Source organism: Paracoccus sp. N5, from assembly GCF_000371965.1.
Lineage (GTDB): Bacteria > Pseudomonadota > Alphaproteobacteria > Rhodobacterales > Rhodobacteraceae > Paracoccus.
In genome coordinates this window covers 330,676-385,190 of record NZ_AQUO01000001.1, presented here as the reverse complement: position 1 = coordinate 385,190, position 54,515 = coordinate 330,676, and the positions used below count along the sequence as shown (strand labels likewise).

55 protein-coding genes, 4 tRNA genes, 5 pseudogenes and 1 riboswitch (1 of these 65 running past the window's edge) are annotated in these 54,515 nt (G+C 65.3%); of the genes and pseudogenes, 38 read left to right on the top strand and 26 right to left on the bottom strand.

Annotated features, from left to right (window positions below; all coding sequences use genetic code 11):
• From PARN5_RS0101930 to PARN5_RS0101910, 6 genes and pseudogenes are all read left to right on the top strand, one after another.
• Window positions 1-916, top strand: partial view of a hypothetical protein gene (locus PARN5_RS0101930; protein WP_157403898.1) — the 3' portion only. It extends 470 nt beyond the left edge of the window; the window shows 916 of its 1,386 coding nt (coding positions 471-1,386); its start codon lies beyond the left edge, outside the window; its stop codon occupies window positions 914-916.
• Window positions 907-2,094 carry a hypothetical protein gene (locus PARN5_RS0101925; protein ID WP_157403897.1) on the top strand — a complete coding sequence of 396 codons (1,188 nt, stop codon included), beginning with the start codon at window positions 907-909 and terminating at the stop codon, window positions 2,092-2,094. The genes PARN5_RS0101930 and PARN5_RS0101925 overlap by 10 nt, the downstream gene beginning before the upstream one ends.
• Window positions 2,095-2,546: 452 nt before the next feature.
• Complete coding sequence (locus PARN5_RS0101920) at window positions 2,547-2,840, top strand: type II toxin-antitoxin system RelB/DinJ family antitoxin (RefSeq protein WP_026155105.1); 294 nt, start codon at window positions 2,547-2,549, stop codon at window positions 2,838-2,840.
• Window positions 2,841-2,846: 6 nt separating this feature from the next.
• A pseudogene (locus tag PARN5_RS0101915) lies at window positions 2,847-3,107 on the top strand (type II toxin-antitoxin system RelE/ParE family toxin); the annotation flags it as partial.
• A gap of 379 nt (window positions 3,108-3,486) precedes the next feature.
• Window positions 3,487-4,440, top strand: coding sequence for a winged helix-turn-helix domain-containing protein (locus PARN5_RS23135; RefSeq protein WP_157403896.1), 954 nt, complete (start codon window positions 3,487-3,489; stop codon window positions 4,438-4,440).
• Window positions 4,406-5,878, top strand: coding sequence for a hypothetical protein (locus PARN5_RS0101910; RefSeq protein ID WP_157403895.1), 1,473 nt, complete (start codon window positions 4,406-4,408; stop codon window positions 5,876-5,878). The genes PARN5_RS23135 and PARN5_RS0101910 overlap by 35 nt, the downstream gene beginning before the upstream one ends.
• Here PARN5_RS0101910 and PARN5_RS0101905 read toward each other — a convergent pair.
• On the bottom strand, window positions 5,875-6,102 hold the full coding sequence (locus PARN5_RS0101905; RefSeq protein WP_017998110.1) for a hypothetical protein: 228 nt from the start codon (window positions 6,100-6,102) through the stop codon (window positions 5,875-5,877). The genes PARN5_RS0101910 and PARN5_RS0101905 overlap by 4 nt on opposite strands.
• A gap of 283 nt (window positions 6,103-6,385) precedes the next feature.
• Here PARN5_RS0101905 and PARN5_RS0101895 point away from each other — a divergent pair.
• Window positions 6,386-7,473, top strand: a protein-coding gene (locus tag PARN5_RS0101895; RefSeq protein ID WP_085999847.1) for an IS3 family transposase whose coding sequence is annotated in 2 segments (ribosomal slippage) — window positions 6,386-6,647 and window positions 6,647-7,473 — 1,089 coding nt in all. Because the reading frame shifts where the segments join, the coding sequence is not laid out codon by codon here.
• Between the two features lie 123 nt (window positions 7,474-7,596).
• On the opposite strand, the gene PARN5_RS0101890 is transcribed toward PARN5_RS0101895, so the two are convergent.
• On the bottom strand, window positions 7,597-7,953 hold the full coding sequence (locus PARN5_RS0101890; RefSeq protein ID WP_017998107.1) for a YigZ family protein: 357 nt from the start codon (window positions 7,951-7,953) through the stop codon (window positions 7,597-7,599).
• A 312-nt stretch (window positions 7,954-8,265) separates the two neighbouring features.
• A complete protein-coding gene (locus PARN5_RS0101885; RefSeq protein WP_017998081.1) occupies window positions 8,266-9,465 on the bottom strand; it encodes an IS256 family transposase in 1,200 nt (399 codons plus the stop codon).
• Window positions 9,466-9,661: 196 nt separating this feature from the next.
• Between PARN5_RS0101885 and PARN5_RS23975 the strand changes: the two genes are divergently transcribed.
• From PARN5_RS23975 to PARN5_RS23965, 5 genes are all read left to right on the top strand, one after another.
• Window positions 9,662-10,309, top strand: coding sequence for a hypothetical protein (locus tag PARN5_RS23975; RefSeq protein WP_157403894.1), 648 nt, complete (start codon window positions 9,662-9,664; stop codon window positions 10,307-10,309).
• Between the two features lie 107 nt (window positions 10,310-10,416).
• Complete coding sequence (locus tag PARN5_RS0101880) at window positions 10,417-10,623, top strand: hypothetical protein (protein WP_017998106.1); 207 nt, start codon at window positions 10,417-10,419, stop codon at window positions 10,621-10,623.
• Entirely contained in the window at window positions 10,620-12,857 is a 2,238-nt protein-coding gene (locus PARN5_RS0101875) for a bifunctional DNA primase/polymerase (protein WP_017998105.1), read from the top strand. Before PARN5_RS0101880 ends, PARN5_RS0101875 begins: the two co-directional genes overlap by 4 nt.
• A gap of 551 nt (window positions 12,858-13,408) precedes the next feature.
• Window positions 13,409-14,674: a site-specific integrase gene (locus tag PARN5_RS0101870; RefSeq protein ID WP_017998104.1), complete on the top strand. Its 1,266-nt coding sequence runs from the start codon at window positions 13,409-13,411 to the stop codon at window positions 14,672-14,674.
• 267 nt (window positions 14,675-14,941) lie between these two features.
• Window positions 14,942-15,241, top strand: a complete 300-nt coding sequence (locus PARN5_RS23965; protein WP_157403893.1) for a hypothetical protein — start codon at window positions 14,942-14,944, stop codon at window positions 15,239-15,241.
• 255 nt (window positions 15,242-15,496) lie between these two features.
• Here the strand turns inward: PARN5_RS23965 and PARN5_RS0101860 are convergent, their stop codons facing one another.
• The 4 genes from PARN5_RS0101860 to PARN5_RS0101845 form a co-directional block, all read right to left on the bottom strand.
• On the bottom strand, window positions 15,497-15,856 hold the full coding sequence (locus PARN5_RS0101860) for a hypothetical protein (RefSeq protein ID WP_026155102.1): 360 nt from the start codon (window positions 15,854-15,856) through the stop codon (window positions 15,497-15,499).
• A gap of 120 nt (window positions 15,857-15,976) precedes the next feature.
• Window positions 15,977-16,141, bottom strand: a complete 165-nt coding sequence (locus tag PARN5_RS23960; protein ID WP_017998101.1) for a hypothetical protein — start codon at window positions 16,139-16,141, stop codon at window positions 15,977-15,979.
• The gene (locus PARN5_RS0101850) at window positions 16,138-16,374 is read right to left on the bottom strand and encodes a hypothetical protein (RefSeq protein ID WP_017998100.1); all 237 of its coding nucleotides are present in this window, start codon (window positions 16,372-16,374) and stop codon (window positions 16,138-16,140) included. Before PARN5_RS0101850 ends, PARN5_RS23960 begins: the two co-directional genes overlap by 4 nt.
• Entirely contained in the window at window positions 16,371-16,658 is a 288-nt protein-coding gene (locus tag PARN5_RS0101845) for a hypothetical protein (protein WP_017998099.1), read from the bottom strand. Before PARN5_RS0101845 ends, PARN5_RS0101850 begins: the two co-directional genes overlap by 4 nt.
• Window positions 16,659-16,757: 99 nt before the next feature.
• Here PARN5_RS0101845 and PARN5_RS21415 point away from each other — a divergent pair, with 99 nt between their 5' ends.
• Both PARN5_RS21415 and PARN5_RS24710 read left to right on the top strand, forming a co-directional pair.
• Window positions 16,758-17,099 (top strand): helix-turn-helix transcriptional regulator, encoded by a 342-nt coding sequence (locus PARN5_RS21415; protein WP_017998098.1) that lies wholly within the window; start codon window positions 16,758-16,760, stop codon window positions 17,097-17,099.
• Between the two features lie 49 nt (window positions 17,100-17,148).
• Window positions 17,149-17,291: pseudogene (locus PARN5_RS24710) on the top strand (ADP-ribosylglycohydrolase family protein); the annotation flags it as partial.
• A 15-nt stretch (window positions 17,292-17,306) separates the two neighbouring features.
• Here PARN5_RS24710 and PARN5_RS24705 read toward each other — a convergent pair.
• The 7 genes from PARN5_RS24705 to PARN5_RS0101805 form a co-directional block, all read right to left on the bottom strand.
• Window positions 17,307-17,498 carry a hypothetical protein gene (locus tag PARN5_RS24705; RefSeq protein ID WP_017998097.1) on the bottom strand — a complete coding sequence of 64 codons (192 nt, stop codon included), beginning with the start codon at window positions 17,496-17,498 and terminating at the stop codon, window positions 17,307-17,309.
• 150 nt (window positions 17,499-17,648) lie between these two features.
• The gene (locus tag PARN5_RS23950; RefSeq protein ID WP_017998096.1) at window positions 17,649-17,912 is read right to left on the bottom strand and encodes a hypothetical protein; all 264 of its coding nucleotides are present in this window, start codon (window positions 17,910-17,912) and stop codon (window positions 17,649-17,651) included.
• 285 nt (window positions 17,913-18,197) lie between these two features.
• Window positions 18,198-18,272 (bottom strand) — tRNA-Val (locus PARN5_RS0101825).
• 74 nt (window positions 18,273-18,346) lie between these two features.
• The gene (locus PARN5_RS0101820) at window positions 18,347-18,631 is read right to left on the bottom strand and encodes an HU family DNA-binding protein (protein WP_017998095.1); all 285 of its coding nucleotides are present in this window, start codon (window positions 18,629-18,631) and stop codon (window positions 18,347-18,349) included.
• A 63-nt stretch (window positions 18,632-18,694) separates the two neighbouring features.
• Complete coding sequence (gene lon / locus PARN5_RS0101815; protein ID WP_017998094.1) at window positions 18,695-21,106, bottom strand: endopeptidase La; 2,412 nt, start codon at window positions 21,104-21,106, stop codon at window positions 18,695-18,697.
• 192 nt (window positions 21,107-21,298) lie between these two features.
• On the bottom strand, window positions 21,299-21,499 hold the full coding sequence (locus PARN5_RS0101810; RefSeq protein ID WP_017998093.1) for a CsbD family protein: 201 nt from the start codon (window positions 21,497-21,499) through the stop codon (window positions 21,299-21,301).
• A 142-nt stretch (window positions 21,500-21,641) separates the two neighbouring features.
• Window positions 21,642-22,064, bottom strand: coding sequence for a DUF1489 domain-containing protein (locus PARN5_RS0101805; RefSeq protein ID WP_017998092.1), 423 nt, complete (start codon window positions 22,062-22,064; stop codon window positions 21,642-21,644).
• 99 nt (window positions 22,065-22,163) lie between these two features.
• On the opposite strand from PARN5_RS0101805, the gene PARN5_RS0101800 reads away from it, so the two are divergent.
• The 16 genes and pseudogenes from PARN5_RS0101800 (at window position 22,164) to PARN5_RS0101730 (ending at window position 36,229) form a co-directional block, all read left to right on the top strand.
• A complete protein-coding gene (locus PARN5_RS0101800; protein ID WP_017998091.1) occupies window positions 22,164-23,378 on the top strand; it encodes a multidrug effflux MFS transporter in 1,215 nt (404 codons plus the stop codon).
• A gap of 300 nt (window positions 23,379-23,678) precedes the next feature.
• On the top strand, window positions 23,679-24,053 hold the full coding sequence (locus tag PARN5_RS0101795) for a hypothetical protein (RefSeq protein ID WP_017998090.1): 375 nt from the start codon (window positions 23,679-23,681) through the stop codon (window positions 24,051-24,053).
• On the top strand, window positions 24,050-25,408 hold the full coding sequence (locus tag PARN5_RS21410) for a helicase RepA family protein (protein WP_017998089.1): 1,359 nt from the start codon (window positions 24,050-24,052) through the stop codon (window positions 25,406-25,408). Before PARN5_RS0101795 ends, PARN5_RS21410 begins: the two co-directional genes overlap by 4 nt.
• Before the next feature lie 65 nt (window positions 25,409-25,473).
• The gene (locus PARN5_RS0101785) at window positions 25,474-26,037 is read left to right on the top strand and encodes a hypothetical protein (protein ID WP_017998088.1); all 564 of its coding nucleotides are present in this window, start codon (window positions 25,474-25,476) and stop codon (window positions 26,035-26,037) included.
• Complete coding sequence (locus PARN5_RS0101780; protein ID WP_017998087.1) at window positions 26,034-27,671, top strand: terminase large subunit; 1,638 nt, start codon at window positions 26,034-26,036, stop codon at window positions 27,669-27,671. Before PARN5_RS0101785 ends, PARN5_RS0101780 begins: the two co-directional genes overlap by 4 nt.
• Entirely contained in the window at window positions 27,662-28,000 is a 339-nt protein-coding gene (locus PARN5_RS0101775) for an HNH endonuclease (RefSeq protein ID WP_017998086.1), read from the top strand. The genes PARN5_RS0101780 and PARN5_RS0101775 overlap by 10 nt, the downstream gene beginning before the upstream one ends.
• Window positions 28,001-28,008: 8 nt before the next feature.
• Window positions 28,009-29,244 (top strand): phage major capsid protein, encoded by a 1,236-nt coding sequence (locus tag PARN5_RS0101770; protein ID WP_017998085.1) that lies wholly within the window; start codon window positions 28,009-28,011, stop codon window positions 29,242-29,244.
• Entirely contained in the window at window positions 29,244-29,813 is a 570-nt protein-coding gene (locus PARN5_RS0101765) for an HK97 family phage prohead protease (protein WP_017998084.1), read from the top strand. The genes PARN5_RS0101770 and PARN5_RS0101765 overlap by 1 nt, the downstream gene beginning before the upstream one ends.
• Before the next feature lie 177 nt (window positions 29,814-29,990).
• Window positions 29,991-30,908: a phage portal protein gene (locus PARN5_RS21405; protein ID WP_017998083.1), complete on the top strand. Its 918-nt coding sequence runs from the start codon at window positions 29,991-29,993 to the stop codon at window positions 30,906-30,908.
• A complete protein-coding gene (locus PARN5_RS0101755; protein ID WP_232419277.1) occupies window positions 30,905-31,237 on the top strand; it encodes a phage head closure protein in 333 nt (110 codons plus the stop codon). The genes PARN5_RS21405 and PARN5_RS0101755 overlap by 4 nt, the downstream gene beginning before the upstream one ends.
• A 678-nt stretch (window positions 31,238-31,915) precedes the next feature.
• Window positions 31,916-32,137: pseudogene (locus tag PARN5_RS23130) on the top strand (transposase); the annotation flags it as partial.
• A gap of 94 nt (window positions 32,138-32,231) precedes the next feature.
• Complete coding sequence (locus tag PARN5_RS0101750) at window positions 32,232-33,431, top strand: IS256 family transposase (RefSeq protein WP_017998081.1); 1,200 nt, start codon at window positions 32,232-32,234, stop codon at window positions 33,429-33,431.
• A 69-nt stretch (window positions 33,432-33,500) separates the two neighbouring features.
• A pseudogene (locus PARN5_RS0101745) lies at window positions 33,501-34,078 on the top strand (IS5 family transposase); the annotation flags it as partial.
• 160 nt (window positions 34,079-34,238) lie between these two features.
• The gene (locus PARN5_RS0101740) at window positions 34,239-34,937 is read left to right on the top strand and encodes a hypothetical protein (protein WP_017998080.1); all 699 of its coding nucleotides are present in this window, start codon (window positions 34,239-34,241) and stop codon (window positions 34,935-34,937) included.
• 3 nt (window positions 34,938-34,940) lie between these two features.
• Window positions 34,941-35,129 (top strand): hypothetical protein, encoded by a 189-nt coding sequence (locus PARN5_RS0101735; RefSeq protein ID WP_017998079.1) that lies wholly within the window; start codon window positions 34,941-34,943, stop codon window positions 35,127-35,129.
• A complete protein-coding gene (locus PARN5_RS0101730) occupies window positions 35,126-36,229 on the top strand; it encodes a tyrosine-type recombinase/integrase (protein ID WP_081614902.1) in 1,104 nt (367 codons plus the stop codon). The genes PARN5_RS0101735 and PARN5_RS0101730 overlap by 4 nt, the downstream gene beginning before the upstream one ends.
• Window positions 36,230-36,240: 11 nt before the next feature.
• On the opposite strand, the gene PARN5_RS0101725 is transcribed toward PARN5_RS0101730, so the two are convergent.
• From PARN5_RS0101725 to PARN5_RS0101695, 5 genes are all read right to left on the bottom strand, one after another.
• Window positions 36,241-36,315, bottom strand: a tRNA-Glu gene (locus PARN5_RS0101725).
• 506 nt (window positions 36,316-36,821) lie between these two features.
• A tRNA-Glu gene (locus PARN5_RS0101710) sits at window positions 36,822-36,896 on the bottom strand.
• Between the two features lie 113 nt (window positions 36,897-37,009).
• Window positions 37,010-38,764, bottom strand: a complete 1,755-nt coding sequence (gene recJ, locus PARN5_RS0101705) for a single-stranded-DNA-specific exonuclease RecJ (protein WP_017998075.1) — start codon at window positions 38,762-38,764, stop codon at window positions 37,010-37,012.
• Window positions 38,765-38,811: 47 nt separating this feature from the next.
• Window positions 38,812-39,777, bottom strand: a complete 966-nt coding sequence (glpX, locus tag PARN5_RS0101700; RefSeq protein ID WP_017998074.1) for a class II fructose-bisphosphatase — start codon at window positions 39,775-39,777, stop codon at window positions 38,812-38,814.
• Between the two features lie 93 nt (window positions 39,778-39,870).
• On the bottom strand, window positions 39,871-40,122 hold the full coding sequence (locus tag PARN5_RS0101695; protein ID WP_026155100.1) for a BolA family protein: 252 nt from the start codon (window positions 40,120-40,122) through the stop codon (window positions 39,871-39,873).
• A 69-nt stretch (window positions 40,123-40,191) separates the two neighbouring features.
• Here PARN5_RS0101695 and PARN5_RS0101690 point away from each other — a divergent pair, with 69 nt between their 5' ends.
• Window positions 40,192-40,818, top strand: a complete 627-nt coding sequence (locus PARN5_RS0101690) for a J domain-containing protein (RefSeq protein WP_017998072.1) — start codon at window positions 40,192-40,194, stop codon at window positions 40,816-40,818.
• Between the two features lie 152 nt (window positions 40,819-40,970).
• Here the strand turns inward: PARN5_RS0101690 and metK are convergent, their stop codons facing one another.
• From metK to PARN5_RS0101675, 3 genes and pseudogenes are all read right to left on the bottom strand, one after another.
• Entirely contained in the window at window positions 40,971-42,137 is a 1,167-nt protein-coding gene (metK, locus tag PARN5_RS0101685; RefSeq protein WP_017998071.1) for a methionine adenosyltransferase, read from the bottom strand.
• 5 nt (window positions 42,138-42,142) lie between these two features.
• Window positions 42,143-42,190, bottom strand: a riboswitch (SAM-SAH riboswitch).
• Window positions 42,191-42,222: 32 nt separating this feature from the next.
• Entirely contained in the window at window positions 42,223-43,764 is a 1,542-nt protein-coding gene (gene lnt, locus PARN5_RS21400) for an apolipoprotein N-acyltransferase (protein WP_051070966.1), read from the bottom strand.
• Between the two features lie 536 nt (window positions 43,765-44,300).
• Window positions 44,301-45,860 (bottom strand): annotated as a pseudogene (locus tag PARN5_RS0101675) (DEAD/DEAH box helicase); the annotation flags it as partial.
• 278 nt (window positions 45,861-46,138) lie between these two features.
• Here PARN5_RS0101675 and argS point away from each other — a divergent pair.
• The 6 genes from argS (at window position 46,139) to PARN5_RS0101645 (ending at window position 51,819) form a co-directional block, all read left to right on the top strand.
• On the top strand, window positions 46,139-47,884 hold the full coding sequence (gene argS / locus PARN5_RS0101670) for an arginine--tRNA ligase (RefSeq protein ID WP_017998068.1): 1,746 nt from the start codon (window positions 46,139-46,141) through the stop codon (window positions 47,882-47,884).
• A gap of 68 nt (window positions 47,885-47,952) precedes the next feature.
• Complete coding sequence (locus PARN5_RS0101665) at window positions 47,953-49,086, top strand: SPOR domain-containing protein (RefSeq protein WP_017998067.1); 1,134 nt, start codon at window positions 47,953-47,955, stop codon at window positions 49,084-49,086.
• Window positions 49,086-50,072 (top strand): glycoside hydrolase family 3 N-terminal domain-containing protein, encoded by a 987-nt coding sequence (locus PARN5_RS0101660; protein ID WP_017998066.1) that lies wholly within the window; start codon window positions 49,086-49,088, stop codon window positions 50,070-50,072. The genes PARN5_RS0101665 and PARN5_RS0101660 overlap by 1 nt, the downstream gene beginning before the upstream one ends.
• Before the next feature lie 39 nt (window positions 50,073-50,111).
• Window positions 50,112-50,951: a ScpA family protein gene (locus tag PARN5_RS0101655; RefSeq protein ID WP_017998065.1), complete on the top strand. Its 840-nt coding sequence runs from the start codon at window positions 50,112-50,114 to the stop codon at window positions 50,949-50,951.
• On the top strand, window positions 50,948-51,607 hold the full coding sequence (scpB, locus tag PARN5_RS0101650) for an SMC-Scp complex subunit ScpB (protein WP_017998064.1): 660 nt from the start codon (window positions 50,948-50,950) through the stop codon (window positions 51,605-51,607). Before PARN5_RS0101655 ends, scpB begins: the two co-directional genes overlap by 4 nt.
• 17 nt (window positions 51,608-51,624) lie before the next feature.
• Window positions 51,625-51,819 carry a hypothetical protein gene (locus PARN5_RS0101645; RefSeq protein WP_017998063.1) on the top strand — a complete coding sequence of 65 codons (195 nt, stop codon included), beginning with the start codon at window positions 51,625-51,627 and terminating at the stop codon, window positions 51,817-51,819.
• Between the two features lie 59 nt (window positions 51,820-51,878).
• On the opposite strand, the gene PARN5_RS0101640 is transcribed toward PARN5_RS0101645, so the two are convergent.
• The 4 genes from PARN5_RS0101640 to ihfA all read right to left on the bottom strand — a co-directional run bounded on the left by PARN5_RS0101640 (window position 51,879) and on the right by ihfA (window position 54,019).
• Window positions 51,879-52,943 (bottom strand): 2'-deoxycytidine 5'-triphosphate deaminase, encoded by a 1,065-nt coding sequence (locus PARN5_RS0101640; protein ID WP_017998062.1) that lies wholly within the window; start codon window positions 52,941-52,943, stop codon window positions 51,879-51,881.
• A gap of 60 nt (window positions 52,944-53,003) precedes the next feature.
• Window positions 53,004-53,081 (bottom strand) — tRNA-Pro (locus PARN5_RS0101635).
• A gap of 114 nt (window positions 53,082-53,195) precedes the next feature.
• Window positions 53,196-53,711 (bottom strand): MerR family transcriptional regulator, encoded by a 516-nt coding sequence (locus tag PARN5_RS0101630; protein ID WP_017998061.1) that lies wholly within the window; start codon window positions 53,709-53,711, stop codon window positions 53,196-53,198.
• Window positions 53,711-54,019: an integration host factor subunit alpha gene (ihfA, locus tag PARN5_RS0101625; RefSeq protein WP_017998060.1), complete on the bottom strand. Its 309-nt coding sequence runs from the start codon at window positions 54,017-54,019 to the stop codon at window positions 53,711-53,713. The genes PARN5_RS0101630 and ihfA overlap by 1 nt, the downstream gene beginning before the upstream one ends.
• A gap of 210 nt (window positions 54,020-54,229) precedes the next feature.
• Between ihfA and PARN5_RS0101620 the strand changes: the two genes are divergently transcribed.
• Window positions 54,230-54,505, top strand: a complete 276-nt coding sequence (locus PARN5_RS0101620; protein ID WP_017998059.1) for a DksA/TraR family C4-type zinc finger protein — start codon at window positions 54,230-54,232, stop codon at window positions 54,503-54,505.
• The last annotated feature ends 10 nt before the right edge of the window (window positions 54,506-54,515 follow it).

The following is a 54,515-nucleotide window of genomic DNA, read 5'->3' as shown; positions in this document are numbered from 1 at the left end:
GCACGAGGGCATCGACGGCGTGACCCGCAGCGCCAGCCGGGACGACGCCTTGCTGGTGCAATCCGATGTGATCCGGGCGCAGCGCATGGATCAGCTCGCCATCGCCCCGAATGAGGATTTCCGCAATAAGTTCCCCACCATCGACGCGCTGACGATCGCCAAGGCCGAAGCCGAGGCCAAGGCCGAGGGTGCGGTCGCCGACGGCAAGTTCGGCGACGAAAGCGACGTCTTCTCGGGCAGCGGCTCGGTCCTTGGCGGCGAGATGGTGGGCAAGGCCAGCGCCGAGTTGAGCACAAAGGCCGCCACCGCCGCGGTCGAGGCGATCATCGGCGGCCATTTCGCCAAGGGCGAGGTGAAATCGGCCGATGATGTGCTGGTGTATGGCAAGGTCGGGGGCGAGGTTGCCTCGGCCGAAGCGAAAGCATCAGGAGAAGTGGTTCTCAGCCCCGAGGAAGCGACACTGAAAGGCACCCTTAAGGCCGAGGCGCTGCTGGGGCAGATCGAAGGCGAGGGCGTGATCGAGATTACCCCCAAACGCGTCGGCAACTCGGCCATCTCGGCCTGGAACTTCGTCACCAGGGACGACGTGGCAACCTTGGGCGATGAGCATGATTGGGGCATCAAGTTCACGCTGGGCGGTTCGCTCAGCCTCGGCGTACAGGCCGAGGCCGAGGCCGAAGGGACGGCGTCGGCATCGCGCGTCGGCGCTAAGGCCAAGGCCAAGGTGGGCTTGGGCATCGGCGCAGGTGTGACCGTCGGGGCCGAGTTGAAGGGGCTGGACAAGGTCTGGGGTAGCATGAAAACGGCGGGGATCGCAGTAGGCGATGCGGCATCGCGCGGGGGGCACTGGATCGGTGGAAAGGCGGCATCGGGCTGGAGCAGCATCAAGCAGGGATGGAACAGTCTATGGAAGTGATGCGACATGTCGGCTTCATTCTGAACCGCAGGAAATTCATGGCAACGATGGGAGCAACAATCATGGCAGGTGGCGCCAAGGGGCAGTCGCAATCCGGTCTGGCGCTGGAGAAGGGCACCGACGCGCCGCTGGCGTTGAAAATTGGTGCGCCGCTGGACTGCTCGATGCCGTTGCCCGACGGCTGGATGGTCACGCCCGATGCTACCGTCACCGACAGCTTCGCGCCTGCGGAGATATTCGAGGAGCTGACCCGACGCCAGATCTGCTATGACCCGCTGAACCGCGACCGCTGCGAGATCGAGCTTTTCGCCGCCCGCATCGTCCCCGACCGCGTCGGGCTTGCCGCGCAATATGCGCAGATCCTTGCCCGCGAATGGGGGCCAGACAAGCACGGCACGGCCGCGCATGATCCGCTGTTCGGCGAGGTGCTGACCGGGGGCGACTGGTTTGGCCTGCCGTCGCTGACGCGCATTTCGGTCTGGCGGCGGGGAGAATGGCTGCTGATCCAGCGCGCGCGCTACCGCACCGACCATGCCGGGGAATACCAGTCCTTGATTGCCGGGATGGTCGGCGGGATGGGCTTTGGTGAACCGGCGGCGGACCCCATCGCCGAGTCGCTACGCCCCGATGTGCTGGAACTCGAGGAAGGCACCATTTCCACTCTGCGCCCGGAATGGTGGCGCGATCCCGGCTTTGCTGAGCCACCCCGCGACAAGGGCCAGTTCAAGTTCTGGGTCGATGAGGCCGACGCGCTGCGCAACAGCGGCGCCATGATCGCCGTCCAGCGCGTTGAACCGCTGCCCGACAATATGGCCACCCCGCCGGCCGGGATCATGACGCAGCAAGCGGACAGCGTGCTGGAATTCTTTGTGACCAACCTGCTACCGGGGCAGAACGTAACCCGCAAGCCTACTGCCGCCTTCACGCTGGGGCGCACGGATCGCGCGGCCTTTGACCAGACGCAGGTTTTCCGGCTGGATTTCGAGAAAAGCGGCTTGGTCGGAATCGCCCAGGTCACGCAGGTGCTGACACGCGACGGGCGGCTGGTTTCTTCGGTGATGATGACGCAGGCGCCGCTGACGCTGGATACGGTCGCACCCCATCTGCACGCGACATGGTTCGAAAACCAGATCAATGCGGCCGTGACCGGGTTTCTGAATACGCGGCGGGCCCTCTGATCGCGCGTGCGGCCGATTTCCTTGCCCGTTCGTGACCTGGATCGACCCGGACGGCGCGCTGCGCAATCTTGCCGGCGGCCCGGTCTTCATCAACGGTGCGCCTGCCGGGCGCGCCGGAGACGCGATCTCCTGCGGGGGCGCAGCAGATGAAGGATCCACACCGTAATCATCGGCGGCTGAACCAATCCAGCTTGGGGCGGACTCCCTCTGTCGACCTGCGCCTCTTCGATGTGAAGCCAGAAATTGCTTCGTCACCCCATTGTAGCAGATGACACGAGACTGCGCGAAAGTGCAGGATCCGAGGCGTCGAGGAAGCGGGCCTCCTGGCGGCGCGCAAAAGGCGTCGAGGATCGTGCAATCTGGTCGAATCCGGGGCTAGTGACCGGATGGTGACCGCGCCTTGCTGCTGGATCTCATTTGAGATACAATGCTGAGAGCACAGGGAGGCCGACATGCCCGCACAAACTTCGATGCTGCACGTTCGCGTGGACGACCAACTCAAGGCCCAAGCTGCTGAGGCGCTGGCTGGCGTCGGCCTGACCCTGTCGGATGCGGTTCGCATCTTGCTGACCCGCGTCGCGCGGGAGGGCGGGTTGCCGGCCGGTTTGACAGCCGATCCAGATGCCTATGACGCGTGGTTTCGTGCCAAGGTGCGCGAAGCGCTTGAGGATGACCAGCCGACGATCCCTCATGCCGATGTCATGGCGGAAATGCGCGAACTGATCGAGCGGAAGCGCCGTGCCTGAGGTGGATGGCGACAAGCCGCACGTGACGACCTGCGTTCGATTTTCGAGTACATTGCCGATGATAATCCAACGGCTGCACTTACGCTGCTGGACGAGATCGAGGCGAAGGTTGGTAATCTGCCTGACCGGCCGAGGGCATATCGGCCGGGCCGGGTCGCGGGAACGCGCGAGATGGTCGTCCGGCCGAACTATCTTGTGGTCTATGCTGAGGTCGGGGGAGCGCTGGTGATACTGCGGGTCTTGCATGCGGCGCAGATGTGGCCGTGAGAGGCAAAGGTGGCAAAGTCGGCCCTTTGCTGCCGGTCGGCCCCGGCAAATGCTGCGTGGCCGCATGCCCTGAAGCCGACTTTCGATCGGTGCTGCAGTGAAGTCTCGGCAATCCCGCGCTTGGCGAACGCTGCGGCCTCAGATCCTGGTGGAGGTGCTGCCGAACTTCTGGCAGCAGTAGGAAGGGTCACCCGTCGGGCCCGGGACAACGCCTTTGAGCTCGGGCTACAGAGAATCGTAAAATGAGCTTCGATGGTCCGATTCGGCCGAACCGATGCGCCGCAGCCTGAGCGAAATTCGCGCTTTCAACGCGTTATAGAGCAATTGCGCTCGACTAGAAGGTCGTTACACTGTTTCGACCAGTTGCGAGGTGGTCACAGTGAGCAGTTACCTTGATGTTGCGCAGCAAGTTCTGCTAGAGGCTCGCATGCCACTCACAGCGAAGTCTATCCTGCGCCTGGCTTTCCAGCGCGGTCTGGTACCCTATCATCTGCACGGGAAAACCCAGCACAAAACCCTCCAAGCTCGCTTGAGTACGGATATTCTTCACCATCGTGAGCAGAGCCTGTTCTACCGCACCGAGCCTGGGAAATTTTTCCTAAGGTCCTTCATGACTGACGCGACGATTCCGGGAAAATATCGTCGCGAGATGATCGCTCGTCGTAGGACAAGGGATCTTCTTCGCGGACCGGCTCTCGCGATCGAAAAGTCCTACCTCTGCGATCAATCGATAGGGCGGGAGTCTCACCCATCAGCGCTGCTCTCCCGCATTCGGGCAAACGGATGGTATCAGTATGTGGAGCCAAAGAACGTTCCGGACGGCTTCGCACTTTTGTGGTCGATTGCTGCAGTAAGGCGGGGAAACCTCGTACTGACTTACCGGACAGGTAGGTACCGAGACAACAGAGACTCTTTCAGCCAGAAGCGCTCCATCTGCTTCGCATCACTTGTGAAGGAGGAAGACGGTTCACTTTTTGACCAGCTAGGCTTTGGGGTGATCGATGCAGCATTAACTGCTGCTGCGGTCGATCTGAACGTGCCAATCGACCGGCACCAGGACCACCAAGGAATGGCTGAGAGCTTTTCCCATAGACTCTGGTGCGTCTCTCTGCATGGTGCTGATAGGTCGGAGGTACTTGCCTACATCGATATCACTGCACCTGAATGGTTTGAACCTGCCCAGACGCGCCTGTCGATCAACGATCTCGTGTGGATGGATATCTCTAAGAAGAACGATCTGAACGACTTCGACCCTTGGTCTCGTTCATTGGTTGAGAATTTTGGGTCACGGGGTTGGCATGACGCAGAAGCGCGGTCTCAGATTCATTCCTGAACTTGAAGTTGCGTTTCTCAAAAGTGCTATTGAGTGCGGCGACAATTTTCGCACTAAACTCGCCTTGCAAGCGCTCTGCAAACTATTCTGGCATGGCGGCAAGCTCCTTCCTCAAAGCACCAATGGCCTAGAAAACACGGTTCTAGGAGCACTGTCTCGAGGGAACGCTGACGAAAAAGTTCGGCGTTGGTCGCTGTCAGCGCTTGCACAGTTCGGACGACCAGAGCCTTGCTGGAGCCCAGTGATGCAGGCCGTGCAGAACCACCCGCACGAGCAGCAGGTCCTATCGGCAGGAATAGCAGCTGCGTTCAAGCTCAAACCGGCGCTCGCGGAAATGGAACTCACACGGTTGCAGTTTGTTTCGCCGGAGATCTTGGCCATATCGGCGCTTCAGGTTGTCAAGCCGGACAAGCTTAAGGCACTTCTTCCGAAGATAGATGTAAACAATGCATCTATTGGAACGCTAAAACTGGCTCTGATCCTGGTCGGCTTGAACAAAGCGCCAGACAACCTTTTTGACCCTCGACATGCGAACAGGGCGCTGGTGCGTGACTTGTGCGGCCACGATGACGATTTAACTTCGCAGTATGCGGTTTGGGCCACTGCCGAGAACCCGCACCTCTCCGCGAAGGATCTTGGAATCGCGGCGGACACGGTCGAGAGCCGGAACCCTGATGTCAGGTCGTATATCTACCGGTTGTACGCGTCGGATCGAGAAGTTTCCGCGCTGCGACACGAGATCATCACAGTAGGCAGCGCAGATCAAGAGCGTAGGGCAAGGCTTGGATGCGCGATCGGGCTCAGGGACTCTTGGTACGATGGTCTGGAAGACCTGACGCTCGATTGGCTTGGCTCTGAGCCCGATGACGATATTCGTAGAAGCCTTCTTGACCACATTGTAAGGCAATCAGATCACTGTGATGCCTATCAGACGTGGTCAGCGGAGCTCTACCAACCAAGGGGCTCAAACGAGGTCGAGAGATCGGTGATGAAAGCGGCTGCGGTCCAGCTTCCGATCTCGAGAGTATTTAACCAAATTGATGCTAATAACTACATGGGAACGCTGTTTTCCTCTGGAGGAGGTCAAATGAAGGGTGACATCAAGATTCACATCGGAACGGCAGGAAACGTCGCCGTCGCCGGTGTCGGCAATGCTGAGATCCGAGGCAATGCCAACGTAAGAGTTCCTCTTTCCCCGGGTCTTCTGATGGAGATTTCAACTCTCCTTAGAACAGCCCCGATCGTAGAGGCGGACCGAGAAGCAGGGTTGAAGGCTGTCGAGGAGGTTGAAGCTAATGCCACGCCGGAAAAAGTGACCGGTCTGCTCGGCATCCTGCAACGTTGCCAGACAGCGCTGGAGGCCATCAACGGGGCCGCTGAACACGCGATGAGCCTAGCAGGCAAGATCGCGCTTCTGAGCGCAGGCTTGGGTGCCTAATCGCTCTCTCCCCGAGCGAACATAATGTCCACAAGAGCGAAGTCACGCACCTCGCTCTTGTCGAGATCTTTGGCTTGCATAAACCACTGCTCTTCGGGGTGCCAGGTAGAAGCCCCAAACCAGATCTTGAGCGGCAGCACGCGCCTGACGGAGAGCTCGCCTCTCCAGTTTTTGTACTCGAAGACGAGCTCTTGCTCGTGCGGGGTGGTCCCGGCTGATGACATTTTGCGATCTCCTAGGACAGCCGGTCATCTCACGATTGAGCGAACATTTCAAGCAGTCGACCGGTCTCTAGGCAGTGCTTCGCCTGCATGTAATCGCACTGCTGCCGATTTCCGTGTCAAGCCAAATGCGAGCAACTTCACGCGCTCGATTCAGCGGTGGCGAAGGGTGATCGCTGCACTGCGCACGGATGACTGCTTTCCTACGTTTGGTGCGGTAATCCTCCCTGTGGTTAAGGGGATGCGAAGGTAGAATTTTCTCGGCAAGATGGACGAGGAGATTCCGATGAAGAAGAGCCGTTTCACCGAAGCCCAGATTATGGGCGTGCTGCGTCAGGCCGAGGGCGGGCTGGCCGTTCCCGAGCTGTGCCGCGAGCATGGGATCAGCAGCGCGACGTTTTACAAGTGGCGGGCCAAGTATGGCGGCATGGATGCGTCCATGATGAGCCAGATGAAGGCACTTGAGGACGAGAACCGGCGGCTGAAGCGCATGTTCGCCGATCTCAGCATGCAGGCTGATCTGCTTCGAGAGGCTCTTGGAAAAAAGTGACGCGGCCAGCTCAGCGCCGGGAGTTGGCCGAGAAGGCGGTGGCGATGAAGGGGGTCAGCATTGCGCTGGCTTGTCGTGCGTTCGGCGTCAGCGAGACCTGTTTCCGCTACAGCCCGAAGCGCGACGACGAGAACGAGATGATCGCCGACCTGCTGGTGGGGCTGACCAACGTCCACAAGACGTGGGGCTTCGGCCTGTGTTTCCTGCACCTGCGGAACGTGAAGGGGCATGTCTGGAACCACAAGCGGGTCCACCGGATCTACTGCGAGCTGGAACTGAACCTGCGCATCAAGCCGCGGCGACGTCTCAAGCGCGAGAAGCCCGAGGAACTGGCGGTACCGGATGCCCCGAACCTGGTCTGGTCGATGGATTTCATGGCCGACCGCCTGGCCGACGGGCGGCAATTCCGGCTTCTGAACGTGCTGGACGACTTCAACCGCGAAGGCCTTGGCATCGAGGTCGACTTCTCGCTGCCTGCCGAGCGGGTCGTCCGGTCCCTGAACCAGATCATCGAATGGCGCGGCAAGCCTCTGGCGATCAGGGTGGACAACGGCCCCGAATATGTCAGTTCCACGCTGACGATCTGGGCTGAGAAGCAGGGCATCGCCCTGAGCTACATCCAGCCCGGAAAGCCGCAACAGAACGCCTACGTCGAGCGCTACAACCGAACGGTCCGGCACGAATGGCTGGACCTCTACATCTTTGAAACCATCGAGGAGGTGCAGCAGATCGCTACCGAATGGCTATGGACCTACAACAACGAACGCCCCAACATGGGCATTGGCGGCGTCACACCCGCCATGAAGCTAAAAATGGCCGCGTGAGTTCTACGATCGAGCCCCGTTAAAACGGGGAGGATTACCGTGCCGCCGCCATGCCGCACCAACGTCAGGCCGCTTCCCGCCCAACCGGTCGACATGGCGCCGCAACAGATCTGAAGATCTCCCTCAGGCTTTCCGCAGATCGTCGAGGTATATCCGCACCGCATCCTGCACATGTCGGAAGCGATCACCGCCGAGATGCTTGCCGCCGAACCACCGGGTTACCACGACGATATGGTCGCGCAGCCCTTCGCGTTCCAGCATCCGCAGGATCACCATACCCGCGCCGGCCTCGCCATCATCGTTCTTCAGCGAGGTGTCCGCCGTCCGGAGCGCCCATGTGTTGTGCGTCGCCTTGGCAAACTTTTTCTTGCGGCAGAGTTCCTTGAGAAAGGCTTTCGCCTGCTCCTCAGACGTGCACGGCCCGCCCGAGACCGCGTATTTGGACCCGCGATCACTGATGATGTTGTCCAGAACGCGCATGGCGCAGGCTTAGAGGCAGTCAGGATCGGGAGCAAGTCTGTCCGTCGCGGCTATCAGCGATTCGGCCCGAGCAACAATCAGTTCCCTCCCTCCCTCTCTGACCGCTCACGGTGCCGATGAGGTCTCTCCCCGTGATTCTGCCCGAAAAAGATGCTAGGAGACCTGCACGCTCTGCACTTCGCGCGGCGCGGGAGGCCCATCGACCGGGTAAGTGTAGCGCGTGCAGCACCGGAGGCAGGTCTCGATGCTGTCCCACGGAGTGGTGTAGCTGGCGCTGATCGTCACCGTTAGGTTCGGCGCTGGCCTGCTTGATCAGGATGCCGCTGCGGGCAGGCTGATGACGGGATCATCGCCCATTGACGCGATGGTTTCCAGCGTCATGTAGCGGGTGCGCTGAACGGTCCATTCATCGTTCTGTTCGAGGAGCAGAGCCCCGACGAGGCGGACGATGGCGTCGTCATTCGGGAATATTCCGACGACGTCGGTGCGGCGCTTGATCTCGCCGTTCAGCCTTTCGATCGGGTTGGTCGAGTGCAGCTTGGCCCGGTGTTCCTTGGGGAAGGACATGTAGGCCAGGACGTCATGCTCCGCGTCATCCATGAGGGTGGCCAGCTTCGGCACCTTGGGCCTGATCTGGTCGGCCACGGCGCGCCACTGGGTGCTGGCGGCCTTGGCGGTGTCTTGGGCGAAGGCGGTGGCGATGAAGGCCGAGACGACGCGCCGCCCGCTCTTCCCGGCATGCGCCAGGGCATTGCGCTGGAAGTGGACGCGACAGCGCTGCCAGGTGGCGCTGAGCACCTTCGAGACCGCGGCCTTGATGCCTTCGTGGGCATCGCTGATGACGAGCTTCACCCCGCGCAGTCCGCGGCGGGTCAGCTTGCGAAGGAACTCCGTCCAGATCGGCTCGGCCTCGGATGTGCCGATCTCGAGACCAAGAACCTCGCGCCGCCCATCGGTGTTGACGCCGATGGCGATGATGACGGCGACCGAGACGATCCGCCCGCCTCGACGGACCTTGAGGTAGGTGGCGTCGATCCAGAGATAGGGCCAGTCACCTTCGAGGGGGCGGTTCAGAAACGCCTTCACCTTGCCGTCGATCTCTTCGCAGAGCCGCGAGACTTGGCTCTTGCTGATCCCCGACATGCCCATGGCCTTGACCAGATCGTCCACGGACCGCGTCGAGATACCCTGAACGTAGGCCTCCTGGATGACCGCCGTTAGCGCCTTCTCGGCCATCCGCCGGGGCTCGAGAAAGCCCGGAAAGTAGCTGCCCTTCCGAAGCTTCGGAATACGCAGTTCGACCGTCCCGGCGCGCGTCTCCCAGTCCCTGTCGCGGTAGCCGTTGCGCTGCGCCCGCCGTGCAGGGTCCTTCTCGCCATAGGCCGCGCCCGTCACAGCGCCGACCTCCAGCTCCATCAGCCGTTCGGCCGCAAAGCCGATCATCTCGCGCAGCAGGTCCGCATCAGGGGCCTTCTCCACAAGGTCGCGGAAGTTCATCATGTCGGTGGTCATCGGTGGTCCTCTCGGTTCTGGGTTGGCGTAAGCAACCAGACCTTAACCGAACATCGCCGGTGACCACCTCACCCAGAACCTACACCACGCTCAGGGACAGCATCCAGGTCTCTCGGGGGATAGGCCTGGGGGGTATATCCCTCTTGATGAAGTCAGTAACGAACCCCAAGTTAAAAGCCGGAATATGGAGGGATGTATGCGCAAGAAACCGTCCGAAGAAGGGATCTTGCAAGAGATGTCGCGTCGTTTTTCTGGCGGGGATAATTTCGACCATACAGATTTGGTTTGGACTGGAATAAATGGCAGTCTCGACCCTGACGATTTTATCGAAGAACGCGGCTGGGATTTTCGATCGCCATTGGAGCAAATTCTATTCGCGTTAATCGCGGGGTATCAGAGAGACGCTAAATGTAAAGAGCTGAAAGATCTTGTAAGAAAAGTGTCATCCCTGATTACAGGTGAGAAAGATAGGGGTAATGCGCTTAAGGACGACGGCGCTCTGTTGTTGGAGATCGCCAGAAGATGGCATAAGGAATATTTCGAACTTGGCAGGAGGGAGCCAAAATTGGCACCAATTTGTAGAGGCGTTGTAACTGACTATGCTTCAGAAGTTCGAGGCGCGGAATATTTTGATATAGAAAATATTTCGAAAGTATTGGAGCGGAAATTCAAGGAAGATCGAGATCTTTGGTTGGTGCGCGCCACAGCTGGTGACGGATATTATGCGCCGGAGCGGATGAATGGTATCGACAGGATAAAGTTTGCCTTGACGTCTCTTCAAGACGCGGGGGTCGCTGTGGATCTTGAGAGGGTGCGCCCAACTATGCCGCCGTCGGTGTCTTGAGCGAGTATGATTGGGAGGTAGAGGATCCAAATCGGGTGATTAAGTCCTTCGCGTTCTTCGAAAACGTGTGATCATTGAGAGGCTCCTAAAACCAACAGGAGCTTCTGATGAACCCCGACAATCCGACTTCCCCGGCCGCGTTCATGACGCTGCCGGTCTTCTGCAAGGTGCACGGCTTCAAGGAACATGCCGTGCGCCGCGCCGTCAATACCGGCCTGCTGCCGGTGTACCAGCCCTTCGGCGCGCGCCAGTACCTGCGCGTCGATGAGGCGCTCGCCTTCATCGCGACCTGCCGCAAAGGGGGCGTGCAATGACTGGCCCCTTTGGCAAAAATGCCCCCGCCTACCGTGAGGCCGGCTTCCCCGTGATCCCGTTGCGCGCTGACAGCAAAGCCCCGGCGGTCACCAGCTTCCCGAGCTTTGTGCACAATCCGGCTAGCGATAAGCGCTTCAACCAGTGGCTGAAGGAGCACCAGCAGGGCAATATCGGCCTCGTTCTGGGCGGTGCTGCCGGTCCCGGCCACCGCCTGGTTGGCATCGACATTGATGACGATGCCCTGGTGCCCGGGGTTCTAGCTCAGTTGGGCGTCAGCTCCTGTGCGAAACGCGGGAAGAAGGGCCTGACGATCTTCGCGCGGACCCCCGAAGATGAGCCGGTCAAATCGACGGTCATCAAGGGAGGCGAGCAGCACGGCAATATCGACATTCTCGCGGACGGCAAGCAGACGGTGATCCCGGACAGCGTCCATCCCGACACCAAGATGCCCTATGCGTGGGTCGGCCGACCCCTGCTCGAAACCGACCTGACCAGCTTGCCGATCTTCGACGCGACGCAACTGCGCATTTTGAAAGCCTGGGTGGAAGACAAGGAAACCCACATCATCCGGTCGGGCAAGACCACCAATGAGGCGGCACTCCGGCTGTCGGCAAAACTTGTCGTGGGGGGTGCCACCGGTGAGCAGATCATGGCGATCTTCAAGGCGCTTTTGCCGCCGGATTATGGCGGCGATACCTTGGACCAATTGCCGGGAATGATCGAACGGGCGCGCAAGAAGGGCTTCAAACCGGGCCGGAAGAGCAATTCGCCGCCCAAGAACTCCGCCGTTGCCTTGGAGGCGCTGGAAATCGGCGGCCTGGAACTGTGCCATGACAATTTGGAAAGCTCTTATGTGATCTTCTCCGAGCAACCGGGAATTGCCTATGATGTGTCCTCGGCTTTCGTCGCCAAGCGGGTGCAGTTCGATTATTATAATCGGAATCGTGACGCGCTGAGCGCGGAAGGTCTGAAGGAGGTGATCGGGGTCTTGAAAGCCCGTGCTCTGTTCGAAGGGCCGGAGCGGGAAATCCATCTCCGCTGCGGTGGCGACGAGGACCTCATGGTAATCGACCGGGGCGCGGACGAGCAGAATTTCGTGCATATCACCCCCGAGGATTGGGAAATCGCGGAGGCTTCGCCGTTCCTGTTTCGCCGGGCCCCCGATTTTGGCACCTTGCCGGTGCCGGAGCGCGGGGGCGATCTGCGCGAGATGCAGCGGATTCTCGGCATGCCCGATCAGGCCTTCTTCGTCATGGTGTTGTCCATCATCGTGTCGCTGGCGCGTCAGGGGCCTTACCTGATGACCATGATCAAGGCCGAACATGGTTCCGGAAAAAGCACCATCACCAGCGTGATCAAGGGCGCGGTTGACCCGTCCACCGTTTCCCGGCAGCCGCTGATCAAGGATGAGCGCGACCTCTATATTCGCGGGCAGAATAGCCGGTTGCTGGCATTCGACAACGTCTCGCGGGTGACCGAGGCAATGGCGGATGCGCTTTGCCGCATCCTGACCGGCGGCGGCTTCATGACGCGCAAGCTCTATTCCGACACGGAGCAGGTGCTGATCGAGGCGACACGACCGATGCTGTCAAACGGAATCACCGACATCACCGACCGCCCCGACCTGATCGACCGTTCGATTCTCATGTCCCTGCCGCCCATCGACGAAAGCAACCGCAAGACCGAGGCCCAGATCAAGAAGGAGGTGGCGGAAGCGATGCCGCGCTTCCTGGGCTGCATCTACGACTGCCTCGCTTGCGCCATGCGCTTGCAAGGCCAGATCGAGGCACCGCAGGAATTCCGCATGGCCGATGCAATGCACTGGGCGGTGGCGGCGGAACCGGCCACGGGCTTTCCGGAAGGCAGCTTCGTCGCGGCCATGAAACAGGCGCAAGAGGAGGCATTGGTGGAAAGCGCGCTGACGAACTCGGTGGTGATCTCGTTGCTGAAGCTGCTGCATGAGGCCAAAGACCATGTCTTTGAAGGTCTGGTAAGCCAGCTGCATGAAGCGCTTTATAATCTGGACTGGCGCTCGCACCATCCGCTGCCGAAGACGGCAAGCGGCCTGTCCTCGGCGATCTCCCGGCTGCGCCAGAGCCTTGGCCGGATCGGCATCCAGGTCAGCTCTCCGCCGCGTTCCAATGCAGGTCGGTTGATCCGTCTTTCGTTGGATGAAGCTGGTAAAAAACACGCCGCGGAAGTCTATGGCGAGAGCGGTCGCGGCGAGTACTAGAAATGGGCAAAGTCGCCGGAGGGGATATATACCCTATCCCCTCCGGCCCCACGACCGGGCGCGCGATCTACACGGTCTACACTTCACTCTAACACGGCTTTGGCACTGCTCGACGCGCTTCCCCGGGTCCCTGAAGCGTATACCCGCCCTCGGCTTTTGGGTCGCATGGGGGATATCCTCGCCGACCCGAACTCGCGTTTCCCTGCGCCCCTGCTGTCACCGCCGCCCGCTGCATCGCCCCGCCGTCCCCGCTGATCTCTTCGTCGGCGGCGATGGAATCCAGCCCGAGGGTGTCCCTGTTCTCTGGCGCCTCTCGCTGCCCCACGACCCGCCTCTCTGGGCCTCTGGAACGCCCCTCCGGCCTGTTCCCGGCCCCTCCGACCGCCAGCGCTGCCCTCGTCGGCGGCGCCGGCCCCGCCTTCGCCAACCGTGCAATATGGCACGGTCACCGCAATGTCACCGCTCCGGGATTTCGCGTGTTTTCAGCAAATTGCGCGCCATCCTCGGGCGTGTTTCCGTTTCTTGCAAAGCAAAAGCAAGGAGTTAAACCCATGGCCGACACGGCTATCACCCTTGGCATCTGGAACCGCAAACGCAAGCTGGCCTCGGGCAAGACCCAGCGCCAGAAGCTGCATGTGCTGAACTGGACCTGCCCCGAGACCGGCAAGAAGCGACGGCTGTCCTTCGCCACCAAGATCGAGGCCGAGGCGCAGCGCGCCGCCCTGCAGGCCCAGATGCAGGGCAAGCGCTATTTCAATCCCGGAGCCAACCCGACCGTGGCCGAGGCGGTCAATCATTGGCTCGACCTGAAGGCCACTGACATCAAGCCGCAGACGCTTAAGACCTATCGCATCCTGTGCCGCTGCATCACCGGGCCGCTGCTGCAGGGCACGCCGAAGGAGCGCGCCGCCTTCACCGAGACCGGCGTCAAGCCGCAGCGCGACGCCAAGGTGTTGCAGATGCTCGGGCATCGCCGGATCAGCGAACTCACCACCGCCGAGATCCGCATTTGGCACGCCACCATCCGCGAGGAAGTGGGCGAGTTCACCGCCGGCGAGGTCAGGGGCATGTTCAAATCCATCCTCGCGCTGGCCGAGGAGGACTTCGGCGTCCCGGTGCCCAAGATGCCGAGCAACCTGACCCGCAGGAAGCAGAAGCCCAAGAAGTCGATCCTTGAGCCCGCCGAGGTGGCGCAACTGCTCGACCATGCCCGCACCGATCCGCAGCGCGGTATCTTCTACGCGTTCCCGTTCCTGACCGGGGTGCGGGCCTCCGAGCAACTGGGGCTGCTGTGGGAGGATATCGACCTGGACCGGGGCGTGATCCAGATCCGGCGGGTGCAGGAGCGTGACGGTTCGATCACGCTGGCGACCAAGACCGAGGCTGGAGAGCGCGAGATCCCGATCTGCGCCAGCCTGCGCAAGATGCTGCTCGAATGGAAACTGGTCTGCCCGCGCCTCGATGGCGCGCTTTACCGGGTGTTCTGCGGCCCCGGCCAGCCGCGCGCCTGGCCGCAGCGGCCGAAGAACGCGGGCGCCGCGATCCTCTACAGCAATTTCCTGCGCCGCTATTGGCAGCCGGGGCTGAAGGCGGCGGGGGTGCGCTATGTCACCCACCATTCGGCGCGGCACAGCTTCGTCTCGGTGTTGCAGGCGCAGGGCGTCGAGGTCGGACTGGTGGCGAAGCTCGCCGGCCATGCCAATCCGGCGGTGACGCTGGGACACTACACGCAGGCGGTGCGCGGCGGGGCAGGGGCGCTGGCCCTGCTCGATGCGGCCTACGGTGGCGCGGCGGTGGGCGCGGGGGCGGCAGGGTGAGGACGGCGGCGGTGGATACGGCCCGAGGCAGAGGCGGGGCCGGAGATATGCTCCCGTCGCCCCGGCGATACCGCCTGACTGACCGGCACAGAGGCGATGAGTACGAGGTCGATGCCGATGTACTGGAGCGCATTCTCGGCATCGAGGCCGGTTATGTCGATTGGGCCATCGCCGAGGATGGTGCGTTCGAGAACGGCGGGTGGCGGGTGAGGTGAGGGGAAGCCAAAAGCCTGTAGTCACCGCTCATGTGCTTGCTATGGTCGTGACATGATCGATTCCGATTTAGGTGTTCTGGCACTCGCGAGCGGGATTCTGGCATTCTTGGCCGTATCCATCGCATATTGCTTCCATGGAGCCCTGCGCCTGAAGGTTCTGGGCTGGCTGGCTGGGCTGTTAACCCTGTTCAGCATAGCTTTCTTGGGACGCTGGTATAGTTGGCATATGGGCTTTTTTCGGCTCGTGGACGATTTATGGCCCCCTCACCTCTTTCTTTTTGCGGCCGTATTCGGTTTGGCAGCTTTAGGTGTATGGATTTGGTTCATTGTCTTGCATCTGAGAGAACCTTGACCCGATAGGATAGCCCTCAAATCCGTCCGGCATCGCTGCCGTGGGCGCTTTCGCCGCACACGGCTTCCCCATTCTTTCAGGAGATTTCCAACATGCAAATCTTTCAACGCCGTCTGGGTGCGCCCTTGGCCTTCGCCCTGATGCTACTCGTCGCGGCTTGCGATGCGCCGAGCAGCAGCGACCCGGCCGGCCCGGCCTATAACGTTTGCCGCCCGCCGGAACCCGGCACGAACGTGCAGGTCTGCGGCTAGGCCCTCATTTCTCGGGCGGCGGTTTCTCTGCGTCCCGGCGGAGCCGCGCCTCGTTGCGCTGAAGCTGCTCCCACACCTTCATGTTGTGGCGCCGTCGCCGGTTCATCTCATAGGGCAGGCGCTCGACGAAGTCGGCCACGAGCTCGCGCAGGTCCGCATTGGCCGTCAGATCCGAGAACACGTTCAGGATCTGCGCCAGAATGTCGGCCTCCTTGGGCGGGTGGTTGCGATGGGAGAGCGCCACCAGCGCCCGGAGCAGGTCACCGCGAAGCTGTTGCTGCCAGTCCATGCGATCGGCCGCGAATGCCGCCCTCAACCGCGCAGCGGCCTCGTCTTCGCCGATGTCTTCCGGTTTCCCTGTCATCTGCTCACTCCGTCAATCTCGTCCTCGGTTGCCACGCCGCCCGGATAGGGGGGACTTCTCCTGCCCCGCGCTCATCAGCTTCGAGATAGGAGGCAGGTCAGCGGGTATGGTTTCCGCTTCTCAGTGAAACCGCTGCCATGCCCAGCGGGCCAGTCGCCATAGCAGCCAGACGCAGCCGGCGAGCAACGCCAGCACCAGCAACAGCGGGTTGACCGCGCCCATCACCGCCACCGAGACCCCGATCAGGCAGATTGCGAGGATCAGCCGGAACCGCTCGGCGCTCATGGCGATCCTCCGACGAGATAAGCCGTAATTATGACCGCCAGGACGATCAGCAAGCTGGCCGATCCAATGACGTACATCTGCCCTTGTGGCGGCAAATCAGTGACGACGAAATAGCTCATCACCGCCCCAAGAATTACCGTCACCACTTGAGTGAGCAAGTGCCAGCCGAGGGCTATGGTGAGCAAAACCTGCCAGGACGGCAGCCATGCAGGCAGATCCGCGACGGTGATCACAACCCACCCCGCAACTTGCACTCATAGGCACGGGTCTTGAGATGGGTCTCGCGGGTGCGATCTGGTTGAATGGCAAAGCCCGCGATCCCGACGACCGGGATCCAGGTGACGCTGTTTTGCGTCTGCCGGGCCTGATGGTTGACCCTCTCCTGCCGTTGCAGTTCCGCATGAACCGTCGCGCAGGGCCAGATCGAGGGATGTGGACCAGTTGCCTGCTCTGGCGCTGCTGTGCAGCCAGTGAGCGCCATGAAGCTCAGAAATCCCGCGCGTTTTACCATCTTCATCTCTAATCTTCTCACAAACTTAAATCATGCTTCGTATTCCCTGAAAATTCAAACCACGCACGATTTATTCTGTCAATCCATGAAGCCTACTCCGGCTGCATGACCGAGACGCTCAAACATTTCATCGCCGGGCAGGTGCGGGTCTTCCGCAAACAGCGCCGCTTGCGGCAGGCGGAGCTGGCCGAGGCCATCGGCCGCACCCCCGAGGCCATCTCCAACATCGAGCGCGCCAAGTCGCTGCCGGCCCTCGACACGCTGATCGCCATCGCCGCCGCGCTAGAGGTGCCGATCCGCGCGTTCTTCCCCGATGACGGGGTGGCCGAGGACAAGAGCCCGAACCGCCTGAAGCTCGACGCCGAGGGTGCCGCCATCCTGCGCAGCCTCAGCGACGACCGCGCAAAGATCGCAATCGGGCAACTCAGGGCAATGGCGGAAGCGTAACCGGGCACGCAGATTTGTGCTTGTCCTGTTGCCATGCTTTATTCCCCGAATGTGGTTTATCTCGGGCCTTGTTCAGCATATGGATTGTTCCGGCACCCCACGTTCCGTAGATGACCGAGGCGCAGGGGCGCTGCTCGGCCTTGCCGTTGGCGATGCCTTGGGCGCTCCGGTCGAGTTCCAGCCCCGAGGCAGCAGCGCCGTTCATGGTCACAGCGATACGAGCAGGTTCAGCCGCAGCACGGCCTCGCGTCCCTCGCCGGCCGATGCCAGGGCAACGACGAACTCCCTCAGGTTGCGCCCTTCGAGCTTTTCACTGCCGCCTTCGATTTGCCATTCGACCAGTTGCGGCATCGCCAGCGTCACCGTGCCCCAGATGGCGTTGTCCTTGGATTGTGCCATTGCTTCCAACTCCTTGTTGCTCATGGAGAATTGGTAACAGGCGGGCGGGGCATCGCACAAAATGGGCGGAAAAGCTTTCCGGGCAAGATGTTGTCAGGAAAACACAATCGATCTTGCGGCAGAGAAGTGGTTATGCAGTAAAGCGGACGGTCAGGGAAGTTCTTCCTCTGGGTCATAGTCCTCAGCGCGCAAGGCCAAGCTGGGAGCGGGCAACCTTCCGTCATCGTTCAGAAGCGCCTCGACAGCGGCAAGCAGGTCGACCATGGCTTTGGATACTTCATTCCCCATCGCATCCTTCAAAGCGCACTCAATTCCAGCGTCCAGCGCCCAATGAGCATATGCCCAATGCACAGCCTTCGCGCATTTGGCATAGGCAGTCTCGACAGCTTCATAGTGCTCATCACGGACTTCCATTTTCGCCTCTTCAAAGTTCTCAGATGGAAAATGGCCCGACACTGCCATCGTCTGCAATAGACTCAAGACGACGCCTGCCAAGACAGCGAGGGTCGCCGTTTCGCCTCGGCGGGAATGCTCCGGGCTTCTGGCCTTATCGGTAGAGGCATCCGGTGACACCGTCGTCCGAATTCCGGTGACCGCGTGGTGACCGCGGACATCTTCGGAAATGGTGACAAGATGTCGGAAGGGGCATGAAAAAGGCGCTAAGCGGTTGTTAAACCTGCCTTAGCACCTTTGGAAACATGGTGGGCGATAACGGATTTGAACCGCTGACATCTTCGATGTGAACGAAGCGCTCTACCGCTGAGCTAATCGCCCGATGCGGGCTAGATAGCCGCAGTCGACGACAGCCGCAAGAGGCTTCGCAGGAAAAAAAGCCACGCGGCAGCCCGTCACGAAGGCCGGCGGCGCAGGCGCAGGGTGATGACCTCGCCGCCCGTGCCATCCGCGCGCCGGCTGATCCGGGCGCGGCCCAGCGGCGGAAGCGCCAAGGTCATGCCCGCGGCGATGGCCTCGCCAAGCTCGGCCAGGGTGGCCTCGACGATGGTCTTGATCTCGTTCTGACGCAAGCCGGTGCGATGACCGACCAGAGACAGAAGCTCCCGCTTTTGCAAGACCTTGGCTGTTTCCGGCTCGGCCTTCTCTCCGGCGCGCGGTTTTCGCTCTGACAGTGCCATGAAGCACCCCTTTCGGCGTCGCGGTCCAGAAAAAGGCCGCGCGGGATGCCGCGCGGCCTGCTGTCAGTGGGCGACGGCAGCGCCGCCTTCCTGGTCATGGGCGGCGAGCCGGTTGGCCGCGGCCGCCTCCTCGGCGGCCTCGTCCCATTCCACCGGCTCGGGCTGGCGCACCAGGGCGTGTTTCAGCACCTCGCGCACATGGCTGACCGGGATGATCTTCAGCCCTTCCTTGACGTTGGCCGGGATGTCGGCCAGGTCCTTCTCGTTATCGGCCGGGATCAGCACGGTCTTAATGCCGCCGCGCAGGGCCGCCAGCAGCTTTTCCTTCAAGCCGCCGATGGCCATGGCATTGCCGCGCAGCGAGACCTCGCCGGTCATGGCGATGTCCTTGCGCACCGGGATCTGCGTCAGCACCGAGACGATGGAGGTCACCATCGCCAGGCCGGCCGAAGGGCCGTCCTTGGGCGTCGCGCCGTCCGGGACGTGGACGTGGATGTCGATGGCGTCGAACTTCGGTGGTTTCACCCCGATCTGGGGCGCGATCGAGCGCACATAGCTCGCCGCCGCGTCGATCGACTCCTTCATCACCTCGCCCAGTTTCCCGGTCGTCTTCATCCGGCCCTTGCCCGGCAGTTTCAGCGCCTCGATCTGCAAGAGATCGCCGCCGACCTGGGTCCAGGCCAGGCCCGTCACCACGCCGACCTGGTCGTCCTTTTCGGCCAGGCCATAGCGATGGCGGCGCACGCCCAGGTATTCTTCGGCCTTCTCGGGCGTCACGGCGACGGACTTGACCTGACCTTTCAGGATCTCGGTCACGGCCTTGCGGGCCAGTTTCGCGATCTCCCGCTCCAGCGACCGCACGCCCGCCTCGCGGGTGTAATAGCGGATCACATGGGTCAGCGCCTCATCCGAGACCGAGAATTCACCCTTGCGCAACCCGTTCGCCGCGATCTGCTTGGGCAGCAGGTGCTGGCGCGCGATCTCGCGCTTTTCGTCCTCGGTATAGCCGGCCAGAGAGATGATCTCCATCCGGTCCAGAAGCGGCCCGGGCATGTTGTAGCTGTTGGCCGTGGTCACGAACATCACGTTGGACAGGTCGTATTCCACCTCAAGATAGTGGTCCACGAAGGTCGCGTTCTGTTCGGGATCCAGCACCTCCAGCATGGCCGAGGCCGGGTCGCCGCGGAAATCCTGGCCCATCTTGTCGATTTCGTCGAGCAGGATCAGCGGATTGGTGGTCTTGGCCTTTTTCAGCGCCTGGATGATCTTGCCGGGCATCGAGCCGATATAGGTCCGGCGGTGGCCGCGGATCTCGGATTCGTCACGCACGCCGCCCAGCGAAATGCGGATGAATTCGCGACCCGTCGCCTTGGCCACGGACCGGCCCAGCGAGGTCTTGCCGACGCCCGGAGGGCCGACGAGGCACAGGATCGGGCCCTTCAGCTTGGCCGAACGGTTCTGCACCGCCAGATATTCGACGATGCGCTCCTTGACCTTTTCCAGCCCGTAGTGATCGGCGTCGAGCACCTGCTCGGCCTTGGTCAGGTCCTTGCGGGTGCGCGACTTCACGCCCCAGGGCAGGGCCAGCAGCCAGTCGAGATAATTGCGCGAGACCGTGGCCTCGGCCGACATCGGCGACATCGACTTCAGCTTCTTCAGCTCGGCCTCGGCCTTTTCGCGGGCCTCCTTGCTGAACTTGGTGGCGTTGATGCGCTCTTCCAGCTCGGTCAGCTCGTTGCCGCCATCCTCGCCGTCGCCCAGCTCCTTCTGAATGGCCTTCATCTGCTCATTCAGATAGTATTCGCGTTGGGTCTTCTCCATCTGGGTCTTGACGCGCGACTTGATCTTCTTCTCGACCTGCAGCACGGACATCTCGCCCTGCATCAGGCCATAGACCTTTTCCAGCCGCTCGGCGGTGACCAGCGTTTCCAGCAGGTCCTGCTTGCGGTCCAGCGCAATGCCCAGGTGGCCGCTGACCAGATCGGCCAGCCGCGCGGGATCGCGCGCCTCGGCCACGGCCGAGACGACTTCCTCGGGAATGTTCTTGCGCACCTTCACATAGCGTTCAAACTCTTCCGCTACGGCTCGGGTCAGGGCGGTCAGCGTGTCGGAATCGCCGGGCTCTTCGACGAGGCTCTCGCAATGGGCCTCGAAGTAATTCTCGTTCGGCACGAAATCGGTGATGCGCACGCGCTCGCGGCCCTCGACCAGCACCTTGACGGTGCCGTCGGGCAGCTTGAGCAGTTGCAGCACATTGGCCAGCACGCCGGTGCGATAGATGCCCTCCGGCGCGGGCTCGTCGACCGCGGCATCCTTCTGTGCCGCCAGAAGGATCGGGCGGTCCTGTTCCATCACGGCTTCCAGCGCGCGCACCGACTTTTCGCGCCCGACGAACAGCGGCACGACCATGTGCGGAAACACCACGATGTCCCGCAAGGGCAGGACCGGATGGGTGGTTTGGGCGAATTCGTTCATGGAATCAGTCCTTTCTCGCCAAGTGGCGCAACCCCTGGAACAGGCAGTCTGCGCCCCCTGCTGGCAGACAAGATAAGAAGCTGGACGGCCGGGTTCAATGGCTGAATGGTTCGCATTTCGTTCGCATCCTTCACGACATGAAAAACCCCCGGCGGTCAGCCGGGGGTCCATGCTTCCGGGAGGAGGGAAGGATCAGGTCTTGTCGCGGAAGAAGTCGTTCAACTGGTTGTCGGCTTCTTCCTTGGTCCAGCCGTATTTCTCCTGCAGCTTGCCGGCCAGCTTGTCCTTCTTGCCGGCGACTTCGGTCAGCTCGTCATCGGTCAGGTCGCCCCATTTCTCCTTGACGCTGCCCTTGAGCTGGTTCCATTTGCCTTCGACGATATCCCAGTTCATCTCGCACTCCTTCGATGGTCCGGCCTGCGCCGGATCCTGTGGCGTTACCAAGGGACAACCATGCCGCCAAAGCCAAGGTTCCCGGGTTTTTCCCTTCGCGATCCGGGAACCGGACGCATTCCGGCGTAATGCGCTGATCCGCCTAGCGCAGGCCCATGTCGGCCAGCGCCCGGGCGATCTCCGCCGGCAGGCCGGGCTCGTCCTCGCGGCCCGGCGGCAGGTCCGGGGGGGCATCCTTGGCGGCGAGATAGCGCCAGCCCTGGAACGGCCGGCGCGGCACCGCGGCCACGCGCAGCAGCTGCGGGTCGAGGATCAGGGCACAGCGGCGGATGCCGTCCTCGCCCTTGACCTCGTCGAGGCGCAGGATGCGCTGGCGCGCCTGCATCACCCCCTTGAACACCCAGTAGATCGAGCCGCCGTCCAGCAGCTCGGCCTCGCGCTTGGGCCACATGCGGGTGACATGGCGCGCCGGGCCGCCCTGGAAGCGGTGCTGCTGCCATTGCGCAAGCTCGGCCGGGTCGTCGCAGCCGACACAGAGCTTCATCAGGTTGAGCGATGCGGTCATGCGCCAGATATAGCCCAGTCGCGGCGGCGTGCAACCGCGCGGCCTTGAACCGCGGCGCCTGCGACGTTAGGCGCGGAAGGCGCATTCAGGAAAGACATCATGCCCGATCCCCAATTTCCGTCGCCGCGCAGCCAGCCGCTGCCGGAATTCATCGCCATGCTGGCGCTGATCTTTGCCGTCATCGCCTTTTCCATCGACTCGATGCTGCCGGCGCTGCCCGAGATCGCGGCCGAGCTGACCCCGGACAACGTCAACCGGGCGCAGCTGGTGCTGACCGCCTTCGTGGGCGGGCTGGGGCTGGGCCTGCTGGTCGGCGGGCCGCTGTCGGACGCGCTGGGGCGCAAGCCGGTGATCCTGGGCGGCTTCCTGCTCTATGCGCTGGCCGCCGTGGCGGCGATCTTTGCCGATTCGCTCGAACTGCTGCTGGTGGCGCGCTTCGTGCAGGGCCTGGGTGCCGCCGCGCCGCGCATCGTGGCGCTGGCCATGGTGCGCGACCTCTATCAGGGCCGCGAGATGGCGCGGATCACCAGCTTCGTGATGATGATCTTCATCCTGGTGCCGGCGGTGGCGCCCTCGATCGGGGCGATCGTCATCCATCTGGTCGGCTGGCGCGGCGTCTTCGGCTCCTTCGTGGTCATGGCCGCCCTGGGCGGCGGCTGGCTGCACCTGCGCCGGCCCGAGACGCTGCCACCCGCCGCGCGGCGGGCGCTGAGCCTGCGCAGCCTTGCCTCGGCCGCGCGCGAGGTGCTGTGCGACCGGCAGGTGCAGCTGGTGACGCTGGTGATGACGCTGGGCTTCGGCCAGATGTTCGCGCTGCTGAGCTCGGCGCAGCAGCTTTTCGTGCAGACCTATGGCAAGGGCGACGATTTCCCGCTGTGGTTCGCCGGCATGGCGCTGCTCTCGGGCAGCGGCACGGTGCTGAATGCGCGCTACGTGGTGCGGCTGGGGATGCGGCGCATCGTGACCATGGCCTATTGGATGCAGGTCGTGGTCTCGGCGGTGATGATGGTGCTGGTCTTTGGCGACCTTCTGCCGCAGGCGCTGCGCTTTCCGGCCTTCTTCTTCTGGGCGGTCAGCGTGTTCTTCATGGCCGGGGTGACCTTCGGCAATCTCAACGCCATGGCCTTGCAGCGCATGGGCCATGTCGCGGGCATGGCGGCCTCGGTCGTGGGGGCGGTCTCGACGCTGGGGGCGGTGGTGATCGCGGCGCCGGTCGGGCTGCTCTACGACGGCACGGTGCGGCCGATGCTGCTGGCGACGCTGGCGTGCTCGGGCCTGGCCGCCTGGCTGATGCGGCGCGTGCGCGAGGGCTGAACATGAAAAAGCCCCGCTCCCCAAGGGAGCGAGGCTGTCTGGTATTCCGCAGCGGTGGGTTATGCGCACTGCGGAAGCGGGTCTCAAGAGCTTCGTACTAAAAGCATGATCAAGCTACAGCCACCGGCCGCTGCTTGCTATTCGTAGTATTACCTATGGATGTGTCCCGGGGGGGCTGCGCGGTCGCGGTGCAGGAACTGGCAGCCCGTAGGGGGCGTAAACTCTGCTGAAATAACAACTGTTTCCAGTTGTCTAACCTCTGCCAATGCGCCCATTGAAAGCATTGGAGAAAGCCCAGCGTTGGCTAACCTAGCCGAGAGCAAAGGCGACTGCAACCCCGGTGCGCTGGCGGGCGCAACCGAGGTCAAAGTCGAAAACTTTTGGGAATGGTTCGATTCTAACGTAAAGCGCCAGGCTGGCGCAAGCCGTATCATCGAGGCGGTGCTGTCCTGCGATCCCGAGGACCGCGTGCTGTTCCTTGAAACCCTCCTCGACCAGATCCGCCCCTGCTGGCCCAAGTCGTTCAACATTGACGTGATGGAGGAGGCGGGCTGGTGGGCTGACAGCGCCACGACGCCCGAGCGCAAGGCTTATATGCTCGCCTGCTATCGTCGCCTGTCGCGCACCGACAAAGAGTCGTTCCTGACCTACATCACCGGGAGGGCTGCGGCATGACGGTGATGCAGCGCAATGATTTCTCGGAGATGGCGAACTTGGACCGCAAGCACATGCAGGCGGCCGGGCCGCGCTTCAACCCCAACCTGGCTGGCCGGGCACTGGATCTGTCGGGCGCAATCCGCCCGCTGCACAAGATCAAGCCGGTGCTGAAATCCCGCTATCTGGTCAAGGGCTGGCTTGACCGTGGCGCGTCCAGCGTGATCTACGGCGAAAGCAACGTCGGCAAGACCTTCTTTGCCTTGGACCTGGCTTTGCATGTCGCGGCCGGCGAGGAATGGCACGGCAGCCGCGTTCCGACCGGCGAGAAATGGGCCGGGCCGGTGATCTATGTCGCCTGCGAGGGCGGCAGCGGCATCAACAACCGGATCGAAGCCATGCGCCGGGCCAAGCCCGAGTTGATGGAGCGGATCGAGGAAAACGGTGATTTCTGCCTGCTGTCGGCACCGCTCGACCTCTGCACGTCCGAGGACGCCAGCTATCTGATCGACGCGATCCGCGAGGACTTCGACCAGATGCCCAGCCTGATCGTGGTGGACACGCTGGCCCGCACGATGGGGGCGGGCGACGAGAACACCGCCAAGGACATGGGCATGTTCATCAAGAGCATCGACCTGCTGCGCGAGGCGACCGGGGCGCATGTCATGGTGATCCACCACAGCGGCAAGGACGCCAGCAAGGGCGCGCGTGGCTCTGGCAGCCTGCGGGCCGCTGTCGATACCGAGATCGAGCTGACCCGCACCGACGACGTGGTGACAGCCGAGGCGCGCAAGCAGCGGGATATGCCCTGCGACGGCGTGTTCGCCTATCGGCTCAAGGGCGTTTTCCTCGGCCATGACGAGGACGGCGACAAGGTGACTTCGGCTGTGGTGGAAGCGACCGAGGCCCCGGCCAAGCGCGTGAAGCTGAACGGCTCCGACAAGATCGCCCTGCAAGCCTTGTCCGACGCAATCGCCCAGCACGGCAAGGTGATGCTCAGCGATATGTTCCCGGCCAATCGCGGGGTGGTTTCAGTCGAGAATTGGCGCGAGATGTGCGACCGCCATTCGCTCTCCGCTGGTGATAGCCCGACGAGCAAGAGAACCGCGTTCCACAAGGCCAAGACCCGCCTGCAAGACAAGGAACAGGTGCGGATTGTGGACGGCTATGCCTGGCGTGTCGTTGCTGGCGACGAGCGTTCCCACCGTTCCCAGACCGTTCCCGAGAACGCCGGGAACGCAGGTCAAGCCACCGTTCCCACCGTTCCCGCGCTCTATAAGAGCGGGAACGCAGGGAACGCAGACCCCGGCCAAGAACAGCGGCTAGCTTCTCGACTACCTGATCCCGACGCCTTCGACCCGGAGGCATGGGCCTGAGCATCAACTTGAGAACAATTCGCAACTGTGATATGGTAATAAAATACCGCAATGCCGGAACGCCCATGCACATCACCCGCACGCCCCTCTCGACCGACGATCCGTTCATCCTGGACGATGTGAAGCTGCACGCCCGCGTGTCGTTCGACGACGACGACCCCGATCTGGTGCTGATGGCCCGGACGGCGGCGCGCGAGATCGAGGCGCATTGCGCGCTGGCGCTGATGACCCAGATCATCACCGTCACGTTCACCAAATGGGGATGCGTGGTTCCTCTGCCCATTGGCCCGCTGGACGTGGTGGCGCTGGACGATCACCCGATCACCGTGCAGACCCGCGATGCTGACGGTTCGCTTGTCACATGGCCGCAGGGCTGGTGGTTGGATGCCGGGCGCTATCCTATCCTGCACCTGACCGACCGGCAGCTCATGGACGGCACGGCGCTTGTCGTGACCTATCCGGCGGGCTTCGGCGCGGCTGCGGCCAGCATCCCCGAGGATCTGCAACACGCGATCAACGATCAGGCGGCAGCGTTCTATGACCAGCGCGGGGCCGAGGACGGCAAGCAGGGGCTGTCGCTGGCCGCGTCCCGTATCGCAGCGCGGCACCGCAGGGTGGCCGTGGCATGACCGAGGTGGCGATCAAGGCGAAGGGGCGCAAGGGCCGGTCGGGGACTGGTCCCAATGCCCAGGTTTCGATTGAGGCGGTGGACCGGCGGCGGAGTGTTCCGCTCTCTTTCCCGGCCCCCGAAAAGGCTGGTCTGGCGATCCGGTTCTTGGAAACCCTGAAAATTCCGGAAGGGAAAAAGGCTGGTGAACCGCTGCGGCTGGCCGAGTTCCAGAAGCGTTTCGTTCGCGGCGCGCTGGCGGATGGCGTCATGGTGGCCTGTCTTTCCATCGGCCGGGGCAACGCCAAGACCGCGCTATCGGCGGGGCTGGCGCTCGGCGCGCTTAAAGGCATCTGGGACGATCAACCCAAGCGCGAGATCCTTTTCGCAGCCCGGAACCGCGACCAGGCCAAGACCGCGTTCCAGTTCCTGGTCGGATTCATCGAGGGACTGCCCGAGGACGAGCAAGAACAGTTCCTGATCCGGCGCGGCTCCAAGCTGGAAGTCGAATACAGCGGCAACGGCGGCGGGCTGGCGCGCTGTATCGCGGCTGACGGCAAGTCGATCCTCGGCGGCGCTCCGACGCTGGCGCTCATGGACGAGCGGGCGGCATGGGAACGCGAGAAGGGCGACAACCTCGAGAACGCCATTCTCTCGGGCCTCGGCAAGCGCGATGGCCGGGCGCTGATTATCTCGACCTCGGCCCCCGACGACGCGAACACCTTTTCCCGCTGGCTGGATGAACCCCCGCCCGGAACCTATGTCCAGGAACACCGGCCCGCCTTTGGCCTACCTGCTGACGACCTGGAAAGCCTGCTACAAGCCAACCCCGGCGCGCCCGAGGGCATCGGCTCGACCCCTGAATGGCTGGTGGCGCAGGCCAAGCGGGCGATTGCGCGGGGCGGCTCGGCGCTGTCCAGCTTCCGCAACCTGAACCGGAACGAGCGGGTTTCGACCGAGGATCGTTCGGTGCTGGTGACGGTGGACGAATGGCTGTCGGCCGAGGTGAACCCCGATCAGCTTCCCCCGCGCGAAGGGCCGTGCATCCTCGGCGTGGATCTGGGCGGCTCTCGCTCCATGTCGGCTGCATCGTTCTACTGGCCCGCCACGGGCAGGCTTGAGGCTCTGGGCACGTTCCCGGCTTCCCCGTCTCTGGCCGACCGTGGGGCCGCTGATGGCGTCTCCGACCGCTACACCGAGATGCAGGAACGCGGCGAGTTGTCCGTCATGGGCGGTGCGACGGTTCCGCCCGGCCCGTGGCTGGCCGAGATCGTCAAGAAGCTGGACGGCATCACCCCGGCTTGCATCTGCGGCGACCGCTTCCGTCATGCTGAGTTCATCGAGGCGATGGAAAAGGCCGGGCTGGCCCGCGTCCCGTTCATCTGGCGAGGATTCGGATGGAAAGACGGCTCCGAGGACATTGAGCGTTTCCGGCGCGCGCTGTTCGACGGCGAGGTGAAATGCACGGCGTCCCTGCTGCTGCGCTCTGCCTTCTCTGACGCCATCGTCCTGCTGGACCCGGCCATGAACGCCAAGCTGGCGAAGGGGCGCAGCCTCGGGCGCATCGACGCGGCGGCGGCAACCGTGCTGGCGGTGGCGCAGGGGCAGCGCATGAAGGCGGCACCGATCCGCAAGGCGAGGCTGCAATGGGCGTGAGGCGCGACGAATGGCGGCGCTTCTCTCGGCCCGTCCTGAAAACCAGACGCTGGCAGGTGCTGCTGCAGATCGTGCTGGAACGCGACGGCTGGGCCTGTGTCGATTGCGGCACTAGGCGCGGCCGGCTGGAAATCGACCATGTAAAGCCGGTTCGCAGCAATCCCGAGCTGGCCTTTGAGCCGGGGAATTGCGCCACCCGGTGCAGTTCCTGCCACACGAAAAAGACCCGGATCGAGTGCGGCCACCCCGCGCCGATCATCACGCCCGAGCGATCCGCCTGGGCGAAAGCCGTTGCCGATCTGGCGACGAACCCCAACCCGGCAACATGAGGTATCACATGCTGGACTCTGTGAAGATCGCCCGTCGCCAGTCGGAAATCCGGCAGGCACTGGCTGGCCTGGTCGGCAAAGAAAACCCGACCGAGGACGAAACCCGCTCCATGGAAACCATGGACCAGGAATATCGCGGCAACGAAACCCGCTACCGCGCGGCGCTGATTGCCGAGGACACCGAACGGCGCGAGGCCGGGGCGGATCTCGAAACCCGCTCCGACCGCGATTGGCAGGCCCTGCTGGGCCGGTTCGAGCTGCGCCAGGTGGCGCTGGCGATTGATGAGGGCAAGGCGCTTTCCGGCGCGACTGCCGAGGTGGTGGCCGAGCTGCGCAATGCGGGCGGTTATCAGGGCATCCCGGTTCCGTTCGCGGCGCTGGAAACCCGCGCGGGCGAAACCGTCGCAGCGGACGTTCCGAACCCCAAGACCATCCGCCCGGTCATCGACCGGATCTTCCCGAACTCGGTGGCCGAGCGTCTGGGTATTCAGCGCATCAATATCACCTCGGGCGAGCTGGCTTTCCCGGTGGCGACGGCGGGCGCGGTGTTCGGTTGGCAGACGACCGAGCTGGGCAACGTGGGCGCGGCCTCGGAATATGAGACTGCCGAACGCAGCCTGAACCCCGATCACACGGGCGGCGCGCAGATGATCATCAGCCGCAAGGCGCTGAAACAGGCGGGCGAGGGGCTGGAATCGGCCATCCGGCGCGACCTCAACGCAGCCATCGCAGCCGAGCTTGACCGCGTGGTGATCAATGGCACGGGCGCGGCGGGCCAGCCTCTGGGCATCATCCCCGGCGCTGCGACCTATGGCATCACCTCGACCCCGGTTGGCGCGACTGCGACCTGGGCCACTTTCCGGGCGCAGATCGTGGCGTTCATGGAAGCCAATGCCATCACCTCGGCCAGCCAAGTGAATCTGGGCTTCGACCCGGCGATCTGGGCCGAACTGGACGATGCGCTGATCACCGGCACGGCTGTTTCGGAATGGGACCGGCTGACCAAGCATGTCGGAACCCCGGCGATCAGCAACATCATCCCCGATGAAACCGCAATCATGACCGCGACCGTGCAGGGCATCGCACCGGGCTATCTTGGCATCTACGGCGGCGTGGATCTGATCCGCGACCCCTACACCAAAGCGGCCTCGGGCCAACTGGTCCTGACCGCGCTGGTCACGGCCGATTTCACCGTCCCGCGCGGCCTGCAAACCCGCATCCTGACCGGCATCGGGGAACCCTGATGCTCTGGGGCGGCTTCAACGGTTCGCTTGAACTGCGCACCGAGGGCGGGGCGACCCGCTTGCGGGGCCGCTTCCCCTATGGGGCGGCAACGGTTCTGGCTACGACCCCGACCCGCAAGCGCGAGGTGTTTGCGGCGCGAGCCTTCGCAGCTCGGATCGAGGCGGGCGAGGATATTCACCTGCTGGCCGGGCATGACTTCGAGAAGCCGCTTGCCAGCCGCTCGGCGGGCAGTCTGGATCTGACCGACACCGACGACGCGCTGGTGTTCGAGGCGCGGATAGAGGGCAGCACGTCATGGGCGCAGGACTTTCTGGCGGCTCATGCGTCCGGGTTGATCCGTGGGTTGTCGCCGGGGTTCCGCGTGGCGCAGGGCGACGGGGCCGAGATGGTCAAACGCGACGGCGAGGGCCTGATCCGCGTCATCCACCGGGCCGAGCTGTTCGAGCTGTCGGCAGTCACCCGGCCCGCCTATCCCTCGGCGCAGGTGGAAGCCCGCTCCTGGGAAACCCATCAGGACCGGCAACCCTATCGGGGTGCTGTTCACCCCCTCAATCGGTGGAGGGTCTGATGGGGATGCTGTCATTTTTCAGGCGGAAAGATGAGAACGCAATTTCGCGCTCTCATGAAACTCGCGCTGTTCAACCCGGCTACACCGCGGCGTTGATGGCGGCGCGCGAGGCGTGGATTGCGGGCGGCTCCGGGCTGGCCGAGCTGACAGGGGCCGTGCAAGCCTCTGTGAGCCTCTGTGAGCCTCTGGGAAAGCGGCCTGTCGCTGGCTGACGTGACCGGCACCGACCTGCTGGATCGCCGCTCCATGGCGATCTGCGCGCGCTCCCTGGCGCTGCGGGGTGAATGTCTGTTCCTGGTTCGCGGCGACCGGCTGGTGCCCTGCACCGATTGGGATCTGTCCACCCGCTACGGCCAGCCTCGCGCCTATCGCGTCGGCCTGCCCGAAGTGGGCGGTGGCCGCTCCGAAACCGTGCTGGCGGGCGAGGTGCTGCACTTCCGGATCGGCTGCGATGCCGTGACCCCGTGGGCCGGGACTGCTCCCTTGGCAAGGGCGAAGCTGTCGGCATCGCTCCTGGACGAAATCACCACCGCCCTGCGCGACGTGTTCCGCGATGCGCCCATCGGTTCGCAGATCATCCCCGTGCCCGAGGGCAGCACCGAGGACATGGACGCGATGCGGCGCAGCTTCCGGGGCAACCGGGGCGCGGCGCTGGTCATCGAGGGCGTGGCGCAGGCGACGGCGGCGGGCATGAACCCGAACATCGGCAAGTCCCCGGATCAGCTTTCCCCGCAACTCGACAAGACGCTGGCCGACAAGCTTCTGACCGAGGCCAAGGGCGAGATCTACGGCGTGTTCGGCATCCTTCCCGGCCTGATGAACGAAAGCACGACCGGCCCACTTGTGCGCGAGGCGCAGCGGCACCTGGCGCAGCTGGTGTTGCAACCCGTTGCAAATCTCATGGCCGAGGAAGCCAGCGAGAAGCTGGGCACTGCTGTGGCGATCGACGTGGTGCGACCGATGCAGGCGTTCGATCATGGCGGCAAGGCGCGGGCGCTGGCCACGATGCTGCAAGCCATGGCGACGGCGAAAGAGGCCGGGTTGGACCCCGCGACCGTCAAGGACGCGCTGGCCTTCATCGACTGGGCGGAATGATGGACAAGATCACGGCGGCAGACCTGACCCTGTTCGGCAGCTTCTACGAGCCGTTCGAGGATACCGACCCGGACGGGCAGGTTATCCAGGACTGGATCTTGCGTTTCACCTGCCCGGTTCACATCAGGCACCTGCGGGGCGGCGAGGAAGTCATGCAGGCGAGGCTGGCGTCCAGGAACCCGGTGATCGTCACGGTTCGCACCTGCAACCAGGCGCGGCGCGTCACCAGCGAATGGCGCGTGTCAGTCGGCGGCAAGCTCTACGACATCAAGGAAGATCCGCGGCCAGATCAGGCGCGGCGGCTGCTGGAAATGCTGGTCGAGGGATAGGGCCGGGATGCGCCCCGCGGGTATTTGGTCCCCGCCAAGCATCTGGGATTAGACGGTGAGTGCCCGGCTCTAGCATAGGCCAAAACCCCGTCAGGCGCGGCCCTTTCTCCTTTCACCAGGGCGCGGCGCAGGCAGGCACGGGTTGAGATCCGGGGCTTGCCAACGCGGCACGTGCATGTGCCAGCCCCGCGTCTGGGGCCAGGGCCGGGATGGTGCAGGGGATCTGCGCGCCCGGCCCGTCTCATTCGCCCGCGCGCGTGGAGGAACAGAAACCGGGTCCGTTTTCGACCCGGTTTTATCGCATTCGCCCGCGCGCGCGCGTGAAGGAACGCCAGCCGTGGTGGCGAACGTTCCGGTCGGGAACATTCGCCCGCGCGCGCGTGGAGTGACTGGCGCTGGCCGATTACAATCAGGGCATTGCGTCCATTCGCCCGCGCGCGCGTGGAGTGACTAAAGGAAGGTCACGTCGCCAGTAGACTTACGTTCCTCTTTTGCGGCCTGTAGCACCGCCTCAAGGATCTGGTTGATCTCCAGTATCTCGCGGCCTGCATCACTGCTATTCTTGTCCCCGCGGTTCCACGCGTTAACAACTAGCCGCCGATCTTCGACTAGGTCGTGTTGACAAAAGGGATTCCTCTGGCAGTCGTCCTATGATTCAAGCTCATCTCTACGTGGGAGATGAACTTGGCACGCAACCTGATATCCGACGATGAGTGGACCTTCTTCGAGGGCTTCATTCGTGCCGTCCGGCACCCTAACGGGCGGAAACCTGCGGACCATCGTCTTGTTCTGAATGGTATATTCTGGATCGCAAGGACTGGTGCGCCATGGCGCGATCTGCCCGAAGAGTTTGGCAAGTGGTCCTCGGTCTACCGTCAGTTCCGCCGCTGGATGCTGTCCCTGAGCGTGGTGTAGGTTCTGGGTGAGGTGGTCACCGGCGATGTTCGGTTAAGGTCTGGTTGCTTACGCCAACCCAGAACCGAGAGGACCACCGATGACCACCGACATGATGAACTTCCGCGACCTTGTGGAGAAGGCCCCTGATGCGGACCTGCTGCGCGAGATGATCGGCTTTGCGGCCGAACGGCTGATGGAGCTGGAGGTCGGCGCTGTGACGGGCGCGGCCTATGGCGAGAAGGACCCTGCACGGCGGGCGCAGCGCAACGGCTACCGCGACAGGGACTGGGAGACGCGCGCCGGGACGGTCGAACTGCGTATTCCGAAGCTTCGGAAGGGCAGCTACTTTCCGGGCTTTCTCGAGCCCCGGCGGATGGCCGAGAAGGCGCTAACGGCGGTCATCCAGGAGGCCTACGTTCAGGGTATCTCGACGCGGTCCGTGGACGATCTGGTCAAGGCCATGGGCATGTCGGGGATCAGCAAGAGCCAAGTCTCGCGGCTCTGCGAAGAGATCGACGGCAAGGTGAAGGCGTTTCTGAACCGCCCCCTCGAAGGTGACTGGCCCTATCTCTGGATCGACGCCACCTACCTCAAGGTCCGTCGAGGCGGGCGGATCGTCTCGGTCGCCGTCATCATCGCCATCGGCGTCAACACCGATGGGCGGCGCGAGGTTCTTGGTCTCGAGATCGGCACATCCGAGGCCGAGCCGATCTGGACGGAGTTCCTTCGCAAGCTGACCCGCCGCGGACTGCGCGGGGTGAAGCTCGTCATCAGCGATGCCCACGAAGGCATCAAGGCCGCGGTCTCGAAGGTGCTCAGCGCCACCTGGCAGCGCTGTCGCGTCCACTTCCAGCGCAATGCCCTGGCGCATGCCGGGAAGAGCGGGCGGCGCGTCGTCTCGGCCTTCATCGCCACCGCCTTCGCCCAAGACACCGCCAAGGCCGCCAGCACCCAGTGGCGCGCCGTGGCCGACCAGATCAGGCCCAAGGTGCCGAAGCTGGCCACCCTCATGGATGACGCGGAGCATGACGTCCTGGCCTACATGTCCTTCCCCAAGGAACACCGGGCCAAGCTGCACTCGACCAACCCGATCGAAAGGCTGAACGGCGAGATCAAGCGCCGCACCGACGTCGTCGGAATATTCCCGAATGACGACGCCATCGTCCGCCTCGTCGGGGCTCTGCTCCTCGAACAGAACGATGAATGGACCGTTCAGCGCACCCGCTACATGACGCTGGAAACCATCGCGTCAATGGGCGATGATCCCGTCATCAGCCTGCCCGCAGCGGCATCCTGATCAAGCAGGCCAGCGCCGAACCTAACGGTGACGATCAGCGCCAGCTACACCACTCCGTGGGACAGCATCCGCCGCTGGACTTTGGCGGGACTGTGGGAGGATATCCTGGATGCGCTGAACCACGCTGGGATCGCGCCAGACAAGCTCCAGATGGTTGATAGCACTGTGATCCGCGCCCATCATCATGCGGCGGGCGCAAAAGGGGGACTCCGAAAGAGGCTCTTGGCCGTTCGAGAGGCGGCTTCTCGACCAAGATCCATCTCCGCGTCAACGGCGCAGGCCTCCCGATGAGGACCGAGATCACGCCGGGGCAGGATTCCGACTACACCGGCTATGATATGGTGATGGCCGACAACCTGCCGCAACCAGCAGTTCTGGTCGCCGACAGGGGCTATGACTCTGATAAAATTCGGGAAGACATCGAGAGCCGCAACGCCCTGCCCATGATACCGATGCGAAGGAACCGAAGGGTGCGCAAGGCTGTCGACATGACCATCTACACCCTGCGCAACATGGTCGAGCGCTGCTTCAACAAGCTGAAAAATAGCCGCCGCCTTGCAACCCGCTACGACAAAACCGCCGAAAGCTTCCTTGGCTTCGTCGACGTCGCCTGCATCAGGCTCTGGCTCCGCCATTTGTCAACATGACCTAGCTCATCCGCCAGATCCCTGAAAATATCGGAATAGGTTTTCTCTCTGTCCGTCATCATAGCCTCATGGGTTGCTGGGTGGAGATTCGAAATCTCTCTATCTGCATATCACGCGGAATGGCTTGCGTGAAGCCTTTCGGTGTGTCATACGAATAGACATGCAGTCAGGATCGTTCATCAAACTTATCGCAGACGCCTACAAGGTCGAGGAAAAGACCGTGATCGTCTATGCTCGGTTTCTGCGGGAGGCGGGCTTGCTCACGTCTGGCGCGCGCGGCGTGAATGCGCCCCATATGCGCCCCCTTGATGCGGCACGGATGACCATTGCCTTGCTGGCCACGGACAAACCGTCGCAGGCGGTGGCTGCGGTTTCGCGGTATCGCGCAATGACCTTGCGCCTGAAAGAAAGCAACGGTGAATTGCCGCCGATGCTTTTCCACGACAACCCGACCTTGGAGCAGGTCTTGGTCCGATTGTTCGGGACTGATCTCGATGATGGGGCGTTCGATTGCGCTCCGTATTTCGAGATCCGCGAAAATGACAAGACTGCGGTGTTCGAGATGACGGGCGCCCTTGCCAAATTTCGGACCGCTTCCAGACCCACCGAAATGGCCGCGCAGGACCGCCGTGAGATGTTCGGAATCCGCCGGTCGCGCGGCTTGGCTTCTGCCGAGTTAATGATCGTGGCCGGAGAGATGTGGGCTGATAGGTTCTCGGGGTGTGACGGCGACGGTCACCCTCTCGACCTCACACATCCTTGGAACGAGGAACTGCGAGGCGCTGATCGGCGGAAACGCTATGATGAGATTTGCGCATTTGTTCGTGCGCGCGATCCGGACTGGATGAAGGGGGCCTGATCAATGGCCAACCGTCCAGCCACCGTAACCGAATCCGAGATCAAGCGATCCGTAAAGGGCGCGATGGCTGCTGGTTTCGCGGTGGGCAGGATTGAGGTCGATCACGCGACGGGGAAGGTTATCATCTATCCGATGGGGGCCGCGCCCGCTGCGGGCGTCGGGCCTGATCCTGACGAGTTGCTGCGCAGATGAGAAAGCCCCGCAATCCCTTCCCTGGCGTTTCCCGGCTTGTGGACCGGCACGGCAAGGTGCGCTGGCGCTTTCGCCGGAAGGGGCGGGCTGACGTGTATCTGCCCGGTCCCTATGGCTCTGCCGAGTTCCGCACCGCCTACGAAGCTGCGGTGGCCGGTGTGGCCGAGCCGGTGACGCGGACCAATTCCAGCTATGGCACCATCGCCTGGCTGATCGAGAATTACTTGCGCAGTCCAAAGCATATGAACCTGTCTGATATTCGTCGCAAGACTATCCGGCGGGAACTGGACTGGCTGCGGGGGGAGATGGGGCAGTATCAGGCCGGGCGGTTCGAGACGAGGCATGTCGAGGCGATCATGGCCCGCAAAACCGGCCCGACCGCTGCGAACACGGTGAAGAAGAACCTGTCCATGCTTTTCAACTTCGCAATCAAGTATTCTCTGGCCGATCTGAAGCACAATCCGGCCAAGTATGCAGATCGGCGTAGGGAAAACCAGGATGGATACCACACTTGGACCGAGGCCGAGATTGCGCGGTTTCTAACGTTCCACAAGCCGGGCAGCAAACCCCGGCTGGCTGCTCTGCTGATGATGAACACGGGTGCCGCGCGGCAAGATGTGATCCGCCTTGGCTGGCAGAACATCGAGGGCGACCGGATCAGATACCGGCGGCACAAGACCGAGATTGGCGGCGACTATCCGATCCTGCCTGAATTGGCCGACGAACTGCGGCATGTGCCCGCCGACCGGATGTTGTTTCTCACCCACGGCGAGGGACGGCCCTACAAACCCGAGACGTTCGGCAACTGGTTCAAGGATCAATGCAAGGCGGCGGGGCTTCCGCATTGCTCCGCGCATGGCCTGCGTAAGGGGCAGGCGACAAGGATCGCAGAGGAAGGCGGGACCGAATTGGAGGTCATGAGCTTCCTTGCACATGCGACCCCGAAAGAGGGCGCGACCTATACCAAAAAGGCCGGGCGAGCAAAGCTTGCCGATCGAGGTCTCTCAAGAGTTTCCGGGGCGAAACCAGAACAGAAGTTGTCTAACCTTGGTGGCGGGTTAGACAATGCCATCATGCAACCACATCAAAAGAAAGGGTAATTATGGAAAAGTGGCAGCCCGTAGGGGAGTCGAACCCCTCTTTTCAGGTTGAAAACCTGACGTCCTAACCGATAGACGAACGGGCCATGCGCGTCGGCGATGCGGACATTTAGGCCAGCTTTGCCGCTCGCGCAAGGGGGCGGCGCGATGTTCCGGCGGGAAATTTTTCCAAGGCGGAGCAGGGGATTTGCCGCGGGCAAGAGCGCCGCTCTGTTCGGTCCTGCCGAGCGGCGGAAACCATGTCCCCGAAAAATGCCGTGAACGGCGCCATCGTCCTGCCGGTGATCGCGCCAAGCTCCGAAACGACCCGGCCGGTGAAGCTCTATGACTGATCAGCTTCCGCGCTTTCAGGCTCAGGCCACCGCCATCGCCGAGGCGGGCGGCACGGAAAACGAGGTCATGAGCTACCTGGCCCATGCCACCACCAAGGAAGCCCGGACATATACGGTCGCGGCGGTTCGGAAAAGGTTGACGAAATTGGGGGTTGGGCCGTCTTAATGGCGCGGAATTCCGGTGCAGGGGGCCAACAGCTTGCCGAGTTGGCCGCTTCGGTCATGCAACAGTTTGACAACGTAGAGAAACAATATGGAAGTGGCAGCCCGTAGGGGAGTCGAACCCCTCTTTTCAGGTTGAAAACCTGACGTCCTAACCGATAGACGAACGGGCCACTTTCTTGTTCCGCCAAGGTCTGTGCCGGCGGCGTGGGGCGGTGTTTAGGGCTTGGGCCGCAGGGCTGCAAGCGGAAAAATCGCCCGGGCAGGAAGTTTTTTCCGCCGCCTTTCAGCCAACCGGCGCGGCATCGTCGAGGCGCAGGCGCACCCGCTCGCGACCGCCCCATTGCGACAGCTCCAGCCTGCCGGCCAAGTGGAAGCGGCGACCCTTCGCGCCCAGCAAGGCCGGGCCCAGCGGGCCGGTCATCGCGCCCCAGGCCACCGCCTCGATCACCGGGCTGCCGGCGCTGCGGAAGCGCAGGCGCAGGTGGCTGTCGCCCATGGTGCTGGCGCTGTCGATCAGCTGGTCGGCAAAGGCGAAACGCGGCGCCGGCGCCGCCTGGCCGAAGGGGCCGGCCCGGTCCAGCATCTGCATCAGCTCGACCGTGGCGCCGGCCGGGTCCAACAGCCCCGAGATGCGCAACTCGCCCGCGCCGCTGCGCGCGGCCATCTCGCGCGACAAAAGCTGCGCCAACCGCTCCATCGCGGCGGGAAGCAGGGCCTCCTCCACCGTCAGCCCGGCCGCCATGGCATGGCCGCCGCCCTTCAGCAGCAGCCCCTCGGCCGCCAGGCGCTGCACGGCGCGGCCCAGGTCGACGCCCGGGACCGAGCGCGCCGAGCCCTTGCCGATGCCGCCCTCGATGCCGATCACGACCGAGGGCAGGTTGGTCGCCTCTTTCATCCGCGCGGCAACGATGCCGACCACGCCCGGATGCCAGCCCTGGCCGGCGGCCCAGGCCAGTGTCTCGGCGCCGCGCGCCTCGACCTGGGCCAGCGCCTCGCCACGCACGGCGGCCTCGATGGCGCGGCGGTCGCGGTTCAACGCGTCCAGTTCCGCCGCCAGGCGCTGCGCCAGGGCGGCATCGGTGCAGGACAGGCATTGCGCCCCCAGGTCGGCCTGCCCGACACGGCCGCCGGCGTTGATCCGCGGCCCCAGCAGGAAGCCCAGGTGAAAGGCGTTCGGCGCCGAATCGAGCCGCGCCACATCCGACAGCGCCACCAGGCCGGGCCGCTCGCGCCGGGCCATGATCAGCAGCCCCTGGCGCACGAAGGCCCGGTTGACCCCGACCAGCGGCGCCACATCGGCCACCGTCGCCAGCGCCACCAGGTCCAGAAGCGGGATCAGGTCGGGCGCCGCATGGCCCGCGGCACGCAGCAGGCTGTTGCAGCGCACCAGCGTCAGGAAGACGACGCCCGCGGCGCAGAGATGGCCCAGGGCGCCGTCCTCGTCGGCGCGGTTGGGGTTCACCACGGCCAGGACCGGCGGCAGCGTCTCGCCGCCTTGGTGGTGGTCCAGCACGATCACGTCGCAGGTGGCGGCGGCCAGCGCCTCGTGGCTCAGCGTGCCGCAGTCGACGCAGACGATCAGGTCGTGGCTTTGCGACAGCGCGGCGATGGCCGGGGCGTTCGGGCCGTAACCCTCGTCGATGCGGTCGGGAATATAAAGCGTCGCATCGCGGCCCTGGCGGCGCAGCCAGTCGATCAGCAACGCGGCCGAGGCGCCGCCGTCCACGTCGTAATCGGCAAAGACGGCGATGCGCTGGCCGGACAGGGCGGCGGCGGTGATGCGTTCGGCCGCCTTGTCCATGTCGCGCAGCCGCAGCGGGTCGGGCAGCAGGTCGCGCAGCTTGGGGTCCAGATAGGCCTGCGCCTCATGCGCCGGCACGCCGCGCTCGGCCAGAACGCGGCTGACGGGCAGGGGCAGGCGGCTGTCCTGCGCCAGCGCTTCGGCCGCACGCTCCAGGCTGGTCTCGGGGCCGCGCCACGACCGGCCGGTCAGCGAGGCGGTGACGGAAAGGAAGGCGGGCGAAAGCAAAGCGGTCATGCGGGCTTCATCCCCCATGACCGCCCGCTGTTCAAGATGCCGCCCGCTTACTTGACCGGGTTGCGATAGATCATGCGCCGCACCGAGCCGGTCTTCGAGCGCATCAGGATGGTCTCGGTCTGCAGATAGTTCGGCTCGCGCTTGACGCCGGCCACGATCGAGCCGTTGGTGACGCCGGTGGCGGCGAAGATCACGTCGGCGGTGACCAGCTCGTCGCGCGAATAGATCCGGTCCAGGTCGGTGATGCCGGCCTTCTTGGCGCGGCCCTTCTCGTCCTCGTTGCGAAACAAGAGCTTGCCCCACATCTGCCCGCCCATGCATTTCAGCGCGCTGGCCGCCAGCACGCCCTCGGGCGCGCCGCCCGAGCCCATGTACATGTCGATGCCGGTCAGCTCCGCCTCGGCGCAATGGATCACACCGGCCACGTCGCCGTCGGTGATCAGCCGGATCGCGGCGCCGGTCGAGCGGACCTCGGCGATCAATTCCTCGTGGCGCGGACGCTCGAGGATGCAGACGGTGATGTCGCTGTCCTTGACGCCCCGCGCATTGGCCAGCGCCCGCACGCGCTCGGCCGGCGCCATGTCAAGGCTGACCACGTCCTTGGCATAGCCCGGACCGATGGCGAGTTTCTCCATATAGACGTCGGGGGCATGCAGCAGCGTGCCGCGCGGCGCCATGGCGATCACGGTCAGCGCGTTCGGCATGTCCTTGGCGGTCAGCGTGGTGCCCTCCAGCGGGTCCAGCGCGATGTCCACCTCGGGACCGTCGCCGGAGCCGACCTCCTCGCCGATATAGAGCATCGGCGCCTCGTCGCGCTCGCCCTCGCCGATGACCACGACGCCCTTGATGTCGAGCATGTTGAGCTGCTCGCGCATGGCGTTGACGGCGGCCTGGTCCGCGGCCTTCTCGTCGCCGCGGCCGATCAGCCGGGCCGAGGCATGGGCGGCCGCCTCGCTGACCCGGGCGAGGCCCAGCGACAGCATCCGGTCATTGAAATCCTTGGCCGAGCTCATACGGAAATTCCTTGTGTGTCTGATCGTGTTTCTGATCCCGGGGGGCTTCTACGCCCGCGACCTGCACCGGGCAAGACTGCGCGCGCTAACGGCTCAGCTTTCGGCAAGCTCCAGCGCCAAGGCGTGGATGCGCGGCACGATATCGCCCAGGGCGGCATGCACCAGCCGATGGCGGGCGACATGGCCCAGCCCGGCGAAGGCGGGGCTGGCCATGCGGATGCGGAAATGCGTCTCGCCGCCCTCGCGCCAGCCGCCATGGCCGCGATGGCTCTCGCTTTCGTCCAGGATCTCCAGCCGCGAGGGGGCGAGCCCCGCCAGTTTCTCGCGCATCTCGTCGGCAATCATCCGCATCACCCCTTTCATGTCCCGCGAAATAGCCTAAACTGCCTGTCCCGTTCAGGACAAGGCAGTCAGATGAGCAACAGCGACCCGTTCGGCTTCGACATATCCGCCGCTTCCGACAAGAAGAAGCGTTCCAAGGGCCGGCGCGGCATGTCCGGCGCCTTCGAAACCTCGCGGCGGGTCTGCGACAAGGAAGGCTGCAACGAGCCCGGCCAGTACCGCGCGCCGAAATCGCCGCGCGCGCTGGACGACTACTATTGGTTCTGCAAGGACCATGTGCGCGAATACAACCTGAACTGGAACTATTTCCAGGGCCAGTCCGAGGCCGAGTTCCAGGAGTTCCTCGACAATGCCACGGTCTGGGAGCGCCCGACCAAACCCTTCGGCCGCGCGGCGCAAGAGCAGAAATGGGCCCGCCACGGCATCGACGACCCGCTGGAGATCCTGGGCGCCAACGGCACCAATCCCGAGGTCCGCAAGGCGGCCAGCCGCAAGCTGCCGCCGACGGAACGCAAGGCGCTCGAGATCCTCGAGGCGCGCGACACTTGGACCCGCACCGAGATTCGCAAGCAATACAAATCCCTGGTCAAGGATCTTCACCCCGACATGAACGGCGGTGACCGCTCGGACGAGGATCGGCTGCAAGAAGTGGTCTGGGCCTGGGACCAGATCAAGGACAGCCGCAGCTTCAAGGATTGAAGAAGAGGGGGCTTTGCCCCCCGCGCGTTCCGCGCTCCCCCCAGGATATTTGCCCAAGAAAGAAATTCACGGGGACGCAAAAACCTGCGGCCCTTTCTTTCTTGTTGAAATATCCCACGGGGGTCCGGGGGTGTGAAACCCCCGGCGCGGCCTTACAACTCGCGTCTCAGCGCATCGGCGAGATCGGTGCGTTCCCAGGAGAACCCGCCATCGGCTTCGGGCGCGCGGCCGAAATGGCCGTAGGCGGCGGTGCGGCGATAGATCGGGCGGCATAGCTCCAGATGTTCGCGGATGCCGCGCGGGGTCAGGTCCATGGCGCGGGCGATGGCGCGTTCGATCTCGGCCTCGGGGACGTCCGAGGTGCCGAAGGTGTCGGCATAGATCGACAGCGGCTTCGCCACGCCGATGGCATAGGAAAGCTGGATTACGCAACGCCGTGCCAGCCCGGCCGCGACGACGTTCTTGGCCAGGTAGCGCGCGGCATAGGCGGCCGAGCGGTCGACCTTGGTCGGGTCCTTGCCCGAGAAGGCGCCGCCGCCGTGCGGCGCCGCGCCACCATAGGTGTCGACGATGATCTTGCGTCCGGTCAGGCCGGCGTCGCCGTCGGGGCCGCCGATGACGAAGGTGCCGGTCGGGTTCACCCACCATTCGGTGCGCTCGGTCAACCAGTCGGCGGGCAGGACCTCGCGGATATAGGGCTCGACGATGGCGCGGATGTCGTCCGATGTCTGCGCCTCGTCCTTGTGCTGGTGCGAGAGCACCAGGCTGGTCACCTCGACCGGCTTGCCGTTCTCGTAGCGCAGCGACAGCTGGGATTTCGCATCCGGGCCCAGCATCGGTTCGGCGCCGGATTTGCGGGCCTCGGCCAGGCGGCGCAGGATGGCATGGGCATATTGGATCGGCGCCGGCATCAGTTCGGGCGTCTCGTCCACGGCATAGCCGAACATGATGCCCTGGTCGCCGGCGCCGTCGCGGTCGACGCCCTGGCTGATATGGGCGGATTGCTCGTGCAGGTAATTGTGGACGTGGCAGGTGTTCCAGTGGAACTTTTCCTGCTCGTAGCCGATGTCGTGGATGGTGTCGCGGGCGATCTGCGTCACCCGGCCCATGTATTCGCCCAGCTTCTTCTGGTCGGTCAGGCCGATCTCGCCGCCGATCACCACGGTGCCGGTGGTGGCGAAGGCCTCGCAGGCGACGCGGGCGGCCGGGTCCTCGGCCAGGAGCGCGTCCAGCACCGCGTCGGAAATCTGGTCGCACAATTTGTCGGGATGCCCCTCGGATACGGATTCCGAGGTGAACACGTAGTTCTGTCTGGCCATGAAGGTGCTCCGTTGAATGACGCCGCCACGCCAGGAAGCCGTTGTGGCGGTCAACGCTCAGCGATAGATCACGCCCCGGTTGCCGTCAACCGTGCTGATGACGCCGCCGCGCGGCCAGGGCCAGGGCCGCCAGCACCAGGGCCAGCGCCGGCCCGTCGCCCCAGCGCGCCCAGGGCGTGGGCGGCAGTGCGCCGGGCAGCGCCGCGTCGATGCGGCCGGCGCGGTTCAGCCCCAGCGTGGCGCGCAGACCGCCGCGGGCGTCGATGACCGCCGAGACGCCGGTGTTCGCCGCGCGCATCAGCGGCAAGCCGGATTCGATGGCGCGCAGCCGTGCCTGCGCCAGGTGCTGCCAGGGCCCCGAGAGCGCGCCGAACCAGGCGTCGTTCGTCACCTGCAGCAGCCAGGCCGGCCGCGTCTCGCCCGCGATCAGGTGGCGCGAGAAGATCGCCTCATAGCAGATCAGCGGCTGCATCCGGGGCAGGCCGGGCAGGTCGAGAAGCCGCGGGCCGGGACCGGCGGAATAGCCGAAACCGTGCTGCGCGGCGAAGGCCCGGACGCCGAAGCGCGCCATCAGGTCGCCCCAGGGGGTGTATTCGCCGAAGGGAACGAGGTGGAACTTGTCATAGACCGGGCCGATGCCGCGTGCCGAGAACTCGGTCAGGCTGTTGAAATAGCGCTGGCCTTCGCTGCGCTGGATGCCGAGGATCACCGGCGCGCCGGCGAAGCCGGCGATCTCCTGCGGCGCGGTGCCGGACTGGTCGAGCAGGAAGTTCACCGCCGTCTCGGGCCAGATCACCGCGTCGGGTGCCGGCCGGCCGGGCTCGCGGGCGGCGGAAAGGTCGAGGAGGCGGCGGAAGAAGACCTCGGACCAATAGGGGTCCCATTTCAGCGCCTGGGTGGCGTCGGGCTGGATCAGGCGCAGCTGGATGGCGGTGTCGGGCGGCAGCGGACGCGCGAGCCGTGCCAGGCCGGCGCTGAGGGCGGTTGCGATGACGAGCGCCGACAGGATCGTGCCCGGCACGGCCCCTCGCAGCTGCCGCGCGGGACCGCGCCAGAAGGCGAGCGGCAGCGCCGCCGCCAGCATAGTCAGGCCCGAGAGGCCGATGGCGCCGAATGTTGCCGCCAGTTGCGCGGCCGGGGTGCCGATCCAGACATGGCCGGTCAGCGTCCAGGGCAGGCCGGTGAAGATCCAGCCGCGCAGCCAATCCGACAGCACGATCAGCGCCGCAAAGACCAGCCCCTGCCGGGGAAAGCCCGGGGTCAGCCTTGCGGCGGCCCAGGCGGGCAGGGTCCAGAACAGTGCCGCGCCGGCCGCCATCAGCGCCAGGGCGAAGGGGGCCATCCAGCCATAGATCTCGGGTTCGACCAGGAAGGGCTCGACGATCCAGGACATGGCCAGCGCGAAATGGCCAAGACCGGCCGCGAAGGCGTGCCAGGCGGCGGGCCGCGGGCCGGGCGCGCGGGCGATGCGCCAGCAAAGCGTGGCCAGCGCCAGCACGGTCAGCGGCCAGAGACCCCAGGGGGCCTGTCCCAGCGCCGCGCCGGCGCCAAGGATCAGGTCAAGCGCGAGCGCCGCCCAGGACGGGCGCCCCGGTCTTGCGGGGGTCGGCACGGCTGCCGCCGCCATGGCGCGCCTCAGGCGTCGGCCGCCGTATCGTCCGGGCTGGGGACGGTGTCGGCCTGCGGCGCCTCGGCTTCGGCCTCAGGCGCGGTCTCGGCCGGCGCCTCGGCGGGTTGGGCCTTGGCGCGGGACTTGCGCGGCGCGCGCGGCTTCGCGGGCTTCCTGGCCGGCTTCTCGGCGGCTTCGGCGGGCTCTTCGGCCGGGGCTGCGGTACTGTCCGGAGCCTCGGGGGCGGTTTCCGGCTCGGTCGCGGCGGCCTTGGCCTTGGTGGCGCGCGGCTTGCGCTGGCGCACCGGCTTTTCCGGCATTGCCGCTTCGGTCGAGGCCTCGGCCGCCGGCTGAGGCACGGCCTCAGGCGTCGCCTCGGTCACGGGCTCGGGCGCTGCCTCGGCGGGGGCCGGTTCGGCGGCGGCTTCGGGGGCCGCTTCCGGCGCGGGCTTGGCCTTGCGGCTGCGGCTGCGCTTGGGCTTTTCGGCCGGCGCGGGTGCCTCGGCGGCCGGGGTGGCCTCGGTCGCCGGGGCGGTTTCCGCCGGCACCGGCGCCAGATCCTCGGCCTCGACCACCGGGGTTTCCTCGGCCGGCTCCAGGAAGCCGGGGCGGAAGGTCCGGGTCATGAACTCGGGCATGTGATCGCCCATGCCCATCACCGGATGGCGGTCGGTGCGGCGATCCTCGCGGCGCTCGTGGCGGTCATGACCGCCGCGCTCGCCCCGGCGGTCGTCGCGCCGGTCGTCGCGACGCTCCTCGCGCGCGGGCCGATCGTGGCGGCGCTCGGGCTGGACGGGCGCCTCGGCGCGGGGTTCCGGCGCGGCGGCGCGCTGTTCGCTGTCGTCGCGGCGGCCGCGGCGTTCGCCGCGATCCCGATCCCGATCCCGCTCCCGGCCGCGCTCGCGCCGGGCGTTGCTCTCGCGGCCCGGGCGCGGGGCGTCCTGGGCGGCGGCCGAGAGGGTGAAGCCCTCGGGCAGGGGGGCGCGGGGCAGGCTCTGCTTGACCAGCGATTCGATGGCGGTCAGGTATTTCTCATCGGCGGGGGTGCCGATCGAGATCGCGGTGCCCTCGCGCCCGGCGCGGCCGGTGCGGCCGATGCGGTGGACATAATCCTCGGCATGGCTGGGCAGGTCGAAATTGATGACATGGCTGACCGCCGGAATGTCGAGCCCCCGCGCCGCCACGTCCGAGGCGACGAGGAAGCGCAGCGTGCCTTCGCGGAAGCCGTCCAGCGTCGCCATGCGGTGGCGCTGGTCCAGGTCGCCGTGGATCGGCGCGGCGTCGAAACCATGCGCCTTCAGCGACTTGGCGACGATATCCACGTCGGTCTTGCGGTTGCAGAAGATGATGGCGTTCTTCAGGCCCTCGCCCTCGGCCCGGATCAGGGCGCGGAGAAGCTCGCGCTTCTGCTTGGCGGCCTGGTCGCGGCGGGTCGGGGTGATCTCGACCAGCTTCTGGGTGATCGTCTCGCTGGTGGTGGCCTGGCGGGCGACCTCGATCCGTTCCGGCGAATGCAGGAAGGTGTCGGTGATGCGCTCGATCTCGGGTGCCATGGTGGCCGAGAAGAACAGCGTCTGCCGGGTGAAGGGCGTCAGCTGGAAGATGCGCTCGATGTCGGGGATGAAGCCCATGTCGAGCATGCGGTCGGCCTCGTCCACCACCATGATCTGCACGCCGGTCAGCAGAAGCTTGCCGCGCTCGAAATGGTCCAGAAGCCGGCCCGGGGTGGCGATCAGCACGTCGACGCCGCGGTCGATCAGCCGGTCCTGTTCGCCGAAACTCACGCCGCCGATCAGCAGCGCCTTGGTCAGCCGGGTGTGCTTGGCATAGATGTCGAAATTCTCGGCCACCTGGGCGGCCAGTTCGCGCGTCGGGCACAGCACCAGCGAACGCGGCATCCGGGCGCGGGCGCGGCCGCGGCCCAGGAGGGTAATCATGGGCAGGGTGAAGCTCGCCGTCTTGCCGGTGCCGGTCTGGGCGATGCCCAGCACGTCGCGGCCTTCCAGCGCGGGGGGAATCGCCCCGGCCTGGATCGGGGTCGGGGTTTCATACCCGGCCTCGGCAATGGCTTTCAGAACCTTGGGGTCCAGCTTCAGATCGGAAAACTTGGTCATTCAGGGCTTTCGTATAGCTGTGCGGGGAACATCCCGCACTTTTTGCGTCCATCGCCGACTGCCGGGAATTGGGGGCCGCGCGGCGGTTCGGGACGCAATTTCCGCACGCCCCTCGCCATGCCTGCCGGATGCAGACAGGCTGCACCTAGCCGAAAATCCGGGCTGCGTCAATCTGATGCGGGATCGCGGGCCGCGGCGGCGCGCGGTGCGCGCCCTGGCCGTGGTTGACGGCCCCCTTGGGCAGGCGCTATCCCGGCGCGATCTTACGGATGGAAGCCATGAACCTTTTCTCGGATATCCGCGCGCTGGTGATCGACGCGCTGGCGCAGATGGAACAGGCGGGGGAACTGCCCGCCGGTCTCGACACCGCCAATGTCACGGTCGAGCCGCCGCGCGATGCCGCGCATGGCGACATGGCGACCAATGCCGCGATGGTGCTGGCCAAGCCCGCCGGCAAGAAGCCGCGCGACATTGCCGAGGCCCTGGCCGCGCGGCTGGCCGCCGATCCGCGCATCACCGAGGCCCAGGTGGCGGGACCGGGCTTCCTGAACCTGCGCCTGGCGCCCGCCGAATGGCAGGCGGTGATCCGCGCCGCGCTGACCGAGGGCAAGGACTACGGCCGCTCGGACATGGGCCGAGGCCGCAAGGTCAACGTCGAATTCGTCAGCGCCAACCCGACCGGGCCGATGCATGTCGGCCACACCCGCGGCGCGGTCTTTGGCGATGCACTGGCGGCGCTGCTGGATTTCTCGGGCCATGATGTCACGCGCGAATATTACATCAACGATGGCGGCGCCCAGGTCGATGTGCTGGCGCGTTCCGCCTATGAGCGCTACCGCGAGGCGAACGGGCTGGAACCCGCGATCCGCGAGGGGCTCTATCCCGGCGACTACCTGATCCCGGTGGGCGAGGCGCTGAAGGCGAAATACGGCACCCGCCTGCTGGACCAGCCCGAAAGCGAATGGCTGGCCGAGATCCGCGACTTCGCCACCGAGGCGATGATGGAGATGATCCGCGCCGACCTGGCGCTGCTGAACGTCCACATGGACGTGTTCTCCAGCGAGAAGGCGCTTTACGGCACCGGCCGGATCGAGGCCGCCATCGACCGCCTGCGCCAGGCCGGGCTGATCTATGAGGGCGTGCTGGAGCCGCCCAAGGGCAAGACGCCCGAGGATTGGGAGCCGCGCGAGCAGACGCTCTTCCGCTCGACCGCGCATGGCGACGACGTGGACCGGCCGGTGAAGAAATCCGACGGCTCCTGGACCTATTTCGCGCCCGACATCGCCTATCACTGGGACAAGATCGACCGCGGCTTCGACGCGCTGATCGACGTCTTCGGCGCCGACCACGGCGGCTATGTCAAGCGCATGACGGCGGCGGTCGCGGCGCTGTCGAACGGCCGCGTGGCCCTGGACGTCAAGCTGATCCAGTTGGTCAGGCTGTTCAAGAACGGCGAGCCCTTCAAGATGTCCAAGCGCGCCGGCACCTTCGTCACCCTGCGCGACGTGGTCGAGCAGGCGGGCGCCGACGTGACCCGCTTCCACATGCTGACGCGCAAGAACGACGCGGCGCTGGATTTCGACTTCGACAAGGTGCTGGAGCAGTCCAAAGACAACCCGGTCTGGTACGTGCAATATGCCAGCGCGCGGGTGAACTCGGTCCTGAACAAGGCCGCCGGCATGGGCGTCGATACCGCGGACGCGGCGCTGGCGGCGGCGGATCTGTCGCGGCTGAGCCATCCGGCCGAGCTGGAGCTGGCGCGCAAAGTTGCAGAATGGCCACGCACGGTCGAGATCGCGGCCCGCGCCAACGAGCCGCACCGGATCGCGTTTTTCCTCTATGACATCGCCTCGGACCTGCATTCGCTGTGGAACCGCGGCAATGACGAGACCGCGCTGCGCTTCGTCCAGGACGGCGATCCGGCGGCGACGGCGGCGAAAATCGCGCTGGTGCGCGCCGTCGGCGTTGTCATTTCGGCCGGTCTTGGTATCTTGGGGGTGACTCCGGCCAAGGAAATGCGCTGACCAAAGGCGCCCTGTCGGGATCGAGCAGATAAACGAGCAGCGTCGGAACAACCGGCAGGCAGGCAGGAATGACGGTGGTAGATTTCCGCTCCTCGGGCGGGTTTGACGGGTCGCAGCCGCAACGGCTGGCGCATGACTATCCCTATGGCGAAACGCAGGAGCAGGACTGGCAGGACGACGGCTGGGATGCGCAGCACGACCATGCGCCGGCCGAATCGCCCTCGCTGCTGGGCCGGGTGTCGCGGCTGACGCATTACCTGGGGGCGCTGGTCTCGGTCGGGTTGATCGTGATCCTGGCGGTCTGGGGCTTCAAGCTGGTGGTGCGCGACGTCTCGGGCGTGCCGGTGATCCGCGCCGTCCAGGGCGAGGCCCGCACCGCGCCGGAGAACCCGGGCGGCGAGCTGACCGACCGCACCGGCCTGGCCGTGAACACCGTCGCCGCCGGGCAGGAGCCGAAGCGCGTCGACCAGGTCGCCATCGCCCCGCCGGCCACCCCGCTCGGGGCGGAGGACGTCGCCATGGGCGCGCTTGGCGCCACGGCCCAGGCCCCCTCGCACCCGGTCGAGCTGCCGCTGACCGACGACACGCCGCGCGTCATCGCCCGGCCGGACGGCGAAAGCAGCGAAGAGCCCGACATGGTTGCCGAGGCGGCGATCTCGGACGCGCCCGCCGCCTCGGAAGCGCCGGTGAACGAGGTCGTGACCGATCTCGCCGGCAACGAGACCCGCGACGTGGCGATCACCAATGCGCTGGCCGAGGCCGGTGCCGCGCCCGCCGTCGCCCCGGCCTCGGTCGCGGGCTCGCCCCGCCCGGCGCCGCGCCCGCGCCGGCTGGCCTCGGCCGCCGTGGTGACGAGCGACGCCGCACCGGCACCCGCCGCCGCGGCCGCCGTGACCGAAGCCAGGCCCGAAGACGCCCCCGCGCCGACCCCGGCGCCCGCCAAGGTCGCCTCGGGCGCCTCGCTGGTGCAGATCGGCGCCTTCGACAGCGACAAGCTGGCGCGCGGCGAATGGAACCGGGTGTCGAACAAGTTCGGTGCGCTTTTCGCCGGCAAGGGCATGGTCGTGCAGGAGCACAAGGCCAATGGCCGCAGCTTCTGGCGCCTGCGGGCCGCGGGCTTCGCCTCCAAGGACGAGGCGCGCCGTTTCTGCGCCGCGCTGATCGCCGAAGGCGTCGACTGCATCCCGGCCACGGCGAAGTAATGCCCTCGGCCACCATCCTTGGCGGCATCGCCGGCCCGGACCTCGACCGGGCCGAGCGCGATTTCTTCCGCGCGACCGACCCCTGGGGCTTCATCCTGTTCGGCCGCAACATCGACACGCCCGAGCGCCTGCGCCGGCTGACCGCCGACCTGCGCGAGGCCGTGGGCCGCGACGCGCCGGTGCTGATCGACCAGGAGGGCGGCCGCGTCCAACGCATGCGCGCGCCGCATTGGACCGACTGGCCGGCGCCGCTGGACCAGGCGGAACGCGGCGAGCGCGCCGTCTGGCTGCACCATCACCTGCTGGCGCTGGAGCTGCGTGCCGTTGGCATCGACGCCGATTGCGCCCCGGTGCTGGACATCGCCCGTCCCGAAACGCATCCGTTCCTGCGCAACCGCTGCCTTGGCACCGACGCCGCGACCGTGACCCGGCTGGGCCAGGCGGCGGCCGATGCCATGCTGGCGGCGGGCGTGCTGCCGGTCGTCAAGCACATGCCGGGCCACGGCCGGGCCCAGGTCGACAGCCACAAGAGCCTGCCGGTGGTCGATGCCACGCTGGCCGAGCTGGAGGCCACCGATTTCGCGCCCTTCCGCGCGCTGGCCGACCTGCCGATGGCGATGACCGCGCATATCCGCTTTACCGCCATCGACGATGCGCCGGCCACCGCCTCGCATACGGTGATCGGGCTGATCCGCCGCAGCATCGGCTTCGACGGGCTCCTGATGTCGGACGACATCGGCATGGAGGCGCTGTCGGGCAGCCCGGCCGAGCGCGCCTTGGCCGGCATCACCGCCGGCTGCGATCTGGTGCTGTCCTGCAACGAGACGCTGCCGCAGATGGAGAGCATCGTCGCCGCCGCAGGCCCGATGGGAACCGATGCCCTGCGGCGCGCCGATGCGGCGCTGGCCCTGCGCTGCATCCCGGCCGAGCAGGACATCGCCGCGCTGCGCGCCGAACTGGCGGCGCTTGGCGGGCTGCTGGCCTGAGCGGTTGACGAACTCCGCGCCATCGCCGATTCTGCCCGCATGACCAGGGTTCCCTATCTGACGCCCGTGCCCGACCCGGACCCCGCGCCGCCGCTGCCGGGGCTGGAGCCGCCCGGCCGCCCTTCCGACCGGGCCGCCGCCCGCGCCGAGGAGGTGCTGGTCGTCGATGTCGAGGGGTTCGAGGGGCCGCTGGACCTGCTGCTGAACCTGTCGCGGATGCAGAAGGTCGATCTGCTGCAGATCTCGGTGCTGGAGCTGGCCGACCAGTACCTGGCATTCGTCGACCAGGCCCGCGCCCTGCGCATCGAACTGGCGGCGGATTACCTGGTCATGGCGGCCTGGCTCGCCTTCCTGAAATCACGGCTGCTCTTGCCACCCGATCCCGAGGCCGAGGGGCCGAGTGCCGAGGAGATGGCCGCGCATCTGGCCTTCCAGCTGGAACGGCTGAACGCCATGCGCGAGGCCGCGGCGCGGCTGATGGCGCGCGACCGGCTGGGACAGGACCGTTTCGCGCGCGGTGCGCCCGAGGTGGTGACGCGCCAGCGCCAGGTCGCCTGGCAGGCCGGGCTCATCGACCTGATGCGGGCCTATGCCCGACTGCGCACCCGCGACGAGTTCCGGCCCTATGCCTTCGACCGCCGCGACGTCTTTACCATGGAGCAGGCGCTGGACCGGGTGCGCGGGCTGATCGGTTTTGCCGGCGACTGGACCGCGCTTGCCGCCTTCCTGCCCGAGGGCTGGGAGACCGATCCGCAGCGCCGCCGCTCGGCCACCGCCGCGACTTTTGCCGCCACGCTGGAACTGGCGCGGCAGGGCCGGCTGGAGATCAGCCAGAGCGCCAGCTTCGCCCCCATCACCATTCGCAGACGCCCGGAATGACCGACGAATCGCTTGATCCGCAACGCTTCCCGCCGCCGCCGCTGCCCGAGCAGGAGCGCATGGTCGAGGCGGTGCTGTTTGCCTCGGCCCATCCGATGAGCCTGCGCGAGATCGCCGCGCGCCTGCCCCGGGGCTGCGACCCGGCCGAGGCGATGCAAAGCCTCTGCGCCCGCTATGAGGGGCGCGGGGTGCAGCTGGCGCGCGTCGGCGATGCCTGGGCCTTTCGCACCGCCGCCGACCTGGGCTTCCTGATGCAGGAAAGCATGGTCGAGAGCCGGCGCCTGTCGCGCGCCGCGACCGAGACGCTGGCGATCATCGCCTATCACCAGCCGGTCACCCGCGCCGAGATCGAGGAGATCCGCGGCGTCGCCGTCAGCAAGGGCACGCTGGACCAGCTGATCGAGCTGGAATGGGTGCGCATCGGCCGGCGCCGGCAGACCCCGGGCCGGCCGGTGACCTTCGTGGTGACCGAGACCTTCCTGGATCATTTCGGGCTGGAAAGCGCCCGCGACCTGCCGGGGCTGGCCGAGCTGCGGGCGGCCGGGCTGCTGGAATCGCGCCCGCAGGCCGCACTTGCGCCCACGCTGTTCCGGGACGAGGATGCTGACGCGGACGAGCCCGTGGCCTTGGCCGACGACCTGTTCGAAGATGAATGAAAACAAGGCATAGCGCCATGAACATGAACCAGCTTGTCAATATGCTGACGCGGATGGTTTCGAATCGCCTGCTGAACTGGGGTGTTCGCCGTTTGAACGCACCGAAACCCGGCGAGCGGCAGACGCCGCAGCAGAAAAGCCGCGAGAAGGCGGCGCGCGAGGCGGTGAAGCGGGCGCGCCAGGCGGCGCGGATCACCCGGCGGATGCGGTAGCGGGGGCGCTGCCCCCGTCCCTGCGGGACTCCCCCGGGATATTTCGGCAAGAAAGAAGCTCAGGCGAACTGCTTGGCGAGCTTCAGCCCCTGGCCCTGGTAGTTCGAGGCGATGCCGCTGCCATAGAGCCGGTCGGGGCGGGCCGCCATGCGTTCGTAGACCAGGCGGCCGACGGTCTGGCCATGCTCGAGCGCGAAGGGGGCTTCGTGGCAGCGCACCTCGAGCACGCCGCGCGCGCCCTGGCCCGGGCCGTGGCCGAAGCCGGGGTCGAAGAAGCCGGCGTAATGCACGCGGAATTCGCCGACCATGGCGAGATAGGGCGCCATTTCGGCGGCGTAATCGGGCGGGATCGCCACCGCTTCGCGGCTGACGAGGATGTAGAAGGCACCGGGGTCGAGGATCAGCTGGCCGTCGCTGGTGCGCAGTTCGTCCCAGAAGTCGCGGGCGCGATAGGCGCCGATGCGGTCGAGGTCGATGACGCCGCTATGCGGGCGGGCGCGATAGCCGACCAGGTCGCCGGACTCGGGCCGCAGGTCGACCGAGAAGCCCAGGCCGTCGTCGATCAGCGCCTGGCCGCTGACCAGCGGCTCGCGGGCGTGCAATTCCTGCAGCTCGGCGTCCGAGAGCACCGCCTGGCCCTGGCGCAGCCGCAGCTGGTTCAGCCGCATGCCGGGCCGGACCAGGACCGAGTAGCTGCGCGGGCAGATCTCGGCGTAGATCGGGCCGTCGTAGCCCGGCGGCAGGCGGTCGAATTCGGTGCCCTCGTCGGTGACGAGGCGGGTCAGCAGGTCCAGCCGGCCGGTCGAGCTTTTCGCATTGGCGACCGCGTCGAGGCCATGCGGCAGCGACAGCCGTTCCATCAGCGGCACCAGGTAGACGCAGCCCTTTTCCAGCACGGCGCCGTCGGTCAGGTCCATGCGGTGCATCTCGAAATCCGCCAGCCGGTCGCTGACCTTGCGGCCCTGGCCGGCCAGGAACGAGGCGCGCAGCCGCCAGGCGGTCGCGCCCAGCCGCAGGTCGAGGCTGGCAGGCTGGATCTGCTCGGGCAGGATCGGGCTTTCGGCGCGGATGGCGCCGGAATCGATCAGCTGGCGCAGGCGGGAATCGGGCAGGACACCGTTCAAGGCAAACCCTTTCGGCAAAAGGAAACGCCCACCCCCGCAAAGGGATGGGCGTTTTCGGAATGGTCGGGCCGGCGAGATTCGAACTCGCGGCCTTCCGCCCCCCAGACGGACGCGCTAACCAGGCTGCGCCACGGCCCGACGAGGGGCATATAGAGCGAAGCGGGCGGCCAGCACAAGGGGCCAAGCGCGGAAATCTGGTCGGGAAATTCGATTGTTGCAGCATGCGGCGACAAGGGATGCGCTGCCATGCGCTCAGCGCGGGTCGCGCAGCGCCATGCGCAGCTGTCGGGCCCGGTCGGGCAGGGCGCGGCCCTGCAACTCCTGCCGGCGCAGCCGGGCGGCGGCGGTGACGAGGCGGGCCAGCCAGTCGGGCGCGGCGGCGGGCCGCTCGAACAGCGGCAGGGATTCGGCAGGCCTGGATGCGCGGCGCGGCGGGCGCGTCGATTCGGGCGCTGCGGGCGCGGCCGGGGGGGCCACGTCCTGTCTCTCGCCCAGCCGCGCGGCACCGATCTCGCGCAGGCCCAGGCCGCGATCCGCCGCGATCAGGCGGCGGGCACCGCGGATGCTGAGCCCTTCCTCGCGCATGACCTGGCACAGGCCCGCGGCCAGCCGCACGTCGTCGGGGCGATAATAGCGGCGGCCGTCGGCGCGCTTGACCGGGGCCAGTTGCGGGAATTGCGATTCCCAATAGCGCAGCACATGCGGCGCGACGCCCACGAGGCGCGAGACCTCTCCGATGGATCGGAAGGCGTCGGGCGACTTGCTCATCAGCCCTTGCGCCTGTTCCCCGCCGCGACGCGGTCCTTCATCAGATGCGAGGGCCGGAAGGACAGCACCCGGCGCGGGGTGATCGGCACTTCCTCGCCGGTCTTGGGATTGCGGCCGACGCGCTCGTTCTTGTCGCGCACCGAAAACGTGCCGAAGGACGAGATCTTGACCTGTTCGCCGCGCACCAGCGCGTCCGAAACATGGCCGAGCACGCTTTCGACGAGTTGGGCCGATTCGTGGCGGGACAGACCCACCTCACGGAACACGGCTTCGGCCAGGTCCATGCGGGTCAGGGTAGAGTCGCTCATCTCGGAAACCTCATGAATGCTGTGCAGGATGAGTTCTTTAGGATGCCGAGTCAACAACCGGCGCTTCGATTCCGTTCCCGCATGCCGGATTTTGTTCCGCGTTATTCGCGCCTTACCGGCAAGACCCCGCGCATTCCCTGCGCGCATGGGCTTGGAGGGCGGGGTTTTGCTTCCTATCTTTGCAGCGTAACCCGGGACGGAGCGGCAGACATGGCGGGCGGTTGGGCACGCGACGAGGCGGTCAACGAGCAGATCGACATCTCGACCCAGGAGGCGATCGAGCGGATGCGCGCGCGCAACGCCCATCGCGCCCTGGGCGACAGCGCCGAATTCTGCGACGAATGCGATGAGCCGATTCCCGAGGCCCGGCGACAGGCGATTCCCGGCGTGCGGCTGTGCGTCTCCTGCCAGTCGGGGCGCGACAAGGCGTTCCGTCCGGCGGCGGGGATCAATCGGCGCGGGTCCAAGGATTCGCAGTTGAAATAACGGCTTGCGC

Excerpts from the sequence above, each read along its gene's own strand:
- PARN5_RS0101925 (WP_157403897.1), top strand. The coding sequence starts at position 907 with ATGGAAGTGATGCGACATGTCGGCTTCATTCTGAACCGCAGGAAATTC.
- PARN5_RS0101920 (WP_026155105.1), top strand. The coding sequence starts at position 2,547 with ATGCCCGCACAAACTTCGATGCTGCACGTTCGCGTGGACGACCAACTC.
- PARN5_RS0101910 (WP_157403895.1), top strand. The coding sequence starts at position 4,406 with ATGACGCAGAAGCGCGGTCTCAGATTCATTCCTGAACTTGAAGTTGCG.
- PARN5_RS0101905 (WP_017998110.1), bottom strand. The coding sequence starts at position 6,102 with ATGTCATCAGCCGGGACCACCCCGCACGAGCAAGAGCTCGTCTTCGAG.
- PARN5_RS0101890 (WP_017998107.1), bottom strand. The coding sequence starts at position 7,953 with ATGCGCGTTCTGGACAACATCATCAGTGATCGCGGGTCCAAATACGCG.
- PARN5_RS0101885 (WP_017998081.1), bottom strand. The coding sequence starts at position 9,465 with ATGACCACCGACATGATGAACTTCCGCGACCTTGTGGAGAAGGCCCCT.
- PARN5_RS23975 (WP_157403894.1), top strand. The coding sequence starts at position 9,662 with ATGCGCAAGAAACCGTCCGAAGAAGGGATCTTGCAAGAGATGTCGCGT.
- PARN5_RS0101880 (WP_017998106.1), top strand. The coding sequence starts at position 10,417 with ATGAACCCCGACAATCCGACTTCCCCGGCCGCGTTCATGACGCTGCCG.
- PARN5_RS0101875 (WP_017998105.1), top strand. The coding sequence starts at position 10,620 with ATGACTGGCCCCTTTGGCAAAAATGCCCCCGCCTACCGTGAGGCCGGC.
- PARN5_RS0101870 (WP_017998104.1), top strand. The coding sequence starts at position 13,409 with ATGGCCGACACGGCTATCACCCTTGGCATCTGGAACCGCAAACGCAAG.
- PARN5_RS23965 (WP_157403893.1), top strand. The coding sequence starts at position 14,942 with ATGATCGATTCCGATTTAGGTGTTCTGGCACTCGCGAGCGGGATTCTG.
- PARN5_RS0101860 (WP_026155102.1), bottom strand. The coding sequence starts at position 15,856 with ATGACAGGGAAACCGGAAGACATCGGCGAAGACGAGGCCGCTGCGCGG.
- PARN5_RS23960 (WP_017998101.1), bottom strand. The coding sequence starts at position 16,141 with ATGAGCGCCGAGCGGTTCCGGCTGATCCTCGCAATCTGCCTGATCGGG.
- PARN5_RS0101845 (WP_017998099.1), bottom strand. The coding sequence starts at position 16,658 with ATGAAGATGGTAAAACGCGCGGGATTTCTGAGCTTCATGGCGCTCACT.
- PARN5_RS21415 (WP_017998098.1), top strand. The coding sequence starts at position 16,758 with ATGACCGAGACGCTCAAACATTTCATCGCCGGGCAGGTGCGGGTCTTC.
- PARN5_RS24705 (WP_017998097.1), bottom strand. The coding sequence starts at position 17,498 with ATGGCACAATCCAAGGACAACGCCATCTGGGGCACGGTGACGCTGGCG.
- PARN5_RS23950 (WP_017998096.1), bottom strand. The coding sequence starts at position 17,912 with ATGGAAGTCCGTGATGAGCACTATGAAGCTGTCGAGACTGCCTATGCC.
- PARN5_RS0101820 (WP_017998095.1), bottom strand. The coding sequence starts at position 18,631 with ATGGCACTGTCAGAGCGAAAACCGCGCGCCGGAGAGAAGGCCGAGCCG.
- lon (WP_017998094.1), bottom strand. The coding sequence starts at position 21,106 with ATGAACGAATTCGCCCAAACCACCCATCCGGTCCTGCCCTTGCGGGAC.
- PARN5_RS0101810 (WP_017998093.1), bottom strand. The coding sequence starts at position 21,499 with ATGAACTGGGATATCGTCGAAGGCAAATGGAACCAGCTCAAGGGCAGC.
- PARN5_RS0101805 (WP_017998092.1), bottom strand. The coding sequence starts at position 22,064 with ATGACCGCATCGCTCAACCTGATGAAGCTCTGTGTCGGCTGCGACGAC.
- PARN5_RS0101800 (WP_017998091.1), top strand. The coding sequence starts at position 22,164 with ATGCCCGATCCCCAATTTCCGTCGCCGCGCAGCCAGCCGCTGCCGGAA.
- PARN5_RS21410 (WP_017998089.1), top strand. The coding sequence starts at position 24,050 with ATGACGGTGATGCAGCGCAATGATTTCTCGGAGATGGCGAACTTGGAC.
- PARN5_RS0101785 (WP_017998088.1), top strand. The coding sequence starts at position 25,474 with ATGCACATCACCCGCACGCCCCTCTCGACCGACGATCCGTTCATCCTG.
- PARN5_RS0101780 (WP_017998087.1), top strand. The coding sequence starts at position 26,034 with ATGACCGAGGTGGCGATCAAGGCGAAGGGGCGCAAGGGCCGGTCGGGG.
- PARN5_RS0101775 (WP_017998086.1), top strand. The coding sequence starts at position 27,662 with ATGGGCGTGAGGCGCGACGAATGGCGGCGCTTCTCTCGGCCCGTCCTG.
- PARN5_RS0101770 (WP_017998085.1), top strand. The coding sequence starts at position 28,009 with ATGCTGGACTCTGTGAAGATCGCCCGTCGCCAGTCGGAAATCCGGCAG.
- PARN5_RS0101765 (WP_017998084.1), top strand. The coding sequence starts at position 29,244 with ATGCTCTGGGGCGGCTTCAACGGTTCGCTTGAACTGCGCACCGAGGGC.
- PARN5_RS0101755 (WP_232419277.1), top strand. The coding sequence starts at position 30,905 with ATGATGGACAAGATCACGGCGGCAGACCTGACCCTGTTCGGCAGCTTC.
- PARN5_RS0101750 (WP_017998081.1), top strand. The coding sequence starts at position 32,232 with ATGACCACCGACATGATGAACTTCCGCGACCTTGTGGAGAAGGCCCCT.
- PARN5_RS0101740 (WP_017998080.1), top strand. The coding sequence starts at position 34,239 with ATGCAGTCAGGATCGTTCATCAAACTTATCGCAGACGCCTACAAGGTC.
- PARN5_RS0101735 (WP_017998079.1), top strand. The coding sequence starts at position 34,941 with ATGGCCAACCGTCCAGCCACCGTAACCGAATCCGAGATCAAGCGATCC.
- PARN5_RS0101730 (WP_081614902.1), top strand. The coding sequence starts at position 35,126 with ATGAGAAAGCCCCGCAATCCCTTCCCTGGCGTTTCCCGGCTTGTGGAC.
- recJ (WP_017998075.1), bottom strand. The coding sequence starts at position 38,764 with ATGACCGCTTTGCTTTCGCCCGCCTTCCTTTCCGTCACCGCCTCGCTG.
- glpX (WP_017998074.1), bottom strand. The coding sequence starts at position 39,777 with ATGAGCTCGGCCAAGGATTTCAATGACCGGATGCTGTCGCTGGGCCTC.
- PARN5_RS0101695 (WP_026155100.1), bottom strand. The coding sequence starts at position 40,122 with ATGATTGCCGACGAGATGCGCGAGAAACTGGCGGGGCTCGCCCCCTCG.
- PARN5_RS0101690 (WP_017998072.1), top strand. The coding sequence starts at position 40,192 with ATGAGCAACAGCGACCCGTTCGGCTTCGACATATCCGCCGCTTCCGAC.
- metK (WP_017998071.1), bottom strand. The coding sequence starts at position 42,137 with ATGGCCAGACAGAACTACGTGTTCACCTCGGAATCCGTATCCGAGGGG.
- lnt (WP_051070966.1), bottom strand. The coding sequence starts at position 43,764 with ATGGCGGCGGCAGCCGTGCCGACCCCCGCAAGACCGGGGCGCCCGTCC.
- argS (WP_017998068.1), top strand. The coding sequence starts at position 46,139 with ATGAACCTTTTCTCGGATATCCGCGCGCTGGTGATCGACGCGCTGGCG.
- PARN5_RS0101665 (WP_017998067.1), top strand. The coding sequence starts at position 47,953 with ATGACGGTGGTAGATTTCCGCTCCTCGGGCGGGTTTGACGGGTCGCAG.
- PARN5_RS0101660 (WP_017998066.1), top strand. The coding sequence starts at position 49,086 with ATGCCCTCGGCCACCATCCTTGGCGGCATCGCCGGCCCGGACCTCGAC.
- PARN5_RS0101655 (WP_017998065.1), top strand. The coding sequence starts at position 50,112 with ATGACCAGGGTTCCCTATCTGACGCCCGTGCCCGACCCGGACCCCGCG.
- scpB (WP_017998064.1), top strand. The coding sequence starts at position 50,948 with ATGACCGACGAATCGCTTGATCCGCAACGCTTCCCGCCGCCGCCGCTG.
- PARN5_RS0101645 (WP_017998063.1), top strand. The coding sequence starts at position 51,625 with ATGAACATGAACCAGCTTGTCAATATGCTGACGCGGATGGTTTCGAAT.
- PARN5_RS0101630 (WP_017998061.1), bottom strand. The coding sequence starts at position 53,711 with ATGAGCAAGTCGCCCGACGCCTTCCGATCCATCGGAGAGGTCTCGCGC.
- ihfA (WP_017998060.1), bottom strand. The coding sequence starts at position 54,019 with ATGAGCGACTCTACCCTGACCCGCATGGACCTGGCCGAAGCCGTGTTC.
- PARN5_RS0101620 (WP_017998059.1), top strand. The coding sequence starts at position 54,230 with ATGGCGGGCGGTTGGGCACGCGACGAGGCGGTCAACGAGCAGATCGAC.